Below are 54,742 nucleotides of genomic sequence, written 5' to 3' on the forward strand. Positions count from 1 at the left end.
TACTTGGGGCAAAAGCCTCCGGGAAAATAGCGCGACGCCAGAATTTATGTTGAGCCCTTGCTTGGTAAGTTTACCCAGTAAGGGCTTTCCTATTTGAAGAATGTGATATCCTGTCCTTTGTGACTTACCCGCCACAGATCGAGATTACACCACTTTCTTCCCCTCCTCGAACCACTGTGAAAGTGCCTGGTAGCAAAAGTATTACAAATCGTGCATTGGCGCTGGCGGCACTTTCTGATGGTTCTTTAACGCTGACTGGAGCACTTTTTGCCGACGATACGCAGCGCATGCAGGATTGTTTGAAGGCACTAGGGTTTACTATTGACGCTGATCCGCTAACTGCGACGATAACTGTGCAGGGTGAGGGAGGAACTATTCCCACTTCCCAGGCCGAGCTTTTTGTGGGAAACTCAGGTACCACGGCGCGGTTCATTAGCCCCATTGCAGCACTGGGGCAAGGGACTTTTCATCTTGATGGTGTTGCCCGAATGCGTGAGCGACCCATTGGCGATCTAGTGCAATCACTCGAAGGGCTCGGGGTTGCGGTGGATTGTCCGACCGGATGTCCACCCCTGACAATTCATGCGAAGGGGCTACATGGAGGATCCACGACAATTCGAGCGGATGCCTCCAGCCAGTTCCTCTCAGGCTTACTTCTCGCGGCTCCTTTTGCCGATGCTGAGGAAACTATTATTCAGGTGGAAGGCCCAGTGCTCTCTGCGCCGTACGTCCGAATGACACAGGCGATGCTCACCCAGTTTGGCTTGTCCGTACAGAATAGGGGGCAGGATTACCGAGTACCAGGACGGCAGCAGGTGCGACGACGGGAGCTAGGTCTGCCACAGATAGAGAGCTACGCGATTGAACCAGATGCTTCTGCTGCGTCCTATTTTTTTGCTGCCGCTGCCCTAACAGGAGGCTGGGTTCGGATTTACGGGCTGGGGCCTGGCTCTTTGCAGGGGGACACTCAGTTTGTGCGGGTGCTTGAGGCGATGGGCTGCGAGGTCGTCTTGGCCAATGGAGCTATTGATGTTCATGGCCCCGAGCAGCTCACGGGGATCACTTTAGACATGAATGCAATTTCTGATACAGTGATGACTCTTGCGGCGATTGCACCGTTTGCGAGCACGCCAACCGTGATTGAAAATGTAGGGCATATCCGGCATAAAGAAACCGACCGGCTTGCGGCTGTTGTGGCGGAGCTAACACGGCTTGGAGTGGATGTGGAGGAACGGCCCGACGGACTGACGATCTACCCAGCAAAATCCCTGCGCCCCGCGACGATTCAGACCTACGACGATCATCGGATGGCGATGGCATTTGCGATCACGGGCCTGCGATCTCCAGGGATTGTGATTGATAATCCTGCTTGTGTCGCAAAGACGTTCCCTGATTTCTTTGAGTGTCTGGAGGAACTATGCGGCGCTGGGTAGTTGCAATTGATGGCCCTGCAGGGGTAGGCAAATCCACCGTGGCACGGCTTCTCGCGGATCGCCTGGGCTATGTCTACCTGGACTCAGGAGCGATGTACCGTTGTGTTGCTCTGCTGGCACTCCGAAGGGGGACGCCTCCTGAGGAAGCTGCTGGTCTTGCGCAGGAGGCTCAGATTACTTTTGATCCGACGGGAGTAGGAGAGCCGCAGCAAGTGACTCTTTCTGGGGAAGATGTCACGGTGGCGATTCGTGCTCCTGAAGTCTCCCAGATGGCGTCAAAGATTGCAGCAGTACCAGGAGTAAGGCGGGCACTTGTCCAGCTCCAGCAGGCCCTGGGCGCTGGGGGCGGTGTTGTGATGGAGGGACGCGATATCGGAACCGTTGTCTTTCCCGAGGCGGAGCTGAAGGTCTTTCTGACTGCCTCGTCTGAAGAGCGTGCACGGCGCCGTCACGCGGAGCTTGAAGCACGGGGCGAGATCATGGATTACCAAACGGTTCTCGCGGAGCAGCGAGAGCGCGATGAGCGCGACCAGACCCGGGAAGCATCGCCGTTAGTCGCCGCATCTGATGCACTGGCCGTGCTCACAGAGGGACGTACCATAGACGAAATTGTTACGGAGATAGCGGGTAAAGTAAAAACATGAGTGATGAGACGGCTGTAGCCCATACAGATACCTACTGGATACTCAAACGGGGAACTCTCGTGCTCCTGCGGCCTTGGGCGACGTTTTATAGACAAGGCGAGGAAAATGTTCCTAAAGAGGGAGCAGTTCTCTACGTAAGCAATCACACGTCGTATCTAGACCCCGTTGCTATTGGGAATGTTAGCCCGCGCCGCGTGGTTTTTATGGGTAAGGCGGAGCTTTTCCACAATAAAATCATTAACTGGCTGCTTCGTGGTGTGGACGGCTTTCCCGTGAAGCGCGGTGAGCCCGACATGACCGCATTTAAGACGGCACTTCGGTACCTTAAGGCGGATCGTGTGGTTTGTGTTTTCCCTGAGGGGACACGTGAGGACTCTGAGGAGAAACTTGGGACGCCTGAGCCTGGCGCGGCCACTTTTGCGATGAAGACAGGCTGCTGTGTTGTTCCCGTCTTTGTTAGTGGAGCCAGTAGAGTGCTGGGCAAAAAAGGTGGTCTACGCAGCGGCAAGATTACGGTCGCTTTTGGAGAGCCCTTCACACTGCCTAAGAATGCTGATCGTGAGGTTGCCGCGAGTGAGTTGATGGCGGCGATTGCACGAACCCGTGATGCCTGGCGCGGTAAACCCGCGCAACGGGTGGGAGTATTTTCCTCTATCCCACCTCTTGAAAAAAAATAACAAAGGCCCGGCTAAGATGCCGGGCCTTTGTTATTTTGCTCCTACTCTCCGGAGGGGCTAATGAAGACGATCGAGCCGCCTTCACTGACGTTGAGCCCAACCACGCCGGCTAGAACGTTATCGAGGAGCGCCTTGTTGAGCTCATAGGCTGCCATGCGCTCTGGTGAGGCAAGGGCCTTCTGGCGGCGAGGGCGCCCGACAAGGTTTTTAAGCTCCTCTGTCTCGGCATGGACACCACGTGCCCAGCTAATAACTGCCTGAAGCTCTTCATGCGAGGCGCCTGCTGTGCCACGTGTTTTTAGGAGAGAGTCTATCAGGAGGGCTGTTTGTGCCACATGATCTACGATACCGCTACGGCGGCGACGGCGTACCACGGGAGTGGCAACGGGTGTTTCTACAGCGGCTTCGGTAATGACTTTCGGTCTTCGTCCCATAATATTTTACTTTCTTTACTTCGGTTTGAGTCCATTTGTTTTCTGGACACTTTCGGTCTCATTGTTGAGACTCTTAACCGATTATACCGAAAATTTATCTGTTGTGGTATTTTTATGTTGAATTACTTCACTATCAACGTAACTGTTGAGCCACTGAAGTGGATACTGCTCGTCGTAGGGTAATCGTGACGTTCTTCGGAGCTGTATCAGAAGCGTGTACTGCATTGGTGAGCAGAATGATAGCACAGGCAGAGAGGGGAGATATCCAGATGGATGTTCCTGTGAAACCTGTATGGCCGTAGGATCCCTGAGGAAGCTCACCACGGATGGCATAGGCACTGCCTATGTCCCACAAGACACCGCGCAAACCGTCTGGTCCGGAGAGGGGCGACTGTGGCTGGGTCATCAGGTGAACCGTTTCGGGCTTCAGGATGCCTCGTCCATTGCGGAGCATCATCTGGGCGAAGCGTGCCAGATCATCCGCAGTGGAGAAAAGCCCTGCATTGCCTGAGACGCAGCCTGCGCCTTCAAGTGCCGCCGCGGTCGGGTCATGGACTTTCCCACGCCGTCCTGGGATATCATCGCCCGCTGCCGTCGAGGCGCAGCGTGGAGCCAGTCGCACGCTAGGCCGATACGTGGTCTCGGTCATTCCCAGGGGCTGAAAAACACGCTCGCGGCAGAACTGATCCAGCGGCTGCCCGGTGCTTCTCTCGATCAGTGCCCCCAGAGCAATGGCCGAGTAGTCCGAATAGACGAACTTCTCCCCGATGTTAGCCATTTTGCGTGAGCGGACGATCTCCCCGACAATCTCCTCAAGCGTGACGTAGCGATTGGCGTAGGCCCCCCCCGCAGGAATCCCGGCGCAGTGAGTCGCTAGGTGCCGAATGGTAATACCTGGGCGCTGTGAAAACTCAGGGAGATATTTTTCGATTGGATCGTCGAGGCGCAGCTTCCCCGACTCCAGCAACAGCGCCAGCGCACTGCCGGTTGCGAGGGGCTTGGTCAGCGACGCCAGGTCAAAGAGCGTGTCGCAGGTCATCGGGCGCTTCGTCGGGCGCAGCCCGGCATCGCCCCAGCACGCACGCAGGGCAACTTCTCCCTTGTGCACAATGAGGAGCACCGCACCGGGGACTCCCCTTTTTTTCACGGCCTCTTCCACGAGAGCGGCAGCAACTTGAAAACGGTTCGCGTTCATTCCTGTATTGTACCGGGGTACAATCGCACCATGAACGATGCTGTTGTGATTGTGGCGGCGGGACGGTCCGCGCTTGCAAGGTCTCCCAAAGGGAGTTTCAAGGAGCTGCGCCCCGACGATCTGGCGGCGGCGGTGCTACGGGGCGTGCTGGAGCGTGTCCCCAACCTCGATTTACAGTTGATTGATGATGTGATTCTAGGGTGCGCGATGCCGGAGCTGGAGCAGGGGATGGATGTGGCACGGGTGGCCGCACTTCGCGCCGGGCTGCCGCAAAGTGTCGCCGGGCTCACTCTCAATCGCTTCTGCGCCTCAGGGCTTGAGGCGATTGCGACGGCGGCGGCAAAAATTGCAACCGGGCAGGCGAGTTTCATTCTCGCCGGTGGTGTCGAGAGCATGACGCGCGTGCCGTTCATGGGCGAGACCTTGCGTACGAATGAGTCCCTGCCCGCTGAGACGTGGCTGGGGATGGGCGACTCCGTGGAGCGCGTGGCCGACGAAGAAAACATTACCCGCGCTGAAGCCGATGCGTTTGCGCTTCGGAGCCAGCAGCGCGCCGCCGCCGCACAGGCCGCTGGAAAGTTCGACTCAGAGATCATCCCTATCACGCTTCCTGACGGTACGATTGTCTCCCGTGATGAAGGCATCCGCGCGGAGACAACGCGGGAAGGGCTGGGAAACCTTAAAACTCCCTTCCGCGAAGGTGGCGTGATCACCGCAGGGAATGCCAGCCAGCGTAGCGATGGTGCCGCTGCGGTCTTGCTGACCACCGCCGCGCTCGCCGCGCACTACGGCCTGACACCGCTTGCCCGTTTTGTCGGGTATGCCACCGCCGCTGTGGACCCCGTGCACTTTGGAATCGCCCCTGCCAGTGCCATTCCTAAGCTCCTCGCACGCACCGGCATCACGCTCGACCAAATTGACCTGATCGAGTTCAACGAGGCATTTGCGGCGCAAGCCCTCGCCAGCCAGAAACACTTCCCGCTGGACTGGGACAGAGTGAACGTGAACGGCGGCGCGATCGCTCTGGGGCATCCGCTCGGAGCCACGGGCGCACGCCAGACTGTCACGCTACTGCACGAAGCTCCGCGCCGTGGCGCACGCTACGGCATGGTGACAATGTGTGCCGCCCTGGGAATGGGAGCCGCCGGGCTGTTTGAGTTTTATTAGCCGATTGGCATGGTGGCGAGCAGGGGATGGCCTGCGGGCAGCCGTGCGACGAGCACTTTTCGGTACTGGGTGAGCCGTGCGAGCAGCGCCTTGCGCCACGCCGCCCGGTTGGCTCGCAGTATCCGAGCGTGCTCCCGGCTCTGCGTGGCATTTTGATAAAACCCGCGCAAGGTGGTGATGTCGGTCACGAGCTGTGCCTGCGTGTAGCCCATCGGCAGGGACAGAGGCACCACACTGCCCAGGCCACTATCCCCATTCAACTGCCCCCAGAGCTGCGCGGCATCTTCCAGCGCCTTGAGAAACGCCCCCTCGCCTGCATTGGTGGCGGGGAGCAAGGGCAGCATTCCCACATAGCGTGTCCCTGGCAGAAGTCCCTGCACCGCCGCACGAAGCTGACTCACCCGCGTCCGAAGCGCCATTTTCGCCGCATCCCGCACCGTGGCAGCTCCCTGTGCGTCGTTGTCGGCGGCAAGTATAGCCTGTCCGGCGGAAATAAACTCCATCCGCTCTGTAGCGAGGCTCGTCTGTGAAAATCCTTGGGGTAAAATCACAGGAGCCACTCCCAATGCCAAGTTTACATCACCCCAGTGCGTCTCCCAGCGGTTCATAAGAGAGATCAAGTCATTAAAATCAGAATTTGCCATCTCAAATCTCCATTTATCAGGTGTCGTTATTCTATCGCATCGTGTCGGTGGATTTCAAGTAATATCTGTACTTCTCGACAGGATTTATCAGACGAATCTGCCCGGTCTCTCGCCATTGCCAGGTCAAATTTCGTTGTCAGGCTCGCCTGATCCACCGTCGGGCTATAGTTTCCCCGTTCTCGCTTGATCCAGCCCTTGGCATCCCGAATGACCTCCTCCCGATTCGCCAGCACGACTGAGATTTTCAGATCGGGGCGTAGTGCTTGAACCGTCGCCAGAAGCTTCGGCCCCAACACTGCGGGACAGTCGTCGTCGGCATCCAACAGTAGCAAGATTGCCCCCGCCCCTTCGATCTTATCGTTTGCCAACTGGAGATACCGTCCCAGCTCCTCCGGGCGCTTCACCATCGTCCCCCGGTTGACTCGCATCGTGTGAGGTAGCGTCCACAGATTCAGCCCCAAAAGCTCCGTCGCAACCCGTTGCACTAAAAACCGGACTGCCGCTTCCTCGCCGTGTCCCTCCACAATCACTGAGAGCTTCACGCTGCCGGTTCCAGTTGGTTCATCCGCAACAGCTCGCCCGCCGTAAACAAGTGCTCACTGAGGCTCTTGCGCGATGCCGCATCAATCGGCCCAATCTTCGTCTCCCCGTTCTCCCGCACCACCGCCAGAATGCTATCCGGGTCAATATCGGGGCTGTCAAGTAAGTCTGGACTGTGGCTCGTCACAATAATTTGTACATCCTCGCTTGCCTCAATCAAAGCCTCCCGCAAGACCCGCGCCGCCGCCGGATGCAACCCCGCCTCCGGTTCCTCAATACCAATGAGCGGAATCCCCGCACTCTTCGCATGAAAAATCGCCGTCAAAACCCCCAGCGCATGAAGTGTCCCATCCGACATTTGCGAGGCATTAAAGGGTGTGTCGCTTCCTTTACACGAAAACTGTAATATATTATATCCACCTGCTTGAAGTATCCATATTTTTTCAATATCTGGTGTTATTATGCGAATGAAGGAATTTATTGTTTTTAGTATTTTACTTTCTGTAGTTTGTATTCTGTGTAATATATTGAAGATGTTTTTACCATCACTGTGCAGAAATTTAGAATCTTCATTTATTTCTGATGGTTTGGAATATAGTTTTGTATTTAATGAGTATGATATAAAAGAAGGATCTGGTATAGGTTTAGTATTTGTCTTATTGTCGAATTTAAATTCTTTTGATCTGATATGAATTGATGAAATTATTCCGAAATTGCCATTCATTTCGCAATTGTTGGAATCATAGCCGCTACGAATGAAAGTGTCACCAGTTGTATCACTGTTAATTGCTTTGTTTTTACGAGTAGAGTAAAACGTAAAATTTACAAATAGCGCTTGAAGGAAATTACTTTTTCCTGCGCCGTTTGGGCCGGCAAGAAACGTGAGGTTTTTGAGTTCCACGTCGCAATGGGCGATGCTTTTGTAGTTCTCCAAACGGACGCGGTTAAGGAAGCAGGCCATGGTTGGCATTATACCGGAGACCCGCACGGTGAACGTGGGGCAGTGGGGCATCGTGCCTCCGCCGCGCTTCGCGGGTACTCTCTGGGTGTGCCCCACGTTTGTCGTGCGGACACAAAGGCATAAAGGTGGAATGCGGTACAATAGCCCAGGATATTTCCGTAATCTAAAGGACACTTAGAAACTAAAATGGCAGACGCCAACGAACTCAAGCTTTTCAACGACCTTGCCCGCCAGCTCCGCGCCGACTCGATCCGTTGTACCACCGCCGCTGGGAGCGGTCACCCGACTTCGGGGATGAGCGCCGCCGACCTGATGGCCGTGCTTCAGGCCAAGTACCAGCACTACGACTACAGCAACCCGAGCCATCCGAACAACGACCACCTGATCTTCTCCAAGGGCCATGCCTGCCCGGTGCTCTACGCGATGTACCGCGCCGCCGGAGCGATCTCCGAGGCCGATCTGCTCTCGCTGCGTAAGTTTGGCTCGATCTACGAGGGCCACCCGACTCCGATCATTCCCCATATTGATGCCGCGACGGGCTCACTGGGCCAGGGGCTGGCGATTGCGGTGGGCGTGGCGATTGCGGGCAAGCACATCGAGAAGCTTCCCTATAAAGTCTGGTGCCTGCTGGGCGACTCCGAGATGGCCGAGGGGAGTAACTACGAGGCATTGATGGTGGCTTCCGAGCAGGGGCTCGATAATCTGATTGCGATTGTGGATGTCAACAAGCTCGGTCAGCGTGGCGAGACGGCACTGGGCCACGATATGGCAACCTACTCCGCGCGGGTCTCGGCGTTTGGTTGGAAAGTGCTGATCGTGGACGGTCACAGTGTCGCGGAGATTGACGAAGCCTACGCGGCAGCAATCGTGCACACGGGCTCGCCGGTCTGTATTCTTGCCAAGACCGAGAAGGGCGGCGGCGTGAGCTGGCTCGCAGGCGCTCCCGGCTGGCACGGCAAGGCGCTGAAACCTGATGAGGCGGAGCGTGCGTACGCCGAGCTATCTGAGGCGGGGCCGATTTCGGGCTTTACGGTCAAGCCGCAGCTTCCTGAGAATCTGACGCCCGCACCGTTCACCGCCGATGCGCCGCTCGTGCTCCCAAACTACGAACTTGGTGTGAAAGTGGCCGTGCGCAAGGCCTACGGCGACACGCTGGCCGCCCTCGGGAAGTCTCGTGGGAATCTCTTCGCCGTGGACGCCGAGGTGGGGAACTCAACCTACACCGAGAGCCTCGGAAAAGTCGCGCAGGAGCGTCTTTTTCAGGTCTATATCGCTGAGCAGGTGATGGTGGGCGTGGCGCAGGGGCTGGATGTCCAAGGCAAGAATACGTTTGCAGCTACTTTCGCGGCGTTCTTCTGCCGCGCCTACGACCAGATTCGCATGGGCGCGATCTCGGGTGCGAAGCTGCGCCTAGTGGGAACCCACGCGGGTGTCTCTATTGGCGAGGATGGCGCGAGCCAGATGGCCCTCGAAGATCTAGCGATGATGCGCTCGATCCATGGCGCAACGGTACTCTATCCGTCGGACGCCGTAAGCTGCGCCCAGCTCATGGCGCTCATGGCCGACTACGAAGGCATCGCCTATCTGCGCGCCACCCGCGAAGCAACCGCCGTGATCTACCCGGCAAGCGAGACATTTACGATTGGCGGAAGCAAGACCCTGCGCGAGGGTTCCACGGCCACGGTGATCGCGGCGGGCATCACGCTGGTCGAGGCGCTTCAGGCCGCCGATCAGCTCGCCGCCGAGGGCATTAAGATTCGTGTGATTGACCTCTACTCGATCAAGCCCGTGGACGAAGCCGCGATTCTCAAGGCCGCTGCCGAGACCGAGCATCTCATTATCGTAGAGGATCACTGGCCCGAGGGGGGCTTGGGTGATGTGGTTGCGGCGACGCTCACCAGGAACTGCGTCGCGGCCAAGAAGTTCACGCACCTCGCGATTTCCGAGATGCCCCGCTCTGGAAAGCCGGACGAGCTGCTCGCAGCCTACGGGATTGACTCCGCCGCGATTGTAAAAGCCGTCAAGGGCTAGCACTCTCGGCTTCGTGCTTGCGTCGCTATGCAACCCTCTCTCGTATCTACCTACGAGGGAGGGTTCCGTTTTTTGTCGCGTCCGTGGAGTAAGTCGCTCATATGGGCAACTAGCCCGGTACAATGGAACCCCAATGGCAAAAATTGATGATCTCGTCGCGCAGATTGCTGACCCGAAGCTTCGGGCCGAGCTTGAAAAATCGGTTAAGGAGCTGAAGAAGAACACTCGGTTTGGTTTGGTTTTTGAGGATCATATCCCCGAAATGTCGGCGCTAGTGGGCTTGCCGCTGACCGTGGGAGAGCCTGCCATGCGCCGCGATGCGCCGTCGGGTCGAACGGCGCGAACGGTGAAGGCGCTTCACTCCGATGGTATGGCCTCAAAATAGACATCATAGACCCACACACCTCCTCGTTCGCGGATGCTGCTCCCAAGCTAGTAGGGTTGGCTCAATACGCCAAAGATCACGGCGCATAATTTGGCCGTATCGAGAGTATCATCGTCGAAGACGGTGAAATCCGACGGCTTAACCTCCAAGACAAAAAAATCCAAGAAGCCATCTTTAAGCGCATCAAAACCAGTAGCGACGTTGAACCCTTCTTTAAAGATAACGCAACCAGTATCCCCAGCTAACCGCGGAGCCAGAGTCACAACAAGCGGAGCCATAATTCAAACTGTAGGAGCTTCACAAAAAGTTCGCGGAGCATAAATATTTTTGCGTGGAGTGTAACCTACTGTGTGTGGAGAGACTCTATAGGAGTGTGGAGGCGAATACAAAGTATGTGGAGCCTCAGAAAGAGGAACGAAAATGGCAGAAGCACTCACGGATTATATACCGCTTGTTGAGAAATTTCTTACGCACTGGAATGATTCCGAGACTAACCTCGGACGCGCTTTGGTTCTGGATAATGGAACGACCCGCGACAGTCTCCAAGACCTTAAAGAGGAACTGATCGCTCTGCAAAACGCCCTGATAAACTCAGAAAACGACCGGCAAGAGCAAATTAAGCTCCGTGACAACGCACGTAACGAAGCACTCCCCATGGCAAAGCAGGTGCGAAAGGCGGTTCTTGGAGCGCTTCCCTCCTCCGCAGAGGCCCGAGAGCTTCCCACACGGGTGCCCGCCTTCAATGCCGATGCCCAAAAACAGCTCGTCGTCCTGCGAGACATTGAGAATATCTGGACACGGGTAGATGCCCTTCCCGCAGCAACGCACCCCGGTCTCGTTCTCCCCTTCACCGTCCGCGTAGACCTAGAGGGCACGGAGACCGACCTCGCACGGTCTTCCTACAGCGCCGCCGTGGGCAGGCTCACCGCCGCCGCCAGTGCGCTAGAGGCCGCCGAGCAAGCGCTCAAGCAGGCCCAGCAGGAGCGAAAGAAAGTCACAGAGCGACTTAAAGCCGTCTTTCTCGCCTACCGCAAGCTCATTCGGGGCCTCTTTCCTCGCACGAGTGCCCTCTACCGTAGCCTGCCGTAGGGCGGTTTTGTTTTTTGGTGAGAAGGAGTTTACCCGGCGAAAAGCGAAGGAGAGGGCATGGTAATCACTTTGCTTTCTCTGGCGCTTCTGGCGGGGCAGACCCTCCCTGCGGCTCCGCCTGCCGTTCCTGCATTCTGGGTTCGTCCCGGCTATCAAGTCTCTGTGGCGGCAGTGCTGCCCGGTGCGCGGTTTATGGAGTTCGGCGACGATGGCACGCTCTACATCTCCAAGCCCAACCCGGGCGAGGTCTATGCCTTCAAAGACAAGAACAAAGACGGTTTCTACGAGACTCAGACGACTTTTCTGACCGACAAGCCCACGGCGCACGGCCTGTGCTTTGAGGGCGGCTGGCTCTGGTATTCCGAGTCTGGGGCGATCTCGAAGGCGCGTGATACAAACGGCGATGGGAAGGCCGACGAAGATATTCCTGTGATTCCTGAGGGAAAGCTCCCGATGGCGGGAGGGCACTGGTGGCGCTCGCTTCTGGTGACCGGTGATGCGATCTTTACTTCGATTGGTGACAAAGAAAACGCCTCGGATCCCGGGGATACGGAGCGGCAAAAAATCTTTAAGTTTAGCAAAGATGGCTCGGGTAAGACCCTCTGGGCAGGTGGCCTGCGCAATACCGAGAAGCTGCGTCTGCGGCCTGGAACGCAAGAAGTGTGGGGCGTGGACCATGGCTCCGACAATATGGGCGCACCGTTTGGCGAGACCAAAGGCGTGTTGCCCATCACCAACCTCAACCCGCCTGATGAGCTTAACTACTACGAGCAGGGCAAGTTCTACGGCCACCCGTTTATTCCCGGCTACGGTTTTCCGCGCCTGGAGTTCAAAGACCGCCCTGATATTCTGGAGCTGGCTACCAAGACAACGCCGCCCGCCTGGAACTTCCCTGCACACTCCGCGAGCAATGCGTTTTGTTTCGTGAGCAACCTCAAAAAACAGTTTCCTACGGATCACACCGGTGATGCCTTTGTGGCCCACAAAGGCTCGTCGAATGCGACCATTAAAGTGGGGTACTCCGTGGATCGGGTTTGCTTTGACAAAGAGACCGGCAAGCCCTACGGAACGCTAGCCATTGTCAAAACGCTTGGCCCCGATGGCAAGCCACTGGCCCGCCCCGTGGACTGTGTCGAAGCGCCCGATGGCTCCATTCTCTTCTCCGATGATACCGGGGGGAAGGTCTATCGAATTCGCTATGTGGGCAAGAAGTAGCGCATTACTCTTGCTCGCTCTTATCCCCCTTCGCGGAGCCGCACCCAGAGGGTACCCGGGGCAGGGGGGAGGCACGCGTGGCCCGATTGCGATCTATGAGCAGGCGTGTGCCCGCTGTCATGGCCCCAATGGCAGTTTCTATGGGCCAGATCTAGGCTTAGGAAAGACAGATGCCCAGCTCTATAAAGCCGTCCAGGACATGGCCGATAACCAGGGGCAGATCGAGCTAAAGCCCGTCGAACTCGAAGCGCAGACGGCGTACCATCGGGCAATGATCAAGCGTGAGCCCTTTCTGGCGATCACGGAACGCACAAAGTCTATGTTGCGTGGTGAAGTTACTCAAGGCTCCGTTGTGACTGTGACTGTCGCAGGAAAGCCGCAAAAAGTCCGCGTCGAGGGATTTGTTTGGAGCGCTACTCTGGAGGGGGTGGGGCCGGTCTTGGTGACCGCGAAGCGAAAAAATGCACAGACGCAGCTTGACCCTGCGAAGGCGGCACACTCGCATCCGCCCCCTCGGGTGGAGCGCACGAACTAGCGATTGCAACCAATCCACCGGTTTTATTGTCTTGAGTTTTTAGGAGAACTATGTAAGATGAAGCAAGTTGTTTCTGATCTGGCCCGTATTGGGCTAACCACCGCCGTGCTGACGGCCACGATTCTGATCCCCGCCCGCCTGCTTCCCAAAGGGGAGCGTATTGCGGCAGTGCCTCAAACGGAAAAACTCCATGTGGAGTCCGTCGGGCCGCTGGAGCTGACGGGCAGCATGGGAGTGGCGATCAACGATAAGAACGAAGTGGTCGGGACGGCGTTTGGCGACGACGAAGTGCGGGCGTTTATTGTCCGTGGTGGCAAGGGCAAGCTCTTGCCGCTTCCCAAGGGCGCACCGTTTAGCGCCGCCGCCGGGATCAACGCCAAGGGCGAAGCCGTCGGCATCGTCGGCACCGAGGAACATGTCCGTGGCACGGTCTGGACGGGCGACAAACCCGGCGTCCTCACCAGCGGCAAGCGCGACACGATGGCGACCACCATCAGTGGCAACAGCATCGCCGCTGGAGTGGCGTTTGACAACCAGGGACGTGCTGCATTTACCCTCAGTGCGGTGAAATTTCGAGACCAGAGTTCAGCTTCTTTTAATACGGCGGGATTTGGTCTTCTTCGTGCTGCCTATGCTCTTGATAACGGATTTGCAGGGATGCTCTGGGGCAAGCCGGGCGACGGAAAGTCCATTGGAGAGTTTATCCCACAGTCCGGGAACGCGAGTGGGACACTGGTCGGGCTGACAATTGGGAAGAACGGGCCGGTTCCGGCAGCATTTAAGAACGGTAAAATCGGCACTTTGCCCTCGCCGAGCGGCCTTCAGATGGCGATTCCGATGTCCGCTAACGAGAAAGACATCTTTGTCGGAGCGGGCGTCACCGAAGATCGCATGGTCAAGCCGGTGGGCTGGATGGACGGCAAGACCGGGTTTCTTCCCGTGCCGGGTGACAAGCAAGGCCTCGCACTGGGAATTAACAACAATAACCAGGTGGTCGGTGTGATCGAGGCTGCAAATGGTGAGGCGCACGCGGCGCTCTGGTCTGGCGGGAAAGTCATTGACTTAAACGACGTTGTTGAGAAGCGCGAGGGCTGGACGCTGGTGCAGGCGCGGGGCATCAACAACAAGGGCTTCATTGTTGGCACGGGCATCAAGGGCGGTCACGTCGGTGCGTTTGTTGTCGGGCCGATTAAATAATCAGGTAGAATACCGAGCAGAAATGCCGGGGCTGGCGGAAATACCGCCAGCCCTTTTTTATTGGGGAAATTTTGATATGCGAAAATCCGCTGCCCTTTTTCTGAGTCTCAGCCTGGCCGCCGCCGTAAACGCGCAGGGCAACGATCCGGGCGCACCAAATGTCTGGGCCATCACGGACGCGAAGATTGTCACCGCGCCGGGGAAAATGATTGCCTCGGGGACGCTGGTACTGCGTAATGGCGTGATCGAGGCTGTTGGCGAGAAAGTCAAGGTGCCTGGGGACGCGAAGGTGATCTCGGGGAAGGGCTGGACACTCTACCCGGGGCTGATTAACGCTTCGACACGGCTGGGGATGCCCACGGAGGCCGTGAAGTCCGAGCGGGGAGATCGCTACCCGGTGGCAGCCATTCAGTCTGAGAACACGGCGGCACTGCTCTTTAAGCCCGACATGGAGGCCAATAAACCGTACCGCCAGGCCGGGTTTGGTGTCGCGCTCACGGCTCCCGCACTAGGGCTTCTTCAGGGCACCAGTGCAGCGATCAGTCTGGGCGAGTCTGTCGTGGTGAACGAGCTTCTTCTCAAACCCACGGTTGGGATGCATCTCTCGTTTGAGCGGGGGAGCTTTGGCGAGTACCCCGGCTCGCTGATGGGACAGGTCGCCGCAACCCGTCAGGCGCTCTACGATGCCAAGTTCAAGGGAGGCAAGGGGACGCCTCCGCGTGCGCTCCTCGCGCTCCGGCCGGTTATGGAGAAGAAACTCCCGCTGATCGTGAAGGCCAATGGAGCGCGGGAGATTGAGCGAGTACTGCGGCTCTGCAAGGAGTTTGGTCTCACTCCGATTATTGAGGGCGGCACTGAAGCCTACGCCGTGGCGCAGAAGCTCAAGAATGCCCACGCAAGCGTCTTTCTCTCCGCCGACCTACCTGCCGCGCCATCCAGCACGCCCGGTGAGCCGTCCACGGAGACGCTCCAGAGCCTGCGTGCCCGTGCGCTCGCCCCGACAGCCGCCGCCGCGCTCGCAAAGCTTGGGGTGCCGTTTGCACTGACCACAAATTCACCCGCCGATTTACTCAAAAACACCCGTAAACTGATCGCTGCTGGGCTGACGGAAGATCAGGCACTGACAGCACTGACGCTCTCTCCCGCAAAGCTGCTCGGGATAGAGAAGCAAGTCGGGACACTGGAAGAGGGCAAGATCGCCAATGTCATCGCTGTTGAAGGGGACTCACTCTTTGCGGCGAAAGCTAAAATCACGCGTGTTTTTGTGGAGGGCAAGCCCGTGGTGTTGACTGGCAGCTCCCCAGCCCCCGCCGGGCGGGGAGGAAGCAGCGCGCCCGCAGTTGACATCAAGAAGAGCCTGCCGCCTGGAATCACTCCCGAGATGGCGTTGCAGTTTCTCAAGACCGACCCCGAAGCTGCCAAGCCTTTTCTACCCGCAGGCGTGACGGTTGAGCAAGCGATTGCTGGCCTGGAAGGGAAGCCCCAAACCGTAGAGCCCCCCCGCCGGGCGGGGGATGGGGGGGATGGGGGCGAGGAGAAGCCCTTCGTGCTCTCTAAAGTGGGCGAGGGGCTCTTGCCACCGCTGCCGCCCGCGCTGGTGTCGAAGTCGTTCGTGATCCGTAACGCGACCGTCTGGACCAGTGCCTCCGTCGGGATTCTCACCGAGACCGATATGCTGGTGCAGGGCGGCAAGATTACAGCTATTGGGAAAGACTTGAAGGTGCCGAGCGGAACCGTCGAGATAGATGGCAAGGGAAAGCACGTCACGCCGGGGATGATTGATTGCCACTCACACTCCGGGGTTTTCGGGGGGGTGAACGAGGGCAGCAATATCGTCACTGCTGAGGTACGAATTGCCGATGTGCTCAACCCCGACGATGTCAATATCTACCGGCAGCTTGCGGGCGGGACGACGGCGGCCAACGTGTTGCATGGCTCGGCCAATGCGATTGGCGGCCAGAACGCCGTCGTGAAGTGGCGCTGGGGCGTGGACGCCGCCGAGGACTTGCTGATTGAGGGGGCACCGCAGGGGATTAAATTCGCGCTGGGCGAGAACCCAACCCGCTCCAACGGAGGCTTCCCACGCGAGGGCAGCCCGCGCTACCCGAGCAGCCGTATGGGAGTCGAGCGCGTGATCCGCTCCAAGTTTACCGAGGCGCGCGACTACGCCGCCAAGCGCAAGGCCGACCCGGAACACACCCGTCGCGATCTGCAACTAGACGCGATTGTCGAGATTTTAGAGGGCAAGCGCTTGGTGCACTGCCATAGCTATGTCGCCAGTGAGATTCTGATGCTGATTCGTCTGGCGGATGAGTTTGGTTTCAAGATCGCGACGTTCCAGCATGTACTGGAGGGCTACAAAGTCGCGGATGAGATCGCCAAGCACGGCGCGGGCGGCTCGACTTTCTCGGACTGGTGGGGCTACAAGCTCGAAGCCTACGACGCGATTCCCTGGAACGGTGCGCTCATGACCGAGCGCGGCGTGGTGGTGTCCTTTAACTCCGACTCCAGTGAGCTGGCACGTCGCCTGAACACCGAGGCCGCTAAGGCCATCCGCTGGGGAAATATGCCGCCCGCCGAGGCATTAAAGCTTGTGACGATCAACCCGGCCAAGCAGCTTCATATTGATAAAATGACTGGCTCGCTGGAGCCGGGAAAAGATGCCGATGTGGTGCTCTGGTCTGGCGACCCCCTCTCGCCGCTCTCGATGCCCGAGAAGACCTTTGTGGACGGCAAGCTCCTCTTCGACCGCCAGGCCGATCTCGCAGCGCGCAAAGAGCTGGAGGCGGAGAAAACGCGCCTCGCCAAAGAGTTATCAGGGACGACAAGCCAGCCCCCTAGCCCCCGCCCAGCGGGGGAACCCGAGAAAGCCGAGGAGGCAAGAACAAAGGCACTACCGCAGCTTCCCCCCCGCTTGGCGGGGGCAGGGGGGGTAATCACCGCACTCACCGGAGCGACGGTTCATACGGTGAGCGGTGCGGATATTGTGAGTGGCGTGGTCGTGATGCAAGGCGGGAAGATTCTTGCGGTCGGCAAGGCGGGCGAGGTGAGCGTCCCCGTCGGCGCGACCACGGTGGATCTCTCCGGTCAGCACCTCTATCCTGGCCTGATTGATGCCAACACCAGCCTGGGCACCTACGAGATTGACTCGCGCCGGGAGACGCAGGACAACCAGGAGCAGGGCACTTACCAGCCAGAGTTATTTGTCGCTCACTCCATTAACCCCGACTCGGAGGCGATCAAGGTCGCCCGCGCTGAGGGGATTCTGAGTGCGCTGGTTGCACCGCTGGGCGGGACGTTCTCCGGCATGGGGGCGCTCATCAACCTCGATGGCTGGACCTGGGAGGAGCTGACCCTCAACCCACTGGCGGGCCTGATGACAACCCTGCCGGGTGGCGGCGGGGGCGGACGGCGCTTTGGCGAAGAGGAGCACCTCGACGATGCGGAGCGTGCGGGGTCTGCTCAGCCACCTGCCGGGCCTGGCCCCGGACGGCGCGGGCAAGGCGGACCGGGGGCACCAGGCACTTCCCCTGCGAGCGGGGGGCAGGGGGCAGACCCCCTCCAGCCCGTCAGTGATTTTCTGGAGCAGGCGCGACGCTACCAGCTCGCACGGGATGCGGAGAAGCAAGGAGCGCCTCGCCACGACCGCGACCCGAAGTTCGAGGCGATGCTCCCGGTGCTCGCGGGCACTGTGCCGGTCTATGTCCGCGCCGACCGCAAAAAAGACATCGAGACTGCCGTGCGCTGGGCGAAGAAAGAGGGCTTCAAGCTGGTCATTATCGGCGGTGGCGAGGCGGACGAATGCACGGAGCTTCTTGTGAAGGAGAATGTTGCGGTGGTTCTGGGACCGATTCTCTCCCTCCCCCGACGCCTCGACGCGCCCTACGACGATGCCTTTACGCTCCCGGCACGCCTCGCGAAAGCGGGGGTTCACTTCGCGCTCACCACGCCTCCGCCCAGTGAAGGGGATAAGAGCCGCAATCTTGCCCAGCACGCGGCGATGGCGGCGGCCTTTGGGCTGAGTAAAGAGGACGCACTCAAGTCTATCACGCTCGGGGCGGCGGAGATTCTCGGGGCGGGCAGTCGCCTGGGAAGCATCGAGATTGGGAAAGATGCGAACCTGATTGTCACCAATGGCGATATTCTGGAAGTGATGACCCAGGTGCGGCAGGCATTTGTGGCGGGCAAGCCCGTAAATCTGGCGAGCAAGCAGTCCAGCCTCTACGAGCGCTGGCGGGCACGGCCTAAAACGAAATGACAATTGCCGTTTCTAACGACGCCCTCGGGGCATGGCGAGCGGCCTGGGTGGGGGAGCTTTTAGGAGGCGCGACAGTGCTCACCTGCCCCGATCCCGCCGCCGCCGTTCGCTCGGGCAAGGCAGATGCCGCCGTGGTCTCCGCCGAGAATCTCTGCGCGGACTTGGAGCCCGCCGCGTTCTGTGAGCGCGGCGATGTTCGCGAGGCGCTGGTCGCACCAAGCATCGGGACACTGGAGCACCTGCCCGAAGGCGCTCGTGTGGGCACGAGTACTTTGCTGCGTGCTGCACAGCTCGCCGAGCTACGGCCCGATCTGCAATGTGTCGTGCTGGAGGGCCCTCTCGAAGACCAGCTGACGGCGCTGGATGAGGGCAAAGTGGTGGCCGTGGTTGCGGCCTACGCCGATCTCTCTCGCCTGGGGCTGACCGAGGCCGCTACCGAGATCTTCGCGCCGGAGCTGGTGATGCCCCCGATTGGCCAGGGCGGAACCGTGGTGCTCTGCCGCAAAGACGACATCGAGAGCTGCGCACGTGTCAACGAAGCCTGCGATCACTTTCCCACACGCCGTGAGCTCATCTGCGAGCTGCAGTTTCGACGCCTTAATCCCGACCCGCTCACCACGGCCTGCGCACTAGCCAGCGACCGATTTCTCTACTTGTTCATGCTCCAGATCACGCCAAAGGGCAAAGCCGTTCGCATCCGTAGCAGTGTGCCGGTCGGTGAAGCTGCGACACTGGCCACGCTCGCTACTCGAGAGCTGAGTGCCGCTGGGCAGTGAAAGCCTCAACCCACGCAGGAATTCCCCCCCTGCCCGGTGAACCTGCCAGGCATGAACGACAAGGAATTGTTGCGCTCGGTGATGCGTCGCCAGGCAGGGCTGAGCCTGCGGGTGGCGGCGGTCTTTCTGGGGATTATCTTTGTTCTGCCGCTGGTCAATCTCTACGCGCCCGCGCTGGCGGCGACCAATGTGGGGGGCTTCTCGCTGACGTGGCTAATTCTCGGTGTCCTCTTTTACCCGATTACCTGGGGGCTCTCGGCGTATTTTATCAAGCGCTCCAATGCACTTGAGGAGACAATTATTCGAGAGCATACGGGAGTGAGCCAATGATCCCCTTACTCTTTGTGATCCTGGTGACCGTCGCCACGGTCGTCTTGGGCATTATCGCCACCAAGCGCTCGCAGTCCGCATCGGACTTTTTCGTGGCGGGGCGAAAAGTATCGGTCGGGATGAACGCGTCGGCGATCTCGGGCGAGTATCTGAGCGCTGCGAGCTTTATGGGGGTCGCGGGCCTGGTGCTTAAGAACGGCTACGATGCCCTCTGGTACCCGGTGGGCTACGCGGCGGGGTACTTGCTGCTCCTGCTCTTTATCGCTGGCCCACTACGGCGTTTTGGGGCCTACACGATCCCCGATTTTGCCGAGGGCCGCTTCGACTCGCCGCTGTTTCGCAAGATCGCGGTGAGCTTTGTGCTCTTTATTGGCTTCTTCTACACCATGCCTCAGATGAAGGGGGCGGGTGTGACTATGGGGACAATCATGAACTGGCCGTACTGGGTCGGGATTGTGGTGGTCGGCTCCGTGATTACTTTCAATGTGGCGCTCGGGGGAATGAAGGGCATTACGTTTGTCCAGGCGTTCCAGTACTGGGTCAAGCTCTTCGCCATCTCCGTGCCCGTCTTCGTGCTCATGACGGTCTATGGCGGCTACAGCCAGAAGCTCGGCACCTTCACGGGCGAGCCAAAAGGCATTCCAAAGCTCTCTAAAGACACAACTCTGAAGTTTGCCGGTAAAGATAAGGCACCCACCAACGCAGTGAGCTTCTCGGCTGTTTCCGAGACCGTCATCACGTTTACCAAAGATACCGAGATTGATAAGATCAGCACGGTGCGAAAGGCTGAGCCGGGCGAGGATAAGCTCGATGCAAGCCTCGCCATTTCGCCTAACCCGGAGGGCGTGATCGCGGCAGGCACGACGCTTACCCTCCTCCCGATGCTGGTCACGAAAGACGGCCAGCCGGTTCTCAAAGATGGCAAGACGGTGCGAACCGCGCCGAAGCTGGAGTTTTCTAAGCCGACGGAGGCGATTATTTCCTCGGGGAGCTTTGTGCCCAACGCCCAGAATAATGCGAAGTGGGGCTTGCCCTACGGCACACTCACCAGCAAGCACGGCTTCCCGGTGCTCTATACCTACTCGCTGATTATTGCGCTGATCTGTGGCACGGCGGGGCTGCCCCATATTCTCGTGCGCTTCTACACCAACCCCGATGGCCGCAGTGCGAAGGCCACGACATTTTGGGTAATGGTGCTGATCGGCGCGTTTTACGCCTTCACCCCGATCTGGGGTGCGCTGGGGCGTGCGGATCTGCCCTCGCTCTACGCAAACAACAAGACAGACTCCGTGGTGATCGCGCTTCCCCGGGCGATTGGTGGCATCTGGGGCGATGTGCTCTCGGGTATTACCAGCGCCGGGGCGTTCGCGGCGTTTATGTCGACGTTTAGCGGGCTGCTTGTCTCGATGAGTGGCGCACTGGCCCATGATATCTACGGCAAGATTCTGAAACCCAAAGCGACACCTCAGGAGCGCATTCGGATGTTTAAGATCGCCGCCGTGATCTTTGGTGCGGTTGCGATGGCGCTGGGTTTACTGGTGGAGAGCTTCGATATCGCGATGCTGGTGGGCTGGGCCTTTGCTATCGCGGCGGCGAGCTACTTCCCACTTCTCCTGCTCGGAGCGTGGTGGCGCGGCCTGACAATGCCCGGCGCGGCGGCAGGGATGCTCGGGGGCGGTCTGCTCTCGCTTTTTGCCATTATTGCCTTCATGCTCTCGGACAAGAAGCTCATCACCATTGACGATCCCTTGACTAAGAGCCTCTGTGAGCAGCCCGCAATCTGGGGAGTTCCGCTGGCGCTGCTCATTATGTTTGTCGTCTCCAAGCTGACCGCAAACCAAATCCCGGAGGATGCCGACGCAAAGATGCTGCGCCTGCACGCCCCCGAGGAACTTGGGCACAGCCGAGATTACATTGAGGAGCACAGCGGGGGGCACTAGACGCGATGGAAACCGTTGAGGCGCTCCTGCGGCAGCAAGAAGTTTTGCGTGCCGTGATCGAGTCTATTAGCAGCGAGCTGCACCTGCGCCCGCTGCTGACCCGGATCGTGCGCCATGCCTGCGAGCTGATCGGAGCGGATAACGGAACGATTGGCCTTGTGGACGAGCGCCGGGATCTCGTGCGCACCGAGGCGATCTGGTGCATGCCCCAGAGTGAGCTGGGGGCCGAGATGCCGCGCGGTGTTGGGCTGGCAGGGCGAGTGCTCGCATCGGGAGCGCCGCTGGTGCTGGCGCACTACGGACAGATTGAGAACCCGCTACAACCGCAGCTCTCTGCCAACGCGGTGATTGGCATTCCGATCTGGTGGCGAGAGAAGCTGATCGGTTTCTTTGGGATTGGCACGGATGCCACGCGTCAGAGCCGTCAGTTTAATCAGCACGATGTCGAGACCCTGACACTCTTTGCACGCCACGCTGCCATTGCGATTGAGAACGCCCGCCTCTATGCCGCTGCCGAGACAGCGCTGGAGGAGATGGAACTGCTCTATGCCACCAGCACGCGAATTGGGACTGCACTCACAACGCGCGAGCTTGTCGCGGCGTATCTTAACCTCGTCACGACAGGGGGGCGCTTTGCCTGCACAGTGACACGCTACCAGCGGGAGGAGGGAGAGATTCGCCAGGTTGAGATTCTGGGGCGCTGGACCCCGGCGGAAGGGCTGAGTCTGTCCTCGTACCACTATCCGTACCAGCGCGATGCACTGGATGAGGCGCTGGATCGGGGGGAGACGATCGCTATTCCCGATGTGCATACCGATCCGCGCGTTCCTGAGAGTCTGCGACGTATTCAGGCTGAGTCGGGACGACCCGCACTGGCCTTGATTCCCCTACGCATTGCGGGGGCGGAGAGGCTGGGGCATGTGATTCTCAGTCACTCGCAGGTGCACCCTTGGGACCCGGCGGAGCTGCATCCCTTTGAGATTACGGCGCAGCAGCTCGCCAGCGCCCTAGACAGCCGCCTCCAGCAAGAGCGTTTGGCATCGCAGAGCCAGAAAGTGGCGATCTTTGAGGAGCGACAGCGTATCGCCCGCGATCTGCACGACTCGGTCACCCAGCTTCTGTTCACGATGACACTTATCGCGCAGACGGCAACAGCGGCCTGGAAGCGCGATCCCGAAGAGGGCGAGCGCCGCGTCGGACGGCTGGTTGAGCTAAGCCAGGCCGCCCTTGCTGAGATGCGCACTCTGCTCGCGGAGCTGCGCCCGCCCGCACCCCAGCCCACGGGGCGCGAGCTGCTGGAAACTCAGGGGCTAATCGCCGCTCTGGAAGCCCACTTTCGCGCCACCACTGATGAGAACACTGAGGTGATTTTAGAAGCGCAGCGCTACCGCCCCAGGATATTTGCCGTTGAGCACGCGCTCTATCGCATTGCTCAGGAAGCCGTTGCCAACGCCCGTAAGCATGCTCAGGTGCAGTGTATTACCGTCACTCTTGCCACCCCGCGGGGCATGGGCACGAAGCTCACGATTCGCGATAAGGGCAAGGGCTTCGACACGACACTTCCCCCTGTGCCGCGCACCGATGGCAGCGGCATGGGTCTCTCGACCATGCGCGAGCGTGCCACCAAGCTCGGCGGGACACTGAAATTGACCTCCCAGCCAAGCAAAGGCACCTTGATTGAGGTAAAGATTCCCTAAGATGAGCGAGATTCGTGTGCTGCCTGAGATTCGTGTGCTGATTGTGGACGACCACGAGCTGGTTCGAGAAGGGCTGACCCTGCTTTTAGAGGAAGCGGAAGGGATTGTCATTGCGGGGCAGGCGGGTTCGGTGGCTCAGGCAGTCGTACAGGCGCAGACGCTCCAGCCCGATGTGGTGTTGCTAGACATGATGCTTCCCGATGGCGATGGCGTCTCGGTGATACAGCAGCTCAAGGCGAAAAACAACCCGGCGCGCGTTGTTGTGCTTACCAGCTTTGCGGAAGACGAGAAGATTCGTGGCGCACTGCAAGCCGGGGCCACGGGCTACCTGCTCAAAGATGTCCTGCGCCATGATTTGCTCGCCGCGATCCGTGCCGCCGCCGAGGGAATATCTACGCTGCATCCCGTGATTCAGGCACATCTCCTGCAGCAGCTCAGCCAGCCTAAGCAAACTTCACCGCTCGATATGCTCACCGAACGTGAGCATGAGGTGCTAAAAGCTGTCGCTGAGGGGCGCAGCAACAAAGAGATCGCGGTGAGCTTGGGACTGACTCTGGGAACGGTGAAGGGCTACCTAAATACTATTTTTGGCAAGCTCAATGTTGTCAGCCGGACGGAAGCCACGCTGCTCGCGATTCGCCATGGCCTGGTCACCCCTAACTAAAGTTAGTGTTGCTTGCTTACTTTAGATAGTTGTCGGATCTATGTAAATTGTTTATACTCCAGGTATGAAAAATCTACAGCTCTCTTTAACCCTAACCCTCGGCCTTTTGGCTCTTCCTACTATAGCTTTTGCTCAGACGGTTCGTAGCGGCAGCGGTGCCAACGCCGCGGCAATTACGGGAATACGTGACACTTTCCGCACCGATCTTGGCGGCGGTGCTGTCGCAGGAGCCAACGGCTCTTTTGGTGGTGTACGCCGCGAGATCAACTGGGACGGGGTTCCCGCTACTCAGTCCGCTCCCAACAACTTGGCTGCCAACTTCTTCAATGTTAACTCGCCCCGTGGTGCCGTTTTCTCCACGGCGGGCACGGGTTTTATGGTTAGTAGCGCCACCACCGATGCGGGCGCAGGGCAGCCTGCGGCTGCGAACTTTGGCAATATCAACGCAACCTACTCCGCAACCTTCCAGACTTTCAGTGCCCAGCGGCTCTTTACCTCTCTTGGTAGCAATGTCTATGATGTGAACTTCTTTGTCCCCGGGACCGCAACTCCGGCACTGGTGACGGGCTTTGGCTCTGTCTTTACCGATGTGGACATTCTGGGGGCAACGACGATCCAGTACTTTGATGCTGGCAATGCCTCCCTGGGAACCTTCAATCTTCCCACGGCGGATTTTGGCCTCTCGTTTTTGGGGGTTTTCTTTCCCACTGCGCAGGTTTCTCGTGTCCGTGTGACCCAGGGAAATGTCGCTCTGGGAGCGGGAGTCAACGATGGTGGTGGCAACGATGTTGTTGTCGCCGATGACTTTATCTACGGCGAGCCCGTTGCCAATACAGCCCCGGAGCCGGGAACCCTGATCTTCCTCGCGCTTGGGGGGACACTGGTCTTCGTGCGTCGCTGCCTGAAAAATTAGGCGTCTACAGCGGCATTCCGCCGCAAAGCCCGTGCCGGGCTCCCGAAGAAACTGGGGAGTTTGGTGCGGGCTTTTTCTGTTAGAATGTTTCCATGAACCCAATGGAGAGCTATGAGCGCGATGGCTACGCGATCTTTCGTAGTGTGCTGGATGCGGCGCTGATTGCCGAGGCGAGTGCGCATGTGGAGTGGCTACAGCGGCAGAACCCGCAGATTCGGCCTGAGAAGCTGGACTGGTTTTTGGTGCTCAATGACCCGTTCTGGGTGCGCCTGGTCGCGGATGATCGGCTGCTGGATATCGCGGAGAAGTTTATCGGGCCAAATATTGCGCTGTTTGCCAGCCACTACTTCGCCAAGCCGCCCCACGATGGTCTGCCCGTGCTTTGGCACCAAGACGGTAGCTACTGGCCGCTTGACCCGTGTGAGGTCGTGACACTCTGGCTTGCCGTAGATGACTCGACCCCCGAGAACGGCTGCTTGCGCGTGATTCCTGGGTCGCACCAGTTGGAGTTTCAGCAGCACGCAAAAGACACAACTATCGAGAACGTGCTCTCGTCGGGGATTGTGGGTGTAGATGCGAGCAGTGCTGTGGACGTGGTACTGAAGGCGGGGGATGTCTCGGTGCATCACCCGAATCTTATTCACGGCAGTGAGGCGAACACGAGCGACCAGCGCCGCTGTGGCCTCACCATTCGCTACATCCCGACGAGCACGCGCATTACCAAGCCCATCGGAGCGCCATTTCTGCTACGTGGCACGGCGGTACAGGGGATCAACAGCTACATCAAGCGCCCCGTATTTATCGAAGGGGAACACTTCGCGTTTCAGGGAGCGATGCCCGAGTAGAGCCTGACGCGGGTGAGGGTGCCGATGAAGTTGGGGAGATCCTTCCCGGCCACTTTAGAGCCCGCATCACCGCCTAGCTCCATTGGATTTGCCGGATCGCTGGTGATGAAGTTGTGGAGTGGCCCGGCCGCGACTTCTTTGCCGTCTATCGCTAGCGTCAGTCGCTTGTCTGGGGTGATGCGTGCCACGAGCACCACGGAGCGCCCAACGATGCTCTCACTGCCTGTAAGCTGGGAGCGCTTATTCTCGGAGGTGACCATAAAGACCGGCTTGCCGCTCTCCAGGTGCAGGCTGTAGCCGAAGCGCTCACCGCCACGAGCAAGAACGACGCCCTCCGGCTTTTCTGCAGTGAGTGTCACCTCAATGGCCCACGCTCCCACATTGGGCCGAAGTGCGGGGGTACTGGGGATCGTCACTAGCTTCGTGCCGTCGAAGGTGCGTGCCTCTTTCCAGTCCAGCACCCAGCGGTTGAGAGGCGCGACGAGGCCATTTGGTTTGGGATCGGTGGCTCCGGGCTTGTCGGCAAAAGCGGGAATCTCAAAGCCAATGGCCTTGCGCTGCCGCTCGAACTCCTGCTGCAACGCCGTCCGTAGTCCCGTCGAGCCTGTATCTGCTGCGAGGTTCTTGGTCTCGTAGGGATCTTTTTTCAGATCGTAGACCTCTGTCCACTCCGGGTGACCGGGGTATTGGATCAGCTTGGCGCTCTCCGTGCGAACGGCTTGAGTCGTAGGGGCAGCGAAGCCTTTCTCGAAGAAGTAGGTGTAGAAAAACGCTTTGCGCCAGTCCGGGGGAGTTTTCCCCAGAGCCAACGGGAGCAGGCTGCGTCCGTGCATCGTGCTGGGAACCGGGACGCCCGCCAGCTCTAGAACCGTTGGGGCGATATCGGCATTGAGTGCGAGCTGATCGAGCTTCTGCGCCTTACGGAGCTTCTTGGGCATCCGAATCAGAAGCGGGATTCGTAGGCTCTCGTCGTAGGCGGTTCGCTTGTCGCCCAGGCCGTGCTCGCCCAGATAGAAACCATTGTCGGAGGCAAAGATCACCACAGTATTGTCGTCGAGCGCCGCCAGAAGCTTCCCGACACAGTCATCCATGGCGCTGATACACCGAAAATAACCTCGATTGAGGGCGTTAGGGTTCGCATTGACCTTGCGCTCAGGGGCATAGGCCGCCGCCAGGCCAAGGTTGGCAACGGGACGTGCGGTGTCATTTGCGTAGTCATTTGCGTGGCTCGGGGGCGGGGAAAACGGGCCGTGGCAGGTCTTGAAGCCTAGAATTAAGAAAAACGGTATGTCCGCGCGCTCTTTGACAAATTGCAGAGCATAGTCCGTCGAGACATCATCAATCCAGCCCTTGGTCGGCGTGTCCTTGCCATTAACCACAAAGGGACAGTCGTCGTACTTGCCCTGCCCGATAAAGCTGGCCGCGAAGTCAAAACCAGGGCGCTCCCGCTGGCTTCCCATGTGCCACTTGCCCACGTAGCCCGTTCGGTAGCCTGCGGATTTGAGAAGAGTTGCCACAGTCACATTTGTCTGTGAAAACGGCGTATGGTTATTCACCACGCCATTGGTATGCCCGTACTGCCCAGTGAGCAGCGTCGCACGGCTAGGTGCACAGAGCGAGTTGACCACAAAGGCGTTGCGAAAGCGTGTGCCCTCAGAAGCGAGCTTATCTAAGTTCGGGGTCTTGAGCCAGGGAAAGCGACCCTTGTCTCCGTGCTCTTTCTGCACCACGCTCAGCGCGTCCCAGCGCTGGTCGTCGGTATAGATCACGATAATATTGGGCTTCGATGCTTGCATGGCCTCTATTTCTTCTGAAGGAGTCGTAAAACCTCCCTGCCCTCCCGTCCTGGAAACGTTCGGGCCGGGGTTTCGGAGCGCAGGAGGGTGAAGTGCTCGGCAAAGCGCGTGTCCAGCTCCTCTAGGGTGGCATTGAAGGGCGGGCCGAGAGTGGGGTCTGGATCGTCGCGCGGGTTGAGGTAGAAGACTCCCAGTAGCAGACCGCCGGGCTTGAGAGCTCCTGCGACCGCTTGGACATAGTCATCGCGGCGCTCACGGGGGATCGCGCAGAAGCACGTGTGCTCAAAGACGGCATCGAAGGCGCTCTGGAACTCGGTGGACAGTGCGAAGAGATCTCCGAGGACAAAGCGCATATTGGGCACCGTTTCGGCTCCCGCAAAGGCGCTGGGCGCAAGATCCAGCCCAATCACTTCGTCCGCGCCCGCCGCTGCAATCGCCCGCACATCGTGGCCGCGCCCACAGCCGGGCACCAGCACGCGACCCATGAGTGGCATCTCGGCGAGAAAGGCAAGAAGCCCCGGCGCGGGTGCACCTTTGTCCCAGCCCGCCTCGCCGCTTTGATAGAGAGTTTTCCAGTCCGTTGTCATGGGGTCAGGATACCTGGATCGTCGCTATTTTCGTAGGCTTCCCACAGCATGGTGAAGTTTGTATAAAAAGAGGGAGGCGGCTACAATAGGGATATGAAAGCAGCAACTCTGATTCGTGACATTCCCGATTTCCCGCAGCCAGGAATTGTCTTCAAAGACATTACGCCCGTTCTGGCAGATCCAGTGGCTTTTGCCGAAGTGATCGCCGCGCTCAGTGAGGATATCAAGCGCCTCCGGCCCGATGTCATTGTGGGAATCGAGTCGCGCGGATTTCTCTTTGGTGCCCCCGTGGCCCACGAGCTTGGGGTCGGGTTTGTACCGTACCGAAAGGCGGGGAAGCTACCGTACCAGATTATCTCGCAGGAGTACGCGCTGGAGTACGGTACGGCAACGGTTGAGGCGCATATTGACGCGATCAAGCCCGGCCAGCGCGTGGTGATTGTGGATGATGTGCTTGCGACGGGTGGCACCGCCGTGGCGGCGGGGCAGCTCACGGAGAAGCTTGGGGGCGCAGTGGTGGGGTTTGCCTTCTTTATTGAACTCTCGTTTCTCAAGGGCCGCACCAAGCTGGCGGGCCGCGATATCACGACTCTGCTGAGCTACTAAGATGTACATGATCCGTGATGCCATAGCGGCGCTGGAGAGTATCGCACCGCCGCATCTAGCGCTGGGCAGCGACCCCACGGGCCTGCTCATTGGTGACTTAAAAGCACCGCTGACGGGAATCGTAGCGTGTTTGGATGTCACGCATCGGGCAGTGGAGACAGCGCGGAAAGTCGGGGCGAGCCTGATTGTGGCGCATCATCCTCTGATTTTTCATCCCGCCAAGACACTTCGCGCCGACGAGCCGCACCCAGGAAGTGTCGTGCTGGCCTGTGCCCGACACCAAATTGCGGTTGCCTGTGCGCACACGAACTGGGATGTCGCGCCCGGCGGGGTCAATGACACACTGGCGGACTTACTGGGGCTTAGCGACGGGAAAGTTCTGCGCATTACCAGTGAGCCTTATGGAATCGGGCGGGTGGGGCTCTTGCGGGAGCCGCTCACGGCCACGGACTTTCTCAACAAGCTGGGCAATATTCTGGGGATTGCGCCCCGTACCCTCACGCCGACCCGCGCCCTCGCCGTTCAGAATGTCGCGGTTTGCGGTGGCGCGGGCGCGGAACTCATGGCCGATGCGCTTGCTGTGGGAGCCGACACGCTGGTGACGGGCGATATCCGCCACCATGAGTTTATCGCCGCCGCTGAGCAGGGCTTTCTTCTGGTAGATGCCGGGCACCACGCCACGGAGAATCCTGGTGCACGGGAGCTAGGCCGACGGCTGGAGCGGGCACTGGAGGGTGTGAGCGTCACTTTCGTTTGATCGGCAGGCTAGTCACCGGTAGCTCCGCCTGGTAGAGCGCGAGCACGGGCTCGCCAAGTTCAAGATTGTCGAACGGGCGCACTACCTGGTGAGTGAGCCTTGCGGCACACGGCGTGAGGGGAAGATGCTCGGTGCGAAAGAGACTCAGTGCCTCTTTGGAGAGCCGGGCGAGGTGCAGCTGACGGTTGAAGCGTGTCAGAAACGCCACGGACTCGTGCCAGGAGCCGATCAGAGTGCGCTCGGGAGTCTCGCAGGCCTCCGCACGCAGATGCACCTGCACGGCGTGTGTGGTGAGCTTAATGCCCAAGCGCGCAAAGGTCTGCCGCGCCGGGTCGCCTGCGATATAGACATGGAAGCGGGCTTCTTCCACCACGCGGGTAAACGCCGTCAGTGTCCCCGCGGCCTGCGTGCTCCCCACAAAGTGCGCCACCACAAACGCGCTCCGCTCCCCGTCGGTGCGGGTGAGGAGCTGGAGCGTGGTCTCATGAAAGTCATCGCCCATCAGTGCAGGAAGCGGTGACCAGCGCGCATCATCCCGGAGTGCAAACACAAGCTGGACAAAACCGACAAGCTGGCCGTCGCTGTTGGGAAGCCGCTCCAGAGTCACTCCCTCCGGGGCGAGCGCCTGAAGCTTCTCAACAGGCACCGCCCAGGTGACAATAAACACATCGCGCAGAGTTGCACTGGCTGTCGCGACTTTAGGCAGCGTCCGGGAGGCTGCTGGCGTGACGGTGGGGGCAGGGACTTCGGTTTCCTGAACACTCATGCCCCTATGATACCGCCTGCGCCCTAGTGGTTGGAGTCGAGTGTCTTCGGGTTAGAACTTGCAATCGCACCCATCACCGGGTGAGAAATTGGCCCTGGTATGGTCTGAACTACCGGCAGGGGAGTTCCCATGGTGGGGTGAGGGCGAAAGAGCGCGGCGGCGCTCCCCACGGCGGCGGCAATTCCCGCAATGGCTTGTGCAACCCGTTTATTGCGGCGGGCTGTCGCGCCGACGGTGCAATCTTTCGTCAGAATTGTCCCATCGGCACGGCGGTAAAAGCGCACACAGAGACGGCCTTCGGCGGTGCGGATCAGTGCCTCCGCCTCAGACGTCGTCATCTCCGAGAGGTTGTAGACCTTATGCTGACAGCGCTCACAAGAGCGGACGCGCTCGCTGCCGGGCATGGCATTCCAGCTCTCGTGGCAGGGGGCTGCGATGCGCACGGAGCGCAGATGAGGGGTGTCGTTTCGTTCCATGCAACTTTAGTTCCCTATTTATTAAAAAGAGTTCACACCAGCAACTGAAATTCGAAAAACTGCGGTAGAATAACCCATCGTGAGCCAACCTATCACGGCAATCTATCCAGGGTCTTTTGATCCCGTGACAAACGGACACCTCGATATTATCGAGCGTGCTGCCCGCACCTTCGACCAACTTGTGATTGCAGTGGGCCGGAACTCCGGTAAGAGTGCGCTCTTCACCCCCGACGAGCGTGTGGAGATCCTCCGAGAGTGTGTGTCCGTCTGGCCGAATGTGAGCGTCACTAGCTTTGATGGTCTGTTGGTGAAATTTGTTCATGAGTTAGGAATACGTGTTGTCGTTCGTGGGTTGCGTGCTGTCTCCGACTTCGAGTTTGAGTTTCAGATCGCACTGGCAAACCGACAGATGGCTCCCGATGTGGAGACTTTTTTTCTAATGACGAGCGGGGAGTTTCTCTACCTCTCCTCCTCAATCGTCAAAGAGATTGCTCGCCTTGGTGGCGACATCTCCGCGCTGGCTCCCGAGCCGGTTCAGCGTGCACTGAATGCTCGATTTGGTAGAGAAGGAGCAGCATCCCCATAGATACACTGAAGTGCCTAGAGCGCCTTGAGGCTCTGGTAGATAGTTCAACGGTTTTAATGGGCTTTTCGCGGTTTAACCACGAGGAGTTCTATATCTTGGTTCAGAAGATTCGTGCTTCTTTACCTGAGGATGTCCGCAAGGCGGGGATGATTGCGGAGGGTGCGGATCGCCTTCTCGAAAAGGCGGAGTTTGAGGCAAATGAGCAAATGCAGCAGGCGCGCTCCGCTGCGGGTCAGGAGCTAGAGGACGCGCAAAACACTGCCCAGCAGCTCTTGGAGACGGCTCGGACCCAGTCCGACCAGGCACGTGCGGCGGCGCGGCGCGAAGCGGACCAGACTCTTGAGAGAGCCCGCCAGGAAGCGTCTAAGATACTGGACGAGGCGCGACGGAAGGTTGAGCTAGCGATTCAGAATACGGCAATCATGGAGCAGGCCAATGCACAGGCGCGCTCGATTATTACGGGGGCCGAGGCCGATGCAGAGGCCGTTCGTCGTGAAGCACGCTCCGATACCGATGGGCGTCGCACCGAGACGGATCGCTACGTGCGGGAGACACGCACCGAGGTGGATCGCTACTCGCAAGACATGCGCCGCGATGCCGACAACTACGCTCGTGAAGTACTCGCTACGGTCGAGCAGCAGCTCGATAACCTTCTTGGGGGAGTGGATCAGAAAATCGTCAACCTGCGAGCGCAGGTGCAGCGAGGACGGCAGCTCCTAGAGCGCACGGCTCAGGAGAATGAGCGGCTTGCTTCTGCGACGCGGCGCTGATTTAGCACCCACGGGCTGATTTAGCACCGAGAGGCAGCAGGGCGATAGATTACTAACATGTCTAGATTTGCATACAACACAGACGATGACCCCGGCGAGGGAGGGGTCGTCTCGGTAGCCCCCCCCGGCAGTAAGGCGGCTGAGCGCGGAGTCAGTGCCCCCCTCAGCGGTGCTCCAGGCCCCGACGAGCTCCTGCTGGATGTCGGGATGCTGGCACGCACGCCGGGAATGCGCTACCAGCACCACATCGCTGTACCCAGTGGAGCGATCGCGGAGCTTGGGGCTCTCTCCACGATTGTTGGGAAGGTCGTCTTGACCAACACGGGGGCGGCACTGCTCCTGGATGGAACCGCCTCGGCTACTCTCCAGATGGAGTGCACCCGCTGCCTGAAGCCCACACAGTACGCGGTTGAGGCGGAGCTCGAAGAGTCTTTCGATCTGATTGCTGCGAACACCGCCTATGCCCAGGGCGAGGTCAAGGTCATTGATGAAAATGTGGAGGCTTCTGTGGTCGAGGGGACGATTCTTAACCTGGGCGATCTGCTACGACAGAATTTGCTTCTGGCCGCGCCTCTTCAGCCTCTCTGCGCCGAGGGGTGTTCCAATGGAATCTCTGTGCCGGAGGAGGAGCTAGAAGCACTTACCGTGACGGCCCCGCTTGCGGGGCTTGGAGATCTGTGGGCCAAGCGCCAGCAGGAGCCTTAGTTAGGTGCGATGACTATCTTTCTGGTTGCGTTGATTCCCGTACTCTTGATTGGCATCGTGCTGGTTGAACTGCTACTGTGGCACGCGCCACGTCGAGGGAAGCGCTCGGATCTCAAGAGCCGTCCCCTTCCACCTCGCCGCATTATTAGAGTGGTCACCCCCAGCGGCGACGTTCTCACCGGCGAGCCCGAGCGCATCGTCGCCTCGCTGGCTCGCCAGGGCTTCTTCGGAGCCTACCCTGACCCTGACCCCGCTGAGGCGTGGCACCTGCTCGATAGCTGGCGCGCTGTGGGCCGCATCCAGCTTCAAGTGGAGTGGCGTTAAGACATCAGTAGTCGGGGATTTTGCGCGACGAGAGCTATGGACGGATTTCTAAATATACACAAGCCTGCCGGTATGACGAGCCACGATGTGGTGGCGCGGGTTCGGCGGAGCTTAAAGATCAAGCGGGTGGGGCACGCGGGGACACTGGACCCCGATGCGACAGGAGTGTTAGTGGTGGCTGTCGGGCAGGCGACGCGGCTCTTGCCCCACGTACCACTGGAACCCAAAGTTTATCTGGCCACGATTGGCTTTGGCACTGCCACGGACACAGAGGATGCCAGTGGGCAAGTGACCACTGAGGCCGATGCATCGGGGCTGACACCAGAGGCGCTTCGTGCTGTTCTGCCACGCTTTGTCGGCGAGATCCAGCAAGTTCCCCCCATGGTTTCGGCACTGCACCATAACGGCCAGCGGCTCTACGATCTGGCGCGGCAGGGAATCACGGTCGAGCGCGAGGCCCGAACCATTACGATTCATGCGCTTGATCTCATCACTCCCACAGTTATTCGGGTGACTTGTGGCGGGGGAACCTATATCCGAACGCTCTGCAAAGATATCGGCGAAGCGCTCGGGCTTCCGGCGCACATGGCGACACTGGTGCGCGAGGCTGTCGGGCCCTACAAGCTAGCCGAAGCAATTCACCTCGATGAGATTACGGAAGAGAAGCTCCTGCCGATGCATGAAGCCCTTGGCTGGCCGACGCTTCGAGTGAGCGATCACGAAGCCGCCGAGCTAAAGCTGGGCAGGACGATTGAAGGCCCCACAAGTGGCGGCGAGTGCGCAGCGCTCCACCAGGAATGTTTAGTGGCGTTGGTTCGCTGGGAAAACGGGCACTGGCAGCCCTTCAAGGTATTTTCATGACACCAAAGACTTCCGCCCTTGGGCGGGGACTGGATGGTAGCTCTGCACTCACCATCGGGGTTTTCGATGGCGTTCACCGAGGGCACCAGGCGCTTCTTGCGGCGGCAAGGGCGAGCGGCTTGCCAACAACTGCCCTGACTTTTGATCCCCATCCGGCAGCACTGCTCTCGCCCGGACGAACTCCGAAGCTGCTCGGGACATTACCAGAGCGGCGGGAGCAGCTCAAGAGCTACGGCGCAGACACTGTCCAGGTGATTGCTTTTGATCATGCTTTTGCAGCGCTGACCCCCGATGCATTCATAGAGCATCTGCTAAGGCCACTGAATCCCGGTTGCATCGTTGTTGGTGAAGACTTTCGTTTCGGCTGTGAGCGGCGCGGCGATGTGGAAACACTGCGTGCTGCGGGGCTGGAAGTGACTGTCCTGCCGGGCGTTTTTGTGGACGGGGTGCCTGCGCGCTCTACAGTGATCCGGCAGATGCTCGTTGGTGGACAAGTCACGGAAGCCGCACGCCTGCTTGGGCGTCCCTACACACTCTCCGGTGAGGTTGTTCACGGACGTAAGCTCGGTCGGACTATCGGCTACCCGACGGCAAACCTTTCCTCCGACACGCGCCTTCTTGTTCCCGCGCCTGGGGTCTACGCGGGTATGGCGACACTCCCCGACGGGCGTGCGGTGCGTGCCGCGATCTCTATCGGCACCAACCCGACCATCACGGAAAACGGCCCGCTGACAGTGGAGGCGTTCTTGCTCGATGGCTTCGATGAGGACCTCTACGAGCAGAAGCTCGCTCTCGCGTTCGTGCATTTTCTGCGTGGCACGGTAAAGTTCGACGGGCTTGCGCCGCTTCTGGCACAGATGGCACGGGATGTTGCCCGAACGGAGCAACTGATTTGAACCGAGAGTACTACCTGCAGATGCGCCGCCTAGAGGACTGCCACTGGTGGTTTGTAGCACGTCGGAACCTGATCTGCGCCGCCCTGCGCCGCTTCTGCACAATCGAGAACCCTCTGGTGCTCGACATGGGCTGTGGAACGGGCGGCACATTGGATCGGCTCAGGGAGTTCGCACAACCCGTCGGGCTGGATCTAGAGCCGCTGGCACTGGAGCTCTGCCGGGAGCGGGGACACGTGAACCTGGTTCTCGCCTCCGCGACCTCACTGCCATTTGCCGAGGCGAGCTTCGATGCAGCGATCGCGCTGGATGTTCTGGAGCATATCCCTGACCATACCCTTGCGGCACGAGAGCTGGCACGCGCACTCAAGCCCGGAGGCGTTGCGGTGGTGACGGTGCCTGCCTACCAGTCGCTCTGGAGTGGCCATGATGTGGCCTTGATGCACCAGCGGCGCTACCGGGCAGAGGAGGTGCGGCACTTGCTCGAAGGAGCGGGGCTTGAGATCGAGCGACTTTCCTACACCGTCTCAGCACTCCTGCCTGCGGTCTGGGTGGTACGGAAGCTACAAAACGCACTGCAAAAAAAAGACGTCCTGCCGCGCGCGGACGCAAGGCCGACACGGGAGCCCCTGAATGGTTTTTTAGAGTGGGTACTGGATCTGGAGACACGGGTTGTTCTGCGCCACTCCCTGCCCTTTGGCCTGACCGTTTTTGCCGTGGCTCGGAAACCCGACTAGGCAGCGACTGCCGTTGGCACCTCGGTGGTCTCCGTGTCGGCGCTCTGGACGGAGAAGACAGTCACGTAGATGTCGTGCAGGCTGGCGGGCTCGGCGAGAATCTCGGTGAGGCGCATACGCTGCTTGATGAAGTTTAACACATCGTTGCGGGGCACGGCGGCGCTGATGAGCATACGGATGTCACCACTGGCGGTGCGCTCCACGGAACGGATTGCAGGGTGATCCCGGAACGGCTTGAGATCCACTGACATCGGATCAACGACGCGCAGTCGGACACTTAGACCGACTTGGGCCCGCTTCCGCAGCATAGTGAGAGTGCCATCCGCCACGAGCCGACCCTGGTGCATGATGAGAAAACGATCCGCGATACGCTCCAGGAGGTGCATGTGATGATCGCTGATCAGGATGGTCATCCCCGTTTCCTGTAGCTCCCGAATGAGTCCAATAAACCACTCCTGGTTGACTGGGTCTAGGCCATTGAAAGGCTCATCGAGATAAACGATGCTCGGGCCGTGCAGGACGGACTCCGCGAACTGAATCTTCTGCTGATTTCCCTTGGAGAAGCTGGACAGAGCCATGTTGGGGCGGTTGGTCATGCCCAGACGGTCCAGCCAGTACTGGGTTGCTTCCGCCGCCTCGCCCCCCGTGAGCCCTTTGCGGGTGGCTGCGTGGTAGAGAAGGCGCTCGACGGCCAGGCTCATGTAGTAGGAGCTATCCCCCGGGAAAAATCCAATCTGCGAGAGATCAGGTTCCTCGGTGGCTCCCTCATCGAAATAGTAGACTACCTTTCCCATGTCGGCTTTTTCCCGCTGGGCCATGATCGAGCCGATCGTGGTTTTCCCCGCACCATTGGGGCCAATCAGGGCAATCACTTCCCCACGACGTGCTTGAAAACTCACTCCCTTGAGGGCGTGAGTGGGGTCGTAGATCCGATGGATGTTCTGAATATCCAGTATGATGTCGTCAACCGGGCCCGCTGTATCCGGCATCGCCTAGCCTCCTGCACGTAGGGAGATCTGCTTCACACAAATTCACCCGGTAGAAGTATCGGCGCAATCGCTTCAGGACTTAAGCCCTGAGGTAAGATAATCCCATGTTGCCGTTTTTTAACCCGTACCGCCACGGCTTGGTTCGCGCGGCGGTCTGTATTCCTCTGGTGCGCGTCGCGGATCCCGCGTTCAATGCGGAGCGGACGATTGCGCTGGCCGCCCGCGCCTCGGAGCAGCACGCCGCTGTGGCGCTCTTCCCAGAGCTTGGGCTCTCGGCCTACTCCTGTGAGGATCTATTTCACCAGAGCGCTCTCCTAGACGCGACGCAGCGTGCACTTGCCTCTGTGATCGCGGCGAGCGCCGCGTGGGAGACGGTGCTACTGATCGGCTTGCCGCTGCGTGTGGAACAGTGCCTACTCAATGTCTGCGCCGTGGTGCAACGTGGCAAGGTTCTGGGGCTGGTTCCCAAGACCTATCTGCCCAGCTACCGGGAGTTCTACGAGAAGCGCCAGTTCGCCTCAGGCCGTGATGTGGTCACCCGCGACGTGAGCTTGCTGGGAAGCACGGTTCCACTCGGCTCGGATCTCGTCTTTACTTGCACAAATCTGCCGGACTTTACGCTTCATGTCGAGATCTGCGAGGATGTCTGGACACCGCTGCCGCCCTCCACGTTTGGTGCCCTTGCCGGGGCGACTGTCTTAGCCAACCTCTCGGCGAGCAATATCACTGTGGGCAAAGCGGAGTACCGAAAGGCACTGGCATCGGGCCAGTCCGCGCGCTGTCTGTCTGCCTATCTCTACTCGGCGGCGGGGCCGGGTGAGAGCACCAATGACTTAGCCTGGGATGGCCACGCGCTGGTCTATGAAAACGGCACGAAGCTGGCCGAGTCCGAGCGTTTCTCCGAGGACGAAGATCTGATTCTGGCCGATATTGATCTGGAGCGTCTGGTACAAGAGCGCATGCGCCAGACCAGCTTTGCCGACTCGGTGCACGACCAGCGTGAGAAGCTCGCCACGATGCGCCGGGTTGCGTTTACCTTTGAGCCGCCGCTCACGGAGACAAAGCTCCTCCGCCCTGTTGAGCGCTTCCCGTTTGTCCCGGATGACGCGGCCGTGCGCGATGCCCACTGCTACGAAGCTTATAATATTCAAGTCCACGGTCTGCACAAGCGCTTGCAGAGCGCCAAGATCGAGAAGATCGTGATTGGGGTCTCGGGCGGGCTGGACTCGACGCACGCGCTGATTGTCGCCTGCAACACGATGGACAAGCTGGGTCTGCCCCGCACGAATATTCTCGCCTACACGATGCCCGGTTTTGCCACCAGCGACCACACCAAGTCCAATGCCCATGCACTCATGGCGGCGCTCGGTGTCACAGCGACCGAGCTGGACATTCGCCCGTCGTGCTTGCAGATGTTAAAAGACCTCGGCCACCCGTTTCATGCGGGCGAGCCGGTCTACGACATTACTTTTGAGAACGTGCAAGCGGGCGAGCGCACCAGCCATCTCTTCCGGCTCGCCAACTTCCACAACGGCATTGTGCTCGGCACCGGTGACCTCTCCGAGCTTGCGCTAGGCTGGTGCACCTACGGCGTCGGGGATCACATGAGCCACTACAATGTGAATGCCTCCGTCCCTAAAACCCTCATCCAGTATCTCATCCGCTGGGTCGCGACCAAGGGCTTATTTGGTGAGGAGGCCAGCCGCATTCTTATCAGCATCGCCGACACGGAGATCTCCCCTGAGCTAATCCCTGGCGGAGATTCGAGTGACAAGCCCGCACAAAAAACCGAGGAGAAGATCGGGCCGTATGCGCTGCAAGACTTTAACCTCTACTACATCACGCGCTTTGGCTTCACCCCCAGCAAAGTCGCCTATCTCTCAGCCAGTGTCGGGGATTCCTACGACCTGCCGACGATCAAAAAATGGCTCGAAGTCTTTCTCTGGCGCTTCTTTAAAACCAGCCAGTTCAAGCGCACTTGCGTCCCTAACGGCCCCAAAGTCGGCAGCGGCGGCAGCCTCTCACCCCGAGGAGACTGGCGCGCCCCCTCAGACTCGGAAGCGACCCTGTGGCTTGAGGAACTACGGGCGAATGTTCCGTGATTAGGATTTAAACATGACCCAAGACGTTCTATGGAAGAGTGGCCAGGGCGGCTACAAGTCCTACCGAATTCCGGCGCTGGCAGTGACAACAAAAGGCACCGTGCTGGCGTTTTGCGAAGGGCGGCGTGCGGGGGCAGGGGATAGCGGGGCGATTGAGATTCTCCTGCGTCGCTCGGTAGATAATGGCGCGAGCTGGAGCGAGCAGCAGGTTGTCTGGGCCGATGTGGGCAATACCTGCGGCAACCCATCGCCTGTAGTGGACAGGCAAACAGGGATGATCTGGCTCCTGCTCACCTGGAACCGAGGCGACGACAAAGAGCCGCAGATTATCGCCCAGACCAGTAAGGACACGAGAAGAGTTTTTGTCACGTCATCGGTAGATGATGGTAGCACTTGGACGACCCCACGCGAGATCACGGCGGATGTGAAACTCCCCGAGTGGACGTGGTACGCAACGGGACCGGGCGCGGGGATTCAGCTTGAAAAAAACGGGCGTCTGGTGATTCCCTGCGACCATATCGAGGCCAAGACCAAGCGCTATTTTTCGCATGTGATCTACAGCGATGACCACGGGGCGAGCTGGAAACGGGGCGGCACGCCGCCGCGTGATCAGGTGAACGAGTGCGAAGTGGTCGAGCGCAGCGACGGCAGCCTGCTGCTCAACATGCGTAGCTACGATCTGGCTTCGAGGGCGCGACAGGTAGCAGTCAGTAAAGACGGAGGACTGACTTGGAGCGACCAGCGCCCGGATTTTGCGCTCATCGAGCCTATTTGCCAGGCCAGCATCCGGCGCGCCGATACGAAAACGATTGTCTTCTCCAACCCCGCCAGCCGGGAGGGGCGTAAAAATCTCACCGTGCGTGCCAGTGAGGATGATGGCAAGACCTGGGAGCGACGGCTGACGCTGCATGCCGGGCCGAGTGCGTACTCGGACTTGGCTTCGCTGAAGAACAACACGCTCGGTTGTCTGTATGAGTGTGGCGAGAAAAGTGCCTATGAGACAATCACACTCGCCCGTTTTGCACTCAAAGACCTGCCCCGAGTGCCGACCCTCTTTCTGGCAGGCGACTCCACGATGGCCGAGAAACTCCCCGACAAGCGCCCCGAGACCGGCTGGGGCGAGGGACTGCGGCTCTTTGTGGACGAGAGCAAGCTGCGAATCGAGAATCACGCGATCAATGGGCGAAGCACCAAGAGCTTTTTGGCCGAAAAACGCTGGGAGGCGCTGCTTGCCCGTGTGCAGAAAGGCGACTGGGTCTTTATTCAGTTTGGTCACAACGACCAGTCCAAAGAGAAAGGCGAGCGCTACACCCCCCCAGAAGACTACAAGGCAAATCTCACGCGTTTTGTTTCCGATGTCCGCAAGCGGGGCGCGAACCCCGTGCTCCTGACCCCGGTGATGCGTCGCCGCTTCGATGCGCAAGGGCAGTTCTATGATACGCACGGTGTCTACCCAGACTTGGTGCGTGACGTTGCTACGGCGACGAAAACACCTCTGATAGACCACCAGCGACTGAGCGAGAAAGTTCTGCGTTCGCTTGGTGCAGAGCCATCGCGCAAGCTGTTCCTGCAGCTCAAGCCGGACGAGAACCCTCACTATCCCAAGGGGGTCGAGGATAACACGCACTTTAATACGGAAGGGGCAAGAGCGATGGCGGCGCTCGTCGTTGAGGCGCTACGTGAGTCTAAGCTCGCACTGACAGAGGCGCTCCTCTAGCGGTAGGCTAGCAGCAGGGTATTGCGGTCACGAGTGGTAATGGCGAGCTGGGGACCGGGGGCTTCGTACATCAAATCGTCTGTGCTTGGGCTGTGGCCGGAAATCCCAAGCGCATGACCTAGCTCGTGGGCGGCGATCAGGGTCAGCCAGTCCTCTTCCAGCCCGGAGTTGAGCAAAGTCAGTGCGCTCTGAAGCTCCTGCGTGCTCGCGTCCGCCATCACGGTTGTCTTTCCCTGAGAGCCATCCAGCACGGCCGGGGAAGCTAGGCGCACCACAATAGGCGCCTCCGGCGAGCTTGAGCGAATGAGCGTGACCTTGCCCAGGAGCGCTTCGTTCCAGAGGTGCATGGCGTACTCTATTTTCTGTGCCTGCACCTCGGTCATATTGTCGAGCCAGACCGCCACACGGGGCTGGGGCCAGTGGCGCAATGAGCGCAGCGAGGAGGCATAGTTGGGGGTAAGATCAGAGCTGGGGGGCGACAGCGTTGACGAGCGCACGGTTCCCGCAGCACAGCCACCACAGACAAATAACAGAAATACTCCGAGTCGCATAGTGTAAAAACTATAACGGTGTAAACTTTAGAGGACAAGGTTCGATGGAGAAAACACGCATCTATACGGGGACAATGGGCTGGTCTTACCCCGATTGGGAGGGGCCTTTCTACGCGCTCGGCACCTCTAACTCCCGTCTGCTCACCGAGTACGCCAAAGTATTCGATGCGATTGAGCTGGACACAACTTTCTACGCATCGCCTCGGGAGAGCACGCTGTCACAATGGGATCGGCAAACCCCAGAGGGTTTCAAGTTCTCCGCCAAAGTCCCCCGGCTTATCACCCACGAGCGTCGCCTGGTCGGTCCGGCCTCGGTAAAAGAGGCACGCGACTTCGGGCTGCTGCTGCACGCGGGACTGGGAAAGAAATTAGGCCGCTTGATCTTACAGCTCCCCCCCGACTTTGGCCGGGGGGAAGCCCGTAACCTACTCATCTTTGCCGATGCCCTCACCGAACTCTCCCTGCCGTGGGCCGTTGAGCTGCGTGAGAGCGGCTGGCAGCAAACCCCGATCGCCTCGCAGCTCGCGGAGCGGGGAAAACTGTGTCGAGCGCTTCGATCAGCGCGTGATTCCGCGCGATACGGAACTAGATCACTGGGCCGAGCAGCTTAAAGCCGCTACGGGCACGGTCTTTGTCCACGTCCGCAACTTCTACGAAGGCCACGCTCCTGCAACACTAATGGCGCTACGTCACCGCCTGGGACTCTCCACACCCACACCACCCGGCCAGCAGCAAATGAGCTTATTTTAGCTCGCCCCGTGTTACGACGCCCTGATACACATTTCCCGCCACCACGGGCAGTGCGAGAACCCCTTTGTGCTCCAGTGCGGCTAGCGCTTCCGCCACGGTTGTCTCGGGATGAAGCGGGCGGGTGGGGCGCACGTACGGCCCCACTTGTAGCGTCGAAAGATCCACGCCGGAGGGAATGAGCGACGACTCCAGCATTTGGGCGTTGAGCATGCCCATGTACATCTCATCGCCCACCAGCACCACGGTCTGGAGCGGGTCGGCCTGCATTAAGGCAATGGCATTCTCAAGGCTATCCTGAGGATCAACGATGGGGACGCTACGAAGGGTAACATCGGCGAGTGTGGTCATGGGCTTCTCTTCGGCTTTTCTAGCCCGTTTTCCTGCAACCAAATACAGCTTGCGGCATACTAATGCCCATGAGCAAAGTAAAACGTACTCTTGGAATCGGCTGCACAAGCACCCTCGCGGTTCTCATCGGGCTGGGTGGAGCTGTCTGGATTCGTGGCAACGCCGCCCCGGACTACAAAATCCCCGAGTGGAAACTCCCCACGCCTAACGCCTACGACACACTGAAAGAGGCTAAGAAAGTCGAGATTACCAAGTTTGGGGATATTGTCACGTCGCCCATGACTCGCTTCGATAAGAAATTAGGGAAGTCGGTGCCGGAGAAGCCGCAGCCGCTGGAGGGGCGTAAAGTGCTTCTGGAGAAAAACAAAGCCGCTATCGCTAAGCTTCGCGAGGCACTGGTGCAAGACTACGCTGCCCCGGCGAAGTATGGTGATCTGGGGACAAGCTTTCCTGCGTTTGCCAATCACCGCGAGCTTGCCCGTATGCTGAGCTTCGCCAGCCGTACCTACGCCGACCTGGGACAGAAAGACAAGGCGGCAGAGTGCGCAGTTGACGCTATCGAGCTTGGGATACTTATTTCACACCGGAGCCACCTGATCGGCGACTTAGTGGGGATCGCTTGCGAGGCCATTGGGCGAAAGCCTCTCTGGGAGCTTGCCGACGGTTTGGATGCAAAGACCGCACGCGCCACAGTCACTCGTCTGGAAGCGCTGGAGCCGAAGCGCTATTCGTTCCAGAGTGTGCTCCTGGATGAGCGGGACTATACACAATCCAATAGCTTTACGGTGATGCGGAGGAATGCGTGGGAGCTTGGACAAGTCTACACGGAGAACGAGACGGTAGAATCCTTTATGACAGTCATGCCAGGAATGAAGGGCTCTGAAAAACCCAGTGTGGCGGAGCGGACTCTGGCACGTTCCCTGATGACCGCTCAGCTTCTCTGGCACACGAAAAAGCGTATCTTTGCCGAGAGTGGGCGCTACATGGTCGAGCTTGCCGAGCAGTCGAAGCTTCCGTACGATCCTAAACGGCCCAGCCCTCGCATGCCAGACGATCCCCTAAACGCGATAATGATGCCTGTGTTTGCGCAAGCGGGCCAGAAAGATACCGCGACGCGGGCAGAGACGGCACAGGCGCGGGCCTATCTTGCGATCCGTGCGTTTCGCCTAGAGAAAGGCAGCTACCCGGCGGCGCTCCAGGAACTTGTCACGAACGGCTATCTCAAATCCCTCCCTGACGATCCCTTTGCACCACGCTTCGGGCAATCTTTCGGCTACCGACGTGAGGCAGGCGACAAGTTCACGCTCTGGTCGTGTGGCCCGGATGGCGACGACGACAACGGGCGGGCAATTGTGGGGAGGAACGAAAACGGCACACCGCGCACGAACCCTCACTATGTTCAATTCGGCGACCAGGGCGATATGGTGGCGCGGGTGAACACGTACTAGGCCCCCTCACCCCCGCCCAGCGGGGGGACGATGGGGAATCAGATTCCTTTAATCTCCCCCGTTGGACGGGGGGTGGGGGGCTGGCTTACGAAATCCAGGCACCCTCGGGCTGCTCGGGGCGGTAGCAAACGCCCACCTAGTCCCCGACGAAGTCACTCTCGGCGGTAATGGGCGTGCGGGAGACAAACTCGATAGGCTGGCCACGGTGCGTGGCGAAGCGCACGCGGGCATAGAGTGCGGCGTCACGCTCGATAAAGGCGATCAGAACGCCTGTGGCGGAAAGTTGATTCGTGGCTCTCATATAGAGATTATCGGCAGAAAAAATAAAAACCTCCCCCACACGGTGGTGGGGGAGGCAGTGAGAGGGAGCGGACGATTCTAGTCGTCGTCGCCGCCCTTGCCCTTGCGACCGGACTTGGCCATGATCTCCTCACCGACGTTGCGGGGCACTTCCTCGTAGTGCGAAGGCTCCATCGTCGAGGAAGCGCGGCCCTGGGTCATCGAGCGCAGGTCGCTGATGTAGCCAAACATCTCCGAGAGCGGAATCTTGGCCTTGACGGCGCGGATTCCCCCCATCAGGGTCTCTTGTGACTCGATTATTCCACGGCGGCGGTTCAGGTCACCGATCACGTCCCCAAGGTACTGATCGGGCGTGACGGACTCCACCGACATGATGGGCTCCAGAATGATGGGGAGCGCCTTACGCATTCCCGCACTCATCGCCATACGGCCCGCTTCACGGAACGAGATCTCGTCCGAGTCCACGTCGTGGAAGGAACCGTCAATGACAGTCGCTTTCACGTCCACCACCGGGTAGCCCGCCAGGACGCCGTGGAGGAGAGTGTCCTCACAGCCACGCTGGACAGCGGGGATGAACTCACGCGGAATTGAGCCACCGACGGTCTTATTGATAAACTCAAAGCCCTTACCCTGCTCGTTCGTCTCGACAATGAGCGTGCAGTCGCCGAACTTACCACGGCCACCGGTCTGCTTCTTGAAGAGTCCACGCTCGGTCGCGCTTCCCTTGATCGTCTCACGGTAAGCAACCTGCGGCGTGCCCTGATTGGCCTCGACCTTGAACTCGCGTCGCATACGATCCACGAGAATCTCAAGGTGCAGCTCGCCCATGCCACGGATGATCGTCTGCCCCGTCTCCTGGTCGGTGTGCGTCCGGAAGGTCGGGTCCTCCGCGGAGAGCCGCTGAAGTGCGACACCCATCTTGTCCTGGTCGGCCTTGGTCTTGGGCTCGATGCTCATCTCAATGACGGGCTCGGGGAAGGTCATAGACTCCAGGATAATCGGCTTCTTCTCATCAGCCAGCGTATCGCCCGTCGTGGTGTCAGAAAGACCCACAGCGGCGGCAATATCGCCGGAGTAGACAATATCAATCTCCTCACGCTTGTTGGCGTGCATCTGAAGAATGCGGCTGACGCGCTCTTTCTTGCCCTTGGTTGCATTGTACACATAGCTGCCCTTGGTGAGGGTGCCCGAGTACACACGGAAGAACGTCAGGTTCCCGACGTGCGGGTCGTTCATCAGCTTGAAGGCCAGTGCGGAGAAAGGCTCGTTGTCACCCGGCTTGCGGCTGTCTTCGGCCAGGGTGTCCGGGTTAATGCCAGGCACGGCTTCCACATCCACCGGGGATGGCAGGTAGTAGATGACCGCATCGAGCATGGACTGGACGCCTTTATTCTTGAAAGCGGAGCCACAGATCATCGGAGTGATCTCCATGGACAGCGTCCCCTTACGGATCGCCGCACGGATCTCATCAATGGTCAGCTCCTCGCCTTCCAGATACTTCTCCATGAGAGTTTCATCAATAGTGGCGGCTTCCTCGACCATAAGCGCACGGTACTCATCAACCTGGTCGCGCATGTCGGCGGGAATTTCCACTTCCAGCGGCTTCTTACCGAAGTCATCGGAGTAGTTGTAGGCCTTCATCGTGATCAGATCAACGATGCCCTTAAACTCCGCCTCAGCACCGATAGGGAGCTGGAGTGGGACGGGCTTGGCACCCAGGCGCTCTTTGACCTGCCGGACGACGGTTAAGAAGTCAGCACCCGCGCGGTCCATCTTATTGACGAATGCGACACGAGGCACTTTGTACTTATTGGCCTGACGCCAGACGGTCTCGGACTGGGGCTGGACACCACCCACGGCGCAGAACACTGCAACGGCACCATCCAGAACGCGCATGGAACGCTCCACCTCGACGGTAAAGTCCACGTGGCCGGGGGTGTCAATGATGTTAATACGGTGCGTGTTCTCACGGCCCCCAAGATCGGCTTTTAACGGATCATGGTTGGGCTCTAGACCCCAGAAACAAGTGGTTGCAGCGGAGGTAATAGTGATACCGCGCTCGCGCTCTTGCTCCATCCAGTCCATAGTCGCGGTGCCGTCGTGCACTTCACCGATCTTGTAGTTGACTCCGGTGTAGAGCAGGACGCGCTCTGTGGTCGTGGTCTTGCCTGCATCAATGTGTGCCGCAATACCGATATTTCGCGTGTTTTCGAGAGAAAAGTCTCTAGCCATTTTTCCTGTTTCCTTCCGATGTCTGCCCTACTTCGACCTTGAAATGCCAGACAGCGAAACGCCGCCTGGCCTTTTCGGTCCAGGCGGCGAGGGCTTTGTTAAGCCACCTAGAACCGATAGTGTGAGAATGCCTTGTTGGCCTCGGCCATCTTAAAGCCTTCTTCACGCCGACGAACCGCGCCGCCTTGCTTGTTAGCAGCGTCGAGAATCTCGGCGGAGAGCTTGTCCACCATGCTGCGGCCATTGCGGCGGCGAGCGAAGGTGATCATCCAGCGAATACCCACCGCCTCTTTACGGGGCGACTTGACTTCGATAGGCACCTGGTAGGTTGCACCACCGACACGACGAGGCTTGACCTCGACTACGGGCATGGTGTTGCGAAGGGCCTCGTTGAAGACCTCGATACCAGGACGACCGGCGCGGGCTTCGACTTTTTCGAGGGCATCGTAGAAAATGCGCTCGGCGACCGACTTCTTACCATCCAGCATGAGCCGGTTGATGAAGCGGGAGACCATAACCTGGTTGTAGATAGGGTCCGGCGCGATAACGCGACGCGGTGCAGGGCCTTTGCGTGGCATAGGTTATTTCTTTCCTTTCGCGGGCGCTGCTGCCTGACCGGGCTTGGGCCGCTTGGTGCCGTATTTACTGCGGCTGGACTTGCGGTCCTTGGTTCCTTGAGTATCCAGGGTTCCACGGAGAATATGATAGCGCACACCGGGCAGGTCTTTCACACGACCGCCGCGGATCATGACGACGGAGTGCTCCTGCAGGTTGTGCCCGATCCCCGGGACATACGCGGTGACTTCGATTCCGTTGGTAAGGCGCACACGGGCGATCTTACGCAGAGCCGAGTTCGGTTTCTTGGGGGTCTGAGTACGGACCACCACACAGACGCCGCGCTTCTGAGGATTTCCCTGCATGGCGGGCGACTTGCTCTTTTTGACAACGGGCTTGCGCCCCTTGCGGACTAGCTGACTAATAGTTGGCATAAACGGCCTTAAGCTCCTGAGATTCTTTCACTGCCACCTTCAGGCGACAGGGGAATGCTTTCTACGGGATAAATCGCGCCCCACTGGGCAAACAAAAACCCCGCGAATTCGACGCAATCGTCACACGCAGGGCGAGGGAGGGTTTCAAATGAGGAACTATTTTAGGGTTCGTCTCTTTGCGGTCCGACTCCAGCCTCCTCCGCACACGCGGTGTTAATCTTGTCGTGCATGACGACGGCCTCACCTGCGTCACACAACCTGAACAGTATACCAAAGGCTGTTTGCAGTGTCAAATTAATTTTCCACAAACCCCACGGCCCGCTTGCCCGCCGCGCTTGTCCAGTACGCCTCATGGATGGTTTCGGCAGCGAGCCGGAAGATGGGGGTGGCTTCTAGTTCTGGCGAGAAATCCATGCCCGTCTCGGCGAGGCTATCCAGAAACGCGGCGTAGTCTGCGGCGCGGGGCGCTAGTTCCCGCGCGAGTAGGTTCTCGACAAACGCCACCGCTCCGGTATCTGCACCGCCTGGGGCATCGTCGGGTGGAATCACAATGTCGGCGAAGGCAGCGAGTGTCGCGCGTTGGGTGTCAGTCAGCATGAGGCTATTTTTCGCCTACACGTCGCTATCTTCCTGCTGCCCAAGCCAGCGCCCCAGGAAAAAGCAGCCCAGCGCAAGAATCAGTACCACTCCTGAGAGAATCAAGTTCACTGTGATGGTTGGCGGTTGAGTAAATGCTATCCAGAGCGCGATACCGATCAGCCCGATCAGGCACAGCGCGGCAAGAGACAGGGCGAGGCGGGCGGCGGCACGAAGGCGCAAAAGCGAGAGGAGCCCTCCCAGGCCGCAAAACACGCCCTGGAAGATCCACAAGGCATTGCCAATCGCCCCAATCAGAGTCGGTTCGTGGTTGAGCTGGTAGAAGAAAACCGCTGTTGTCACTCCCCAAAGCAAGGCAAGTGTTGCCACAACCAGCTCAACCACGGAGCGCCTTTGCCGGTGCTGCTGTTTCTGCCTTTGCATCAAGAACTTTCGCCCTCTCGTTGCTTCAGAAACTTCGCGAACCAGAACATCCAGAGACTGAGGAGAATATAGCCGGCTACGTAGAAGGGGTTAGTATTCTGACTGTAGCGTTCCCAAATGCGATAAAGAACGAGTGCCACGAGACAAAGGGAAGCAAGAGCGCTGCCCCACTGGAGCCAGCGTGCGGCGCGGCGCTGGCGACAGAGAAGAAGCACCGCTGCGAGAGTCGTGCAAAACGAAAAAATCAGAACCGTAGGGAGGCTGACGAACCGGTACCAGGGCTGACTGGGTTGGACGGGCTGGGGGTAGAGTTTGTAGATTACCCAGACGACGTAGATCAGGAGGATTGCTCCTGCAAAGAGATGCAGTAAACCGAGAATAATCTCCAGAAGCTGGAGCCTATTTTCCGGGGCTACTCTCTCTTGTTGCTTCTCTTGTTGCTTCTGTTGTAGCACCACAATCTAATCCTTCCCATCCTGGTCTTTTTGTCGCCAGAGCCAGCCCGCAATAAGGAGATGGACGGTACCGATCAGAAACATCCCGCCAATCCAGGCAAGTGTGGCGGGATGAAGGCGCACCGTAGGAGTGCCTATAAGCCAAAAATACACCCCGCCACACCACCAGGCAAGCGTGCAGAGAGCCTCTAGCACTGCGGCGGCACGGCGAAAGCGCAGTAGCAGCGTCAGGCTCGCCCCCAGATAGCCAAGGGTTGCAAGCGAAATGGCCGCTGTGATCAAAACCTGGGCGAGGTTATTCGGGAAGTGGCGCAGTAGTGAGGGGAGAAGGGTGGCAAAGAAGCCACCAGGGAGCAGGTGCATCACCATCAGCACCCAATCCGCCATGGTAAGGCGCGTGTTGCTCGCATCAGGCTTTTTCTGTCTTTGCTGTACCATGCGTCATTTTACACTGGATTCCCTCAAACCCTCTCCTCCTATGGGGAAAGGGGGAAGCGGGTAAAATGCCTCCATGAACATTGTCTTGATCTTCGCGGATGATCTGGCGTATGCCGATGTGGGCTGCTTTGGGGCCAAGGACATTCGGACGCCGGACATTGACTCGCTCGCCCGCGACGGCGTGCGCTTCACGGACTTCTATGTTGCACAGCCCGTGTGCTCTGCCAGCCGGGCGGCGCTGCTCTCAGGGTGCTACTGTGGGCGCGTCGGGATTCAGGGAGCGCTCGGGCCAGCATCGAAGATTGGGATTAGCAGCGGGGAGCTGCTCTTGCCGCAGGTGCTGAAGGCGAAGGGCTACGCAACCGGCATGGTGGGCAAGTGGCATCTGGGGCATCAGCCGGAGTTTAACCCGACGCGACATGGCTTTGATGAGTGGCTGGGCTTGCCCTACTCCAACGACATGTGGCCGGGCCACCCGGACACGCCGCGTGCCTATCCGCCGCTGCCGCTGATGGACGGCGAGAAGCAGGTGCAGGTTATCGAGAACTTGGAGCAGATGGGGAGCCTCATGCAGCGCTATACCGACCGAGCTGTCGGTTTCATCGAGAAGCACGCGACAAAGACACCGTTTTTTCTGTACTTTGCCCACGCCATGCCGCACGTCCCGCTCGCGCCGGGCAAGAAATGGCAGGGCCACTCCAAGCGCGGGGCCTTTGGCGACGTGATCGAGGAGCTAGATGCGAGTGTGGGGCAGCTTCTGGCGGCCCTGAAACGCACCGGAGTGGAGCGCGACACATTGGTGATCTTCACGTCGGACAATGGCCCCTGGCTCAGCTACGGCGAGCACGCGGGAAGCGCGGGGCCATTACGAGAGGGAAAGGGGACGTGCTGGGAGGGCGGCGTCCGTGAGCCGTTTGTGGCGCGCTGGCCTGGGAGAATTCGGGCGGGAAGTGTGATCACAGAGCCCGCGATGACCATTGATCTGTTGCCGACGATTACGACCCTTGCCGGGGCACCACTGCCTAAAAAAAAGATAGATGGCAAAGATATTTGGCCGCTGCTGAGCGGAGATCGTGCGGCGAAGAGTCCGCAGGAGGCGTACTTTTTCTACTACAACAACAACGAGTTACAGGCCGTGCGCTCGGGGCGCTGGAAGGTGATGCTGCCACAGGCCTACCGCACGCTTGGCACGAACCCACCCCGCGCCACGGGCGGCACACCGGTCAAGTACAGGCAGGCGCGTATTGCCCAGCCCCAGCTCTATGACCTCGTCGCCGATCCGGGGGAGACGGTAGATCTGGCGGCGCAGCATCCCAAGGTTGTGAAGCGCCTGCTGGGGCTGGCGGAGAAAGCACGCGAGGAGCTGGGCGACGGCCCGGATCGAATCGGGAAGGGCGTGCGGCTTGTGGGACGCGTCGGTGCATAGCTCCTACTGACCGGGTTTCAGGGGGGGCAGGCCCATGCGGCGACGGGTCCGGGGACTACGCACGTCCAGGTGCAGAGAGTCTTCTTTTTGGGGGAAGGCGAGTTTTTTGTAGCTTTCGACCATCTGTGGGCCAAAGCACATCACAATCATGGCACCGGCTGCCATGAACGGGACAAAGGGAACCCCGTACTTCATGTTGCGTCCACGTAGGAGTGCGAGCCCCCCTCCCACCACAGCCCCGAGAAATGTCGCAAAGACCAGCGAGAGAATCGCCATGCCAGGGCCCAGAATTGCCCCCAGGCCCAGTGCCAGCTTTACATCACCCAGCCCCATCGCACCGTGCTGCCCGGTCTCTGTCTCTCGGGCAAACTCATCGGCCTCTGCGGCAGCAGCGGCAATCTCCGCGTTGGCGGAGGCAGGCAGGCCTAGGTCATCGGAGCGGCCAAAGCGTAGTAGAGTGGCCAGCGGCGCCTCATCACTGCGGCGGGTCATCACAAAGAAGGCGGCGAGAGGGATCACCAAAAAAAGTGCTGCCCAGAGGGGGAACATCGGGGCCATTGCCAGAAACGAGAGCGACGTCAAAAATAATGGGGAGAGCGCCAGTCGGGGAGGTGTGCTCGCGCTGTCCTCGGCGCTAGGCTCGTCGGGGGACTTGTCGGCACCCACAAGGGCCATTCCCTTTTCTGTAGTCGTTTCTAGAGGAGACTCCTCGATAAAGAAACGCCGAATTATTTGGGAGAGGCTCTCCTGCGGCTGGCGTGCGTAGACGATAAAACCCACAAATGAGACAAGAAAGAGCAGGCCACCGTAGCAAGCTGCTCCCACGAGAGAGACCGGCAGCCAGCCAAAGTAGAGGTAATCCTGGGAAAAACGTGCCCACTCATGTTGCGAGGCTGCAATAACCCCACAGGCCAGATCGCGCCCTAGCCCCAGGGCAACCACGAACCACGTCAGCTCATCAGGGGCAAGGAAGTGATCCAGGTCAATAAAGACCAGTGCGATCAGGAGCGCTGCGATCAGCGCAGTGAAGATAAAGTTACATGTCGTCAGCGGTTGGTAGGGCAGCACGATCGAGTGGTACAGCAGGGTCCAGAAGCAGGCTGTAAAGAGCTCCACACAGAAATACCGCCAGGAAATCGGCTCCTTACAGTCACTGCAGCGGGCACGCAAGAACAAAAACGAGAGGAGGGGAATATTCTCCCAGAACGTAATAATATGGTTGCAATTGGGGCAGTGACTTGCGGGTTTAGAGAGATGCTTGCCCAGCGGAAGTCGGTAGATCACCACATTTAAGAACGAGCCGACAATGGCTCCGTAGGCGAAAGCAACGTAGTACCAGAACGAGTCCGGCAGCGCGGGCCACTCAAAATTCATCACTTTATGTTATCGGTAAAACACTGAAAAAACGAACCCTCTCGCACTGCGAGAGGGTTCGTTTCGATTGTGATGTGTTTTATTACTCGCCGTTGTCGCTGGAGAGACCCTGGATGAGACCAGCCAGCGGGAGGAACATCGCGATCACGATATAGCCGACCGTAAAGCCCAGAAAGACAATCAAGACGGGCTCGATGGCGGCGGTTAGTGACGAGATAGCGGCGTCCACTTCCCCGTCGTAGAAGTCCGCGATCTTGGAGAGCATGGTATCGAGCGATCCCGATTCCTGACCAATGGAGATCATCTGGACAACCATGGGAGGGAACATCTTGGACTTGCGTAGTGGCTCGGAGATCACGTCTCCTTCACGGACACGGGCACGGGCATCGAGGATCGCATCGGAGAGGATCTCGTTGGAGACCGTGCCGGCCACCGTTTCCAGTGCCTGGAGGATCGGCACCCCCGAGCTCAGCAGAGTCGAGAGGGTTCTGGAGAAGCGGGCCAGGGCCACCTTGTGGTTGAGTTTTCCGAAGACCGGTATTTTCAGCTTGGCACGATCCGCCACACGCCGACCGAACTTGGTGCGTACAAACATCTTGAAGGCGACAATACAGACCATCACGCTGAGCATCATGATGTACCACTTCTGTACCAAAAAGTCGGACATGGTCTTAAGGAGCATTGTCGGAGCAGGGAAGTCCTCCGCCTTTAATCCGAGGTCAATGAACATCTTCAGAAACTCGGGGACGATACGGATGGTGAGAAAGAGCACGATTCCCAGAGCGACGCAGGAGACGATGGCTGGGTAGGTCATCGCTGCCTTCACTTTACGCCGTAGCTCGACGTCTTTCTCGAGGAAGATCGAAAGGCGCTGGAGAGACTCTTCCAGCACACCACCAACTTCTCCCGCACGGATCAGACCGACAAAGAGGTTGGAGAAGACCGAGGGGTACTTGGACATCGCCTTGGAGAGCATGTTACCTGCCTCGACCTCGGCGCGTAGATCCCCAATAATGCGGCGTAGCTTAGGGGACTGGGACTGCTCCGAGAGAACGTCAAGACAGCGAACCAGCGACACACCAGCATCAATCATGGTGGAGAACTGGCGGCAGAAGATTGAGAGATCGGTCAGCTTGACTTTCTGGAACTTGTCCAGAAAAGTAGGCTGGTTCATAGCGGCCTTCGTCGCTGCTTTTTTCGTCGCTTTTGCGGGAGCTACTTTTTGAACGGTGTAGCCCTGCTCGGTGAGACGCTGGCGCAGCTCAGAGGGAGTAGTGGCATCGCTAGTGCCGGTGAGTGTTTTGCCATCTGCGGCCTTGGCCGTGTATGTGAATGCGGGCATAGAGTATCTTTCTCCTGCAGGTTGATGCCTAGTAAACGTCGTTTCCTGCCCGACGGTTACGGCTCCGCAAAAATCCTTGGACTCTATTATAGGCCACGCAAGGCCCTCTCGTCAATTTTTCCGCCACGGCAGATGAACCGGCACCCGTTTGCCATCTTCTCCTATCGGCCCAGCGCTGGAAAGTTCGTAGATTTTGTCTTTCATTTCATAGCGAAAGGGCTGGCGTGTGTACGGATCAAGCGCCCACTCCCCTAGCTTCAGCACCTCCAGATTTTCTGGCAGTTTCTCCCACTCCCACTTGTACTTGCGGATCGCTGCATGGCAGTAAAGAAGCTGCCAGTTGATGCGATCCTGCACAAATTGCTCGACCGCTGTGGGAAAAGTTGGAGTGAGAGCATTGACTAGCGCGGCTTCCAGTGAACCCTCGGGGAGCTTAGGCTCTGGGGGTAGCGTATTCGGGGCCGAAAGATAGGTCAGAGCACGATCTAGGTTCGCTTGTGCACCTCGGACAAAGGCGGAAAATACTCGCTTCTTTTCAGCGGAATCCCTCTGAAGTGCGGCGATCTGACGCTGCAGGTGCGCTAGTGCAGGATCGTCTTCATCGGAGAATAGCTCCGAAAATACCTCCGCTCCACTTTTCTCCAGTGTCGGAAGTATGCTCTCTACGAAGCGCATCTCACTTGCGATTGCCTTCTCTGCATTGCCTTGGTCGCGCTCGACATGCTCTCTGAGTGTGGCCTGAATGCGATCACAGTCGCGGGGCGTGCACTGCTCCAGGTGGCGCATCACCCTTGCCAGTACGATTGCATCAATCGCTACTCCGACCAATCCGCCGATCAGTATCTCACCCTTAGGAGCACTGCCCAGTCGTAGGCCTTGGGAAAAGCTCACCAGTGCGGCTGCCGTTCGGCCTTCCGCGAACAAGAGATGCATCTCTGCGTTGAGCAGCCGGGCACAATCGCGGAAGCCAGCGAACTCGGGGAAGGTGGTTGCGGCAGTCAGCTCACGAACGGGTGAGAGTATTGGTTTGAGCATCGCAGCATCAATCAGCGCTCTTGCCTGTCGAACAGGCGTATCGCCGAGAGCTCGGCGGCGGCTCGTGAGAGTGCTTTTTTGTTGTGCCTCGTCCCAGAGCGCGCTGGTTTTGAGGAGCTCAGCGGCACGGACAAGGTCTTCGTAGCCGTTCTGACCGGTCAGCTTGGGGAACAGCTGGAAAAGAATAGATTTTTCTTGCACAGAAATCTTAACGCAGAACAGAGGGGAATGGTTGCGGGTTCACCTATGAGGTGATACTATTGCCCTTGCATCTTTTCGGGGCGTGGCGCAGCTTGGTAGCGCGTCTGAATGGGGTTCAGAAGGTCGCACGTTCGAATCGTGTCGCCCCGATTAGAAAAGTCTTCCGCTTCCTCAAGCGGAGGACTTTTCTTTTTCTAGCTGTACGAGACGCTTCTCTAGGTCACGCACTTTCTTGAGCATGTCGGGCAGGCGGTGCATCGCGGCCTGCGCCTTGAGAACTTCTTTGTGAGGGCGGGCAGGGAACCCGGAGACAAAAGAGCCCTCCGGCAGGTCGTGGATCGCGCCGCCGCGTCCGGCGATCACAGAGCGTGCGCCGATCTTGACATGCTCTCCCGCCCCCGATTGGCCCGCGAAGACCGAGTAGTCACCCACTTGGACGCCGCCTGCGAGCGCGACTTGTGCGACTAGTAGGCAGTGCTCTCCCACCTGACAGTTGTGAGCCACATGCACCATATTATCTAGTTTAGTGCCATTGCCGATCCGAGTTGTCCCGGTCTTAGCCCGATCAATGGTGCAGTTTGCACCCATCTC

The 54,742-nt window shown here is 59.0% G+C and carries 58 protein-coding genes and 1 tRNA gene (1 of these 59 cut by a window edge); 34 read left to right on the forward strand and 25 right to left on the reverse strand.

From position 1 onward, the window contains the following. Positions 1-182 precede the first annotated feature (182 nt). From aroA to ACH2ED_RS01150, 3 genes are read left to right on the forward strand one after another with little or no spacing between them, the layout of a single operon-like run. Positions 183-1,433, forward strand: coding sequence for a 3-phosphoshikimate 1-carboxyvinyltransferase (aroA, locus tag ACH2ED_RS01140; protein ID WP_395088356.1), 1,251 nt, complete (start codon positions 183-185; stop codon positions 1,431-1,433). Next, positions 1,418-2,077: a (d)CMP kinase gene (gene cmk, locus ACH2ED_RS01145; RefSeq protein ID WP_395088357.1), complete on the forward strand. Its 660-nt coding sequence runs from the start codon at positions 1,418-1,420 to the stop codon at positions 2,075-2,077. The genes aroA and cmk overlap by 16 nt, the downstream gene beginning before the upstream one ends. Continuing rightward, positions 2,074-2,754: a lysophospholipid acyltransferase family protein gene (locus ACH2ED_RS01150; RefSeq protein WP_395088358.1), complete on the forward strand. Its 681-nt coding sequence runs from the start codon at positions 2,074-2,076 to the stop codon at positions 2,752-2,754. The genes cmk and ACH2ED_RS01150 overlap by 4 nt, the downstream gene beginning before the upstream one ends. 41 nt (positions 2,755-2,795) lie before the next feature. Here the strand turns inward: ACH2ED_RS01150 and ACH2ED_RS01155 are convergent, their stop codons facing one another. After that, on the reverse strand, positions 2,796-3,188 hold the full coding sequence (locus tag ACH2ED_RS01155) for a hypothetical protein (RefSeq protein ID WP_395088359.1): 393 nt from the start codon (positions 3,186-3,188) through the stop codon (positions 2,796-2,798). A gap of 133 nt (positions 3,189-3,321) precedes the next feature. After that, a complete protein-coding gene (locus ACH2ED_RS01160; protein WP_395088360.1) occupies positions 3,322-4,383 on the reverse strand; it encodes a serine hydrolase domain-containing protein in 1,062 nt (353 codons plus the stop codon). Between the two features lie 30 nt (positions 4,384-4,413). On the opposite strand from ACH2ED_RS01160, the gene ACH2ED_RS01165 reads away from it, so the two are divergent. After that, the gene (locus tag ACH2ED_RS01165; RefSeq protein ID WP_395088361.1) at positions 4,414-5,550 is read left to right on the forward strand and encodes a thiolase family protein; all 1,137 of its coding nucleotides are present in this window, start codon (positions 4,414-4,416) and stop codon (positions 5,548-5,550) included. On the opposite strand, the gene ACH2ED_RS01170 is transcribed toward ACH2ED_RS01165, so the two are convergent. From ACH2ED_RS01170 to ACH2ED_RS01180, 3 genes are read right to left on the reverse strand one after another with little or no spacing between them, the layout of a single operon-like run. Continuing rightward, positions 5,547-6,194, reverse strand: a complete 648-nt coding sequence (locus ACH2ED_RS01170; protein WP_395088362.1) for a hypothetical protein — start codon at positions 6,192-6,194, stop codon at positions 5,547-5,549. The two genes, ACH2ED_RS01165 and ACH2ED_RS01170, sit on opposite strands and share 4 nt — an antisense overlap. Before the next feature lie 26 nt (positions 6,195-6,220). Next, positions 6,221-6,736 carry a hypothetical protein gene (locus ACH2ED_RS01175; RefSeq protein WP_395088363.1) on the reverse strand — a complete coding sequence of 172 codons (516 nt, stop codon included), beginning with the start codon at positions 6,734-6,736 and terminating at the stop codon, positions 6,221-6,223. Next, the gene (locus ACH2ED_RS01180) at positions 6,733-7,695 is read right to left on the reverse strand and encodes an AAA family ATPase (protein ID WP_395088364.1); all 963 of its coding nucleotides are present in this window, start codon (positions 7,693-7,695) and stop codon (positions 6,733-6,735) included. Before ACH2ED_RS01180 ends, ACH2ED_RS01175 begins: the two co-directional genes overlap by 4 nt. Positions 7,696-7,881: 186 nt before the next feature. Here ACH2ED_RS01180 and ACH2ED_RS01185 point away from each other — a divergent pair, with 186 nt between their 5' ends. Both ACH2ED_RS01185 and ACH2ED_RS01190 read left to right on the forward strand, forming a co-directional pair. Beyond that, positions 7,882-9,726 carry a transketolase gene (locus ACH2ED_RS01185; protein ID WP_395088365.1) on the forward strand — a complete coding sequence of 615 codons (1,845 nt, stop codon included), beginning with the start codon at positions 7,882-7,884 and terminating at the stop codon, positions 9,724-9,726. Positions 9,727-9,859: 133 nt separating this feature from the next. Further along, entirely contained in the window at positions 9,860-10,111 is a 252-nt protein-coding gene (locus ACH2ED_RS01190) for a hypothetical protein (protein WP_395088366.1), read from the forward strand. 47 nt (positions 10,112-10,158) lie between these two features. Here the strand turns inward: ACH2ED_RS01190 and ACH2ED_RS01195 are convergent, their stop codons facing one another. After that, positions 10,159-10,389, reverse strand: a complete 231-nt coding sequence (locus ACH2ED_RS01195) for a hypothetical protein (protein WP_395088367.1) — start codon at positions 10,387-10,389, stop codon at positions 10,159-10,161. 142 nt (positions 10,390-10,531) lie between these two features. Between ACH2ED_RS01195 and ACH2ED_RS01200 the strand changes: the two genes are divergently transcribed. From ACH2ED_RS01200 to ACH2ED_RS01255, 12 genes are all read left to right on the forward strand, one after another. After that, entirely contained in the window at positions 10,532-11,200 is a 669-nt protein-coding gene (locus ACH2ED_RS01200) for a hypothetical protein (RefSeq protein WP_395088368.1), read from the forward strand. Between the two features lie 57 nt (positions 11,201-11,257). Further along, the gene (locus tag ACH2ED_RS01205) at positions 11,258-12,415 is read left to right on the forward strand and encodes a PQQ-dependent sugar dehydrogenase (protein WP_395088369.1); all 1,158 of its coding nucleotides are present in this window, start codon (positions 11,258-11,260) and stop codon (positions 12,413-12,415) included. Continuing rightward, a complete protein-coding gene (locus tag ACH2ED_RS01210) occupies positions 12,399-12,950 on the forward strand; it encodes a c-type cytochrome (RefSeq protein ID WP_395088370.1) in 552 nt (183 codons plus the stop codon). Before ACH2ED_RS01205 ends, ACH2ED_RS01210 begins: the two co-directional genes overlap by 17 nt. 57 nt (positions 12,951-13,007) lie before the next feature. Further along, positions 13,008-14,147: a hypothetical protein gene (locus ACH2ED_RS01215; RefSeq protein ID WP_395088371.1), complete on the forward strand. Its 1,140-nt coding sequence runs from the start codon at positions 13,008-13,010 to the stop codon at positions 14,145-14,147. 76 nt (positions 14,148-14,223) lie between these two features. Then, complete coding sequence (locus ACH2ED_RS01220; protein WP_395088372.1) at positions 14,224-18,405, forward strand: amidohydrolase family protein; 4,182 nt, start codon at positions 14,224-14,226, stop codon at positions 18,403-18,405. Further along, a complete protein-coding gene (locus ACH2ED_RS01225; protein ID WP_395088373.1) occupies positions 18,402-19,181 on the forward strand; it encodes a hypothetical protein in 780 nt (259 codons plus the stop codon). Before ACH2ED_RS01220 ends, ACH2ED_RS01225 begins: the two co-directional genes overlap by 4 nt. Positions 19,182-19,232: 51 nt before the next feature. Next, the gene (locus ACH2ED_RS01230) at positions 19,233-19,511 is read left to right on the forward strand and encodes a DUF485 domain-containing protein (protein WP_309690638.1); all 279 of its coding nucleotides are present in this window, start codon (positions 19,233-19,235) and stop codon (positions 19,509-19,511) included. Beyond that, complete coding sequence (locus tag ACH2ED_RS01235) at positions 19,508-21,451, forward strand: cation acetate symporter (RefSeq protein ID WP_395088374.1); 1,944 nt, start codon at positions 19,508-19,510, stop codon at positions 21,449-21,451. The genes ACH2ED_RS01230 and ACH2ED_RS01235 overlap by 4 nt, the downstream gene beginning before the upstream one ends. A 5-nt stretch (positions 21,452-21,456) precedes the next feature. Then, complete coding sequence (locus ACH2ED_RS01240; RefSeq protein WP_395088375.1) at positions 21,457-23,148, forward strand: GAF domain-containing protein; 1,692 nt, start codon at positions 21,457-21,459, stop codon at positions 23,146-23,148. Between the two features lies 1 nt (position 23,149). Beyond that, positions 23,150-23,812 (forward strand): response regulator, encoded by a 663-nt coding sequence (locus ACH2ED_RS01245; RefSeq protein WP_395088376.1) that lies wholly within the window; start codon positions 23,150-23,152, stop codon positions 23,810-23,812. 64 nt (positions 23,813-23,876) lie between these two features. Continuing rightward, positions 23,877-24,725: a PEP-CTERM sorting domain-containing protein gene (locus ACH2ED_RS01250; protein ID WP_395088377.1), complete on the forward strand. Its 849-nt coding sequence runs from the start codon at positions 23,877-23,879 to the stop codon at positions 24,723-24,725. Between the two features lie 92 nt (positions 24,726-24,817). Continuing rightward, complete coding sequence (locus ACH2ED_RS01255) at positions 24,818-25,570, forward strand: phytanoyl-CoA dioxygenase family protein (protein WP_395088378.1); 753 nt, start codon at positions 24,818-24,820, stop codon at positions 25,568-25,570. Here the strand turns inward: ACH2ED_RS01255 and ACH2ED_RS01260 are convergent. Together ACH2ED_RS01260 and ACH2ED_RS01265 are read right to left on the reverse strand one after the other, a co-directional pair. Continuing rightward, the gene (locus tag ACH2ED_RS01260) at positions 25,549-27,366 is read right to left on the reverse strand and encodes a sulfatase (RefSeq protein WP_395088379.1); all 1,818 of its coding nucleotides are present in this window, start codon (positions 27,364-27,366) and stop codon (positions 25,549-25,551) included. The two genes, ACH2ED_RS01255 and ACH2ED_RS01260, sit on opposite strands and share 22 nt — an antisense overlap. 5 nt (positions 27,367-27,371) lie before the next feature. Further along, positions 27,372-27,953 carry a methyltransferase domain-containing protein gene (locus ACH2ED_RS01265; RefSeq protein WP_395088380.1) on the reverse strand — a complete coding sequence of 194 codons (582 nt, stop codon included), beginning with the start codon at positions 27,951-27,953 and terminating at the stop codon, positions 27,372-27,374. A 93-nt stretch (positions 27,954-28,046) separates the two neighbouring features. Here ACH2ED_RS01265 and ACH2ED_RS01270 point away from each other — a divergent pair, with 93 nt between their 5' ends. After that, positions 28,047-28,559 (forward strand): adenine phosphoribosyltransferase, encoded by a 513-nt coding sequence (locus tag ACH2ED_RS01270; RefSeq protein WP_395088381.1) that lies wholly within the window; start codon positions 28,047-28,049, stop codon positions 28,557-28,559. A gap of 7 nt (positions 28,560-28,566) precedes the next feature. Beyond that, positions 28,567-29,316, forward strand: coding sequence for a Nif3-like dinuclear metal center hexameric protein (locus ACH2ED_RS01275; RefSeq protein ID WP_395088382.1), 750 nt, complete (start codon positions 28,567-28,569; stop codon positions 29,314-29,316). Here ACH2ED_RS01275 and ACH2ED_RS01280 read toward each other — a convergent pair. Further along, positions 29,303-30,082, reverse strand: coding sequence for a hypothetical protein (locus ACH2ED_RS01280; protein WP_395088383.1), 780 nt, complete (start codon positions 30,080-30,082; stop codon positions 29,303-29,305). The two genes, ACH2ED_RS01275 and ACH2ED_RS01280, sit on opposite strands and share 14 nt — an antisense overlap. A 23-nt stretch (positions 30,083-30,105) precedes the next feature. Continuing rightward, entirely contained in the window at positions 30,106-30,558 is a 453-nt protein-coding gene (locus ACH2ED_RS01285) for a hypothetical protein (protein WP_395088384.1), read from the reverse strand. 79 nt (positions 30,559-30,637) lie between these two features. On the opposite strand from ACH2ED_RS01285, the gene coaD reads away from it, so the two are divergent. The 7 genes from coaD to ACH2ED_RS01320 are packed head-to-tail and all read left to right on the forward strand — an operon-like array spanning position 30,638 to position 35,434. Beyond that, positions 30,638-31,144, forward strand: coding sequence for a pantetheine-phosphate adenylyltransferase (gene coaD, locus ACH2ED_RS01290; RefSeq protein ID WP_395088385.1), 507 nt, complete (start codon positions 30,638-30,640; stop codon positions 31,142-31,144). A 56-nt stretch (positions 31,145-31,200) separates the two neighbouring features. Beyond that, on the forward strand, positions 31,201-31,914 hold the full coding sequence (locus tag ACH2ED_RS01295; RefSeq protein WP_395088386.1) for a hypothetical protein: 714 nt from the start codon (positions 31,201-31,203) through the stop codon (positions 31,912-31,914). 57 nt (positions 31,915-31,971) lie between these two features. Further along, positions 31,972-32,619, forward strand: a complete 648-nt coding sequence (locus ACH2ED_RS01300; RefSeq protein WP_395088387.1) for a YceD family protein — start codon at positions 31,972-31,974, stop codon at positions 32,617-32,619. 9 nt (positions 32,620-32,628) lie between these two features. Beyond that, positions 32,629-32,943 (forward strand): hypothetical protein, encoded by a 315-nt coding sequence (locus tag ACH2ED_RS01305; protein WP_309690597.1) that lies wholly within the window; start codon positions 32,629-32,631, stop codon positions 32,941-32,943. A gap of 36 nt (positions 32,944-32,979) precedes the next feature. Beyond that, positions 32,980-33,804 (forward strand): tRNA pseudouridine(55) synthase TruB, encoded by an 825-nt coding sequence (gene truB / locus ACH2ED_RS01310; RefSeq protein WP_395088388.1) that lies wholly within the window; start codon positions 32,980-32,982, stop codon positions 33,802-33,804. Beyond that, complete coding sequence (locus ACH2ED_RS01315) at positions 33,801-34,700, forward strand: bifunctional riboflavin kinase/FAD synthetase (protein ID WP_395088389.1); 900 nt, start codon at positions 33,801-33,803, stop codon at positions 34,698-34,700. Before truB ends, ACH2ED_RS01315 begins: the two co-directional genes overlap by 4 nt. Continuing rightward, a complete protein-coding gene (locus ACH2ED_RS01320) occupies positions 34,697-35,434 on the forward strand; it encodes a class I SAM-dependent DNA methyltransferase (RefSeq protein WP_395088390.1) in 738 nt (245 codons plus the stop codon). The genes ACH2ED_RS01315 and ACH2ED_RS01320 overlap by 4 nt, the downstream gene beginning before the upstream one ends. Here ACH2ED_RS01320 and ACH2ED_RS01325 read toward each other — a convergent pair. Next, on the reverse strand, positions 35,431-36,423 hold the full coding sequence (locus tag ACH2ED_RS01325; protein WP_395088391.1) for an ABC transporter ATP-binding protein: 993 nt from the start codon (positions 36,421-36,423) through the stop codon (positions 35,431-35,433). The two genes, ACH2ED_RS01320 and ACH2ED_RS01325, sit on opposite strands and share 4 nt — an antisense overlap. Before the next feature lie 104 nt (positions 36,424-36,527). On the opposite strand from ACH2ED_RS01325, the gene ACH2ED_RS01330 reads away from it, so the two are divergent. Together ACH2ED_RS01330 and ACH2ED_RS01335 are read left to right on the forward strand one after the other, a co-directional pair. After that, entirely contained in the window at positions 36,528-38,525 is a 1,998-nt protein-coding gene (locus ACH2ED_RS01330) for an NAD(+) synthase (RefSeq protein ID WP_395088392.1), read from the forward strand. A 13-nt stretch (positions 38,526-38,538) separates the two neighbouring features. Beyond that, positions 38,539-40,242: an exo-alpha-sialidase gene (locus ACH2ED_RS01335; protein ID WP_395088393.1), complete on the forward strand. Its 1,704-nt coding sequence runs from the start codon at positions 38,539-38,541 to the stop codon at positions 40,240-40,242. Here the strand turns inward: ACH2ED_RS01335 and ACH2ED_RS01340 are convergent. Continuing rightward, complete coding sequence (locus ACH2ED_RS01340; RefSeq protein ID WP_395088394.1) at positions 40,239-40,793, reverse strand: matrixin family metalloprotease; 555 nt, start codon at positions 40,791-40,793, stop codon at positions 40,239-40,241. The two genes, ACH2ED_RS01335 and ACH2ED_RS01340, sit on opposite strands and share 4 nt — an antisense overlap. 44 nt (positions 40,794-40,837) lie before the next feature. Between ACH2ED_RS01340 and ACH2ED_RS01345 the strand changes: the two genes are divergently transcribed. Then, entirely contained in the window at positions 40,838-41,404 is a 567-nt protein-coding gene (locus tag ACH2ED_RS01345; protein WP_395088395.1) for a DUF72 domain-containing protein, read from the forward strand. After that, entirely contained in the window at positions 41,358-41,543 is a 186-nt protein-coding gene (locus tag ACH2ED_RS01350) for a hypothetical protein (RefSeq protein WP_395088396.1), read from the forward strand. Before ACH2ED_RS01345 ends, ACH2ED_RS01350 begins: the two co-directional genes overlap by 47 nt. Here the strand turns inward: ACH2ED_RS01350 and ACH2ED_RS01355 are convergent. Then, complete coding sequence (locus ACH2ED_RS01355; RefSeq protein WP_395088397.1) at positions 41,535-41,891, reverse strand: CBS domain-containing protein; 357 nt, start codon at positions 41,889-41,891, stop codon at positions 41,535-41,537. The two genes, ACH2ED_RS01350 and ACH2ED_RS01355, sit on opposite strands and share 9 nt — an antisense overlap. A gap of 68 nt (positions 41,892-41,959) precedes the next feature. Between ACH2ED_RS01355 and ACH2ED_RS01360 the strand changes: the two genes are divergently transcribed. Next, positions 41,960-43,339, forward strand: coding sequence for a hypothetical protein (locus ACH2ED_RS01360; RefSeq protein WP_395088398.1), 1,380 nt, complete (start codon positions 41,960-41,962; stop codon positions 43,337-43,339). Positions 43,340-43,475: 136 nt separating this feature from the next. Here ACH2ED_RS01360 and ACH2ED_RS01365 read toward each other — a convergent pair whose 3' ends face one another. The 8 genes from ACH2ED_RS01365 to ACH2ED_RS01400 form a co-directional block, all read right to left on the reverse strand. Beyond that, entirely contained in the window at positions 43,476-43,640 is a 165-nt protein-coding gene (locus ACH2ED_RS01365; protein ID WP_395088399.1) for a hypothetical protein, read from the reverse strand. A gap of 77 nt (positions 43,641-43,717) precedes the next feature. Then, a complete protein-coding gene (gene fusA, locus ACH2ED_RS01370) occupies positions 43,718-45,871 on the reverse strand; it encodes an elongation factor G (protein ID WP_395088400.1) in 2,154 nt (717 codons plus the stop codon). A 107-nt stretch (positions 45,872-45,978) separates the two neighbouring features. Further along, positions 45,979-46,449, reverse strand: coding sequence for a 30S ribosomal protein S7 (gene rpsG, locus ACH2ED_RS01375; protein WP_309696883.1), 471 nt, complete (start codon positions 46,447-46,449; stop codon positions 45,979-45,981). Positions 46,450-46,452: 3 nt separating this feature from the next. After that, entirely contained in the window at positions 46,453-46,860 is a 408-nt protein-coding gene (gene rpsL / locus ACH2ED_RS01380) for a 30S ribosomal protein S12 (protein WP_184199401.1), read from the reverse strand. A 294-nt stretch (positions 46,861-47,154) separates the two neighbouring features. Beyond that, the gene (locus ACH2ED_RS01385; RefSeq protein WP_395088401.1) at positions 47,155-47,457 is read right to left on the reverse strand and encodes a gluconate 2-dehydrogenase subunit 3 family protein; all 303 of its coding nucleotides are present in this window, start codon (positions 47,455-47,457) and stop codon (positions 47,155-47,157) included. 15 nt (positions 47,458-47,472) lie between these two features. Further along, positions 47,473-47,880 (reverse strand): hypothetical protein, encoded by a 408-nt coding sequence (locus tag ACH2ED_RS01390; protein ID WP_395088402.1) that lies wholly within the window; start codon positions 47,878-47,880, stop codon positions 47,473-47,475. Further along, complete coding sequence (locus tag ACH2ED_RS01395) at positions 47,880-48,338, reverse strand: hypothetical protein (protein ID WP_395088403.1); 459 nt, start codon at positions 48,336-48,338, stop codon at positions 47,880-47,882. Before ACH2ED_RS01395 ends, ACH2ED_RS01390 begins: the two co-directional genes overlap by 1 nt. A gap of 3 nt (positions 48,339-48,341) precedes the next feature. After that, positions 48,342-48,773 (reverse strand): hypothetical protein, encoded by a 432-nt coding sequence (locus ACH2ED_RS01400; protein ID WP_395088404.1) that lies wholly within the window; start codon positions 48,771-48,773, stop codon positions 48,342-48,344. Positions 48,774-48,846: 73 nt separating this feature from the next. Here ACH2ED_RS01400 and ACH2ED_RS01405 point away from each other — a divergent pair, with 73 nt between their 5' ends. Beyond that, positions 48,847-50,199 carry a sulfatase gene (locus ACH2ED_RS01405; protein ID WP_395088405.1) on the forward strand — a complete coding sequence of 451 codons (1,353 nt, stop codon included), beginning with the start codon at positions 48,847-48,849 and terminating at the stop codon, positions 50,197-50,199. A gap of 3 nt (positions 50,200-50,202) precedes the next feature. Here the strand turns inward: ACH2ED_RS01405 and ACH2ED_RS01410 are convergent, their stop codons facing one another. From ACH2ED_RS01410 to ACH2ED_RS01420, 3 genes are all read right to left on the reverse strand, one after another. Continuing rightward, the gene (locus tag ACH2ED_RS01410; protein ID WP_395088406.1) at positions 50,203-51,573 is read right to left on the reverse strand and encodes a prepilin peptidase; all 1,371 of its coding nucleotides are present in this window, start codon (positions 51,571-51,573) and stop codon (positions 50,203-50,205) included. Positions 51,574-51,655: 82 nt separating this feature from the next. Next, on the reverse strand, positions 51,656-52,915 hold the full coding sequence (locus tag ACH2ED_RS01415; protein WP_395088407.1) for a type II secretion system F family protein: 1,260 nt from the start codon (positions 52,913-52,915) through the stop codon (positions 51,656-51,658). Between the two features lie 111 nt (positions 52,916-53,026). After that, positions 53,027-54,151 (reverse strand): hypothetical protein, encoded by a 1,125-nt coding sequence (locus tag ACH2ED_RS01420; RefSeq protein ID WP_395088408.1) that lies wholly within the window; start codon positions 54,149-54,151, stop codon positions 53,027-53,029. Between the two features lie 76 nt (positions 54,152-54,227). Between ACH2ED_RS01420 and ACH2ED_RS01425 the strand changes: the two genes are divergently transcribed. After that, positions 54,228-54,301 (forward strand) — tRNA-Pro (locus ACH2ED_RS01425). A gap of 21 nt (positions 54,302-54,322) precedes the next feature. Here ACH2ED_RS01425 and lpxD read toward each other — a convergent pair. Further along, positions 54,323-54,742: the 3' end of a UDP-3-O-(3-hydroxymyristoyl)glucosamine N-acyltransferase gene (lpxD, locus tag ACH2ED_RS01430; RefSeq protein ID WP_395088409.1), read on the reverse strand. 642 nt of this gene lie beyond the right edge of the window; 420 of the gene's 1,062 nt are visible here — the last part of the coding sequence; its start codon lies off the right edge, out of view; its stop codon occupies positions 54,323-54,325.

Source organism: Armatimonas sp. (genome assembly GCF_043757465.1).
In the GTDB taxonomy this organism is placed as follows: Bacteria; Armatimonadota; Armatimonadia; order Armatimonadales; family Armatimonadaceae; genus Armatimonas.

What these genes read in the sequence shown, in the direction of transcription:
- ACH2ED_RS01155 (WP_395088359.1), bottom strand. Translation starts at nt 3,188, where the DNA reads ATGGGACGAAGACCGAAAGTCATTACCGAAGCCGCTGTAGAAACACCC.
- ACH2ED_RS01345 (WP_395088395.1), top strand. Translation starts at nt 40,838, where the DNA reads ATGGAGAAAACACGCATCTATACGGGGACAATGGGCTGGTCTTACCCC.
- ACH2ED_RS01400 (WP_395088404.1), bottom strand. Translation starts at nt 48,773, where the DNA reads ATGGTACAGCAAAGACAGAAAAAGCCTGATGCGAGCAACACGCGCCTT.
- ACH2ED_RS01385 (WP_395088401.1), bottom strand. Translation starts at nt 47,457, where the DNA reads ATGCTGACTGACACCCAACGCGCGACACTCGCTGCCTTCGCCGACATT.
- ACH2ED_RS01365 (WP_395088399.1), bottom strand. Translation starts at nt 43,640, where the DNA reads ATGAGAGCCACGAATCAACTTTCCGCCACAGGCGTTCTGATCGCCTTT.
- ACH2ED_RS01195 (WP_395088367.1), bottom strand. Translation starts at nt 10,389, where the DNA reads ATGGCTCCGCTTGTTGTGACTCTGGCTCCGCGGTTAGCTGGGGATACT.
- ACH2ED_RS01280 (WP_395088383.1), bottom strand. Translation starts at nt 30,082, where the DNA reads ATGAGTGTTCAGGAAACCGAAGTCCCTGCCCCCACCGTCACGCCAGCA.
- ACH2ED_RS01270 (WP_395088381.1), top strand. Translation starts at nt 28,047, where the DNA reads ATGAAAGCAGCAACTCTGATTCGTGACATTCCCGATTTCCCGCAGCCA.
- ACH2ED_RS01300 (WP_395088387.1), top strand. Translation starts at nt 31,972, where the DNA reads ATGTCTAGATTTGCATACAACACAGACGATGACCCCGGCGAGGGAGGG.
- ACH2ED_RS01265 (WP_395088380.1), bottom strand. Translation starts at nt 27,953, where the DNA reads ATGACAACGGACTGGAAAACTCTCTATCAAAGCGGCGAGGCGGGCTGG.
- ACH2ED_RS01325 (WP_395088391.1), bottom strand. Translation starts at nt 36,423, where the DNA reads ATGCCGGATACAGCGGGCCCGGTTGACGACATCATACTGGATATTCAG.
- ACH2ED_RS01405 (WP_395088405.1), top strand. Translation starts at nt 48,847, where the DNA reads ATGAACATTGTCTTGATCTTCGCGGATGATCTGGCGTATGCCGATGTG.
- ACH2ED_RS01205 (WP_395088369.1), top strand. Translation starts at nt 11,258, where the DNA reads ATGGTAATCACTTTGCTTTCTCTGGCGCTTCTGGCGGGGCAGACCCTC.
- ACH2ED_RS01335 (WP_395088393.1), top strand. Translation starts at nt 38,539, where the DNA reads ATGACCCAAGACGTTCTATGGAAGAGTGGCCAGGGCGGCTACAAGTCC.
- ACH2ED_RS01215 (WP_395088371.1), top strand. Translation starts at nt 13,008, where the DNA reads ATGAAGCAAGTTGTTTCTGATCTGGCCCGTATTGGGCTAACCACCGCC.
- ACH2ED_RS01170 (WP_395088362.1), bottom strand. Translation starts at nt 6,194, where the DNA reads ATGGCAAATTCTGATTTTAATGACTTGATCTCTCTTATGAACCGCTGG.
- ACH2ED_RS01355 (WP_395088397.1), bottom strand. Translation starts at nt 41,891, where the DNA reads ATGACCACACTCGCCGATGTTACCCTTCGTAGCGTCCCCATCGTTGAT.
- ACH2ED_RS01180 (WP_395088364.1), bottom strand. Translation starts at nt 7,695, where the DNA reads ATGGCCTGCTTCCTTAACCGCGTCCGTTTGGAGAACTACAAAAGCATC.
- ACH2ED_RS01275 (WP_395088382.1), top strand. Translation starts at nt 28,567, where the DNA reads ATGATCCGTGATGCCATAGCGGCGCTGGAGAGTATCGCACCGCCGCAT.
- ACH2ED_RS01200 (WP_395088368.1), top strand. Translation starts at nt 10,532, where the DNA reads ATGGCAGAAGCACTCACGGATTATATACCGCTTGTTGAGAAATTTCTT.
- ACH2ED_RS01245 (WP_395088376.1), top strand. Translation starts at nt 23,150, where the DNA reads ATGAGCGAGATTCGTGTGCTGCCTGAGATTCGTGTGCTGATTGTGGAC.
- cmk (WP_395088357.1), top strand. Translation starts at nt 1,418, where the DNA reads ATGCGGCGCTGGGTAGTTGCAATTGATGGCCCTGCAGGGGTAGGCAAA.
- ACH2ED_RS01230 (WP_309690638.1), top strand. Translation starts at nt 19,233, where the DNA reads ATGAACGACAAGGAATTGTTGCGCTCGGTGATGCGTCGCCAGGCAGGG.
- ACH2ED_RS01185 (WP_395088365.1), top strand. Translation starts at nt 7,882, where the DNA reads ATGGCAGACGCCAACGAACTCAAGCTTTTCAACGACCTTGCCCGCCAG.
- rpsL (WP_184199401.1), bottom strand. Translation starts at nt 46,860, where the DNA reads ATGCCAACTATTAGTCAGCTAGTCCGCAAGGGGCGCAAGCCCGTTGTC.
- ACH2ED_RS01315 (WP_395088389.1), top strand. Translation starts at nt 33,801, where the DNA reads ATGACACCAAAGACTTCCGCCCTTGGGCGGGGACTGGATGGTAGCTCT.
- ACH2ED_RS01295 (WP_395088386.1), top strand. Translation starts at nt 31,201, where the DNA reads ATGGGCTTTTCGCGGTTTAACCACGAGGAGTTCTATATCTTGGTTCAG.
- ACH2ED_RS01410 (WP_395088406.1), bottom strand. Translation starts at nt 51,573, where the DNA reads ATGAATTTTGAGTGGCCCGCGCTGCCGGACTCGTTCTGGTACTACGTT.
- ACH2ED_RS01165 (WP_395088361.1), top strand. Translation starts at nt 4,414, where the DNA reads ATGAACGATGCTGTTGTGATTGTGGCGGCGGGACGGTCCGCGCTTGCA.
- ACH2ED_RS01415 (WP_395088407.1), bottom strand. Translation starts at nt 52,915, where the DNA reads ATGCCCGCATTCACATACACGGCCAAGGCCGCAGATGGCAAAACACTC.
- ACH2ED_RS01240 (WP_395088375.1), top strand. Translation starts at nt 21,457, where the DNA reads ATGGAAACCGTTGAGGCGCTCCTGCGGCAGCAAGAAGTTTTGCGTGCC.
- ACH2ED_RS01360 (WP_395088398.1), top strand. Translation starts at nt 41,960, where the DNA reads ATGAGCAAAGTAAAACGTACTCTTGGAATCGGCTGCACAAGCACCCTC.
- ACH2ED_RS01160 (WP_395088360.1), bottom strand. Translation starts at nt 4,383, where the DNA reads ATGAACGCGAACCGTTTTCAAGTTGCTGCCGCTCTCGTGGAAGAGGCC.
- rpsG (WP_309696883.1), bottom strand. Translation starts at nt 46,449, where the DNA reads ATGCCACGCAAAGGCCCTGCACCGCGTCGCGTTATCGCGCCGGACCCT.
- ACH2ED_RS01340 (WP_395088394.1), bottom strand. Translation starts at nt 40,793, where the DNA reads ATGCGACTCGGAGTATTTCTGTTATTTGTCTGTGGTGGCTGTGCTGCG.
- ACH2ED_RS01250 (WP_395088377.1), top strand. Translation starts at nt 23,877, where the DNA reads ATGAAAAATCTACAGCTCTCTTTAACCCTAACCCTCGGCCTTTTGGCT.
- ACH2ED_RS01150 (WP_395088358.1), top strand. Translation starts at nt 2,074, where the DNA reads ATGAGTGATGAGACGGCTGTAGCCCATACAGATACCTACTGGATACTC.
- ACH2ED_RS01305 (WP_309690597.1), top strand. Translation starts at nt 32,629, where the DNA reads ATGACTATCTTTCTGGTTGCGTTGATTCCCGTACTCTTGATTGGCATC.
- ACH2ED_RS01285 (WP_395088384.1), bottom strand. Translation starts at nt 30,558, where the DNA reads ATGGAACGAAACGACACCCCTCATCTGCGCTCCGTGCGCATCGCAGCC.
- ACH2ED_RS01235 (WP_395088374.1), top strand. Translation starts at nt 19,508, where the DNA reads ATGATCCCCTTACTCTTTGTGATCCTGGTGACCGTCGCCACGGTCGTC.
- ACH2ED_RS01390 (WP_395088402.1), bottom strand. Translation starts at nt 47,880, where the DNA reads ATGCAAAGGCAGAAACAGCAGCACCGGCAAAGGCGCTCCGTGGTTGAG.
- ACH2ED_RS01260 (WP_395088379.1), bottom strand. Translation starts at nt 27,366, where the DNA reads ATGCAAGCATCGAAGCCCAATATTATCGTGATCTATACCGACGACCAG.
- ACH2ED_RS01190 (WP_395088366.1), top strand. Translation starts at nt 9,860, where the DNA reads ATGGCAAAAATTGATGATCTCGTCGCGCAGATTGCTGACCCGAAGCTT.
- ACH2ED_RS01220 (WP_395088372.1), top strand. Translation starts at nt 14,224, where the DNA reads ATGCGAAAATCCGCTGCCCTTTTTCTGAGTCTCAGCCTGGCCGCCGCC.
- ACH2ED_RS01330 (WP_395088392.1), top strand. Translation starts at nt 36,528, where the DNA reads ATGTTGCCGTTTTTTAACCCGTACCGCCACGGCTTGGTTCGCGCGGCG.
- ACH2ED_RS01255 (WP_395088378.1), top strand. Translation starts at nt 24,818, where the DNA reads ATGAACCCAATGGAGAGCTATGAGCGCGATGGCTACGCGATCTTTCGT.
- truB (WP_395088388.1), top strand. Translation starts at nt 32,980, where the DNA reads ATGGACGGATTTCTAAATATACACAAGCCTGCCGGTATGACGAGCCAC.
- ACH2ED_RS01210 (WP_395088370.1), top strand. Translation starts at nt 12,399, where the DNA reads ATGTGGGCAAGAAGTAGCGCATTACTCTTGCTCGCTCTTATCCCCCTT.
- ACH2ED_RS01225 (WP_395088373.1), top strand. Translation starts at nt 18,402, where the DNA reads ATGACAATTGCCGTTTCTAACGACGCCCTCGGGGCATGGCGAGCGGCC.
- fusA (WP_395088400.1), bottom strand. Translation starts at nt 45,871, where the DNA reads ATGGCTAGAGACTTTTCTCTCGAAAACACGCGAAATATCGGTATTGCG.